This is a genomic window from Comamonas jiangduensis, from assembly GCF_030162955.1.
Lineage (GTDB): Bacteria > Pseudomonadota > Gammaproteobacteria > Burkholderiales > Burkholderiaceae_C > Comamonas > Comamonas jiangduensis.
On record NZ_JARXOV010000012.1, the window covers coordinates 1 to 57,671 of the forward strand.

The 57,671-nt window shown below is 58.2% G+C and carries 47 protein-coding genes and 1 tRNA gene (1 of these 48 running past the window's edge); 29 read left to right on the top strand and 19 right to left on the bottom strand.

Features of this window, described 5'->3' with window-relative positions:
• The 4 genes from QEP12_RS10480 to QEP12_RS10495 form a co-directional block, all read left to right on the top strand.
• Positions 1-442, top strand: a 442-nt coding sequence (locus QEP12_RS10480; RefSeq protein WP_284214203.1) for an HNH endonuclease signature motif containing protein, incomplete at its 5' end; no start/stop codon positions are given.
• A gap of 167 nt (positions 443-609) precedes the next feature.
• Positions 610-3,234: an alanine--tRNA ligase gene (alaS, locus tag QEP12_RS10485; RefSeq protein WP_284214205.1), complete on the top strand. Its 2,625-nt coding sequence runs from the start codon at positions 610-612 to the stop codon at positions 3,232-3,234.
• A gap of 227 nt (positions 3,235-3,461) precedes the next feature.
• Entirely contained in the window at positions 3,462-4,529 is a 1,068-nt protein-coding gene (locus QEP12_RS10490) for an ABC transporter substrate-binding protein (RefSeq protein ID WP_174862762.1), read from the top strand.
• 12 nt (positions 4,530-4,541) lie between these two features.
• Complete coding sequence (locus QEP12_RS10495) at positions 4,542-5,825, top strand: GGDEF domain-containing protein (protein ID WP_284214206.1); 1,284 nt, start codon at positions 4,542-4,544, stop codon at positions 5,823-5,825.
• Positions 5,826-5,859: 34 nt separating this feature from the next.
• Here QEP12_RS10495 and QEP12_RS10500 read toward each other — a convergent pair whose 3' ends face one another.
• Genes QEP12_RS10500 through QEP12_RS10515 form a run of 4 tightly spaced genes read right to left on the bottom strand, consistent with a single transcriptional unit; the run spans position 5,860 to position 9,587 of the window.
• The gene (locus QEP12_RS10500; protein ID WP_174862759.1) at positions 5,860-6,858 is read right to left on the bottom strand and encodes a GGDEF domain-containing protein; all 999 of its coding nucleotides are present in this window, start codon (positions 6,856-6,858) and stop codon (positions 5,860-5,862) included.
• 35 nt (positions 6,859-6,893) lie between these two features.
• Positions 6,894-7,622: a tRNA (guanosine(46)-N7)-methyltransferase TrmB gene (gene trmB, locus QEP12_RS10505; RefSeq protein ID WP_174862758.1), complete on the bottom strand. Its 729-nt coding sequence runs from the start codon at positions 7,620-7,622 to the stop codon at positions 6,894-6,896.
• Between the two features lie 16 nt (positions 7,623-7,638).
• Complete coding sequence (gene gluQRS, locus QEP12_RS10510; protein ID WP_174862757.1) at positions 7,639-8,598, bottom strand: tRNA glutamyl-Q(34) synthetase GluQRS; 960 nt, start codon at positions 8,596-8,598, stop codon at positions 7,639-7,641.
• 20 nt (positions 8,599-8,618) lie between these two features.
• Positions 8,619-9,587 (bottom strand): LysR family transcriptional regulator, encoded by a 969-nt coding sequence (locus QEP12_RS10515; RefSeq protein WP_284214209.1) that lies wholly within the window; start codon positions 9,585-9,587, stop codon positions 8,619-8,621.
• A gap of 124 nt (positions 9,588-9,711) precedes the next feature.
• On the opposite strand from QEP12_RS10515, the gene QEP12_RS10520 reads away from it, so the two are divergent.
• On the top strand, positions 9,712-10,425 hold the full coding sequence (locus tag QEP12_RS10520) for a pirin family protein (protein WP_284214210.1): 714 nt from the start codon (positions 9,712-9,714) through the stop codon (positions 10,423-10,425).
• Between the two features lie 57 nt (positions 10,426-10,482).
• Entirely contained in the window at positions 10,483-10,896 is a 414-nt protein-coding gene (locus tag QEP12_RS10525) for a DoxX family protein (RefSeq protein WP_174862761.1), read from the top strand.
• Positions 10,897-11,038: 142 nt separating this feature from the next.
• On the opposite strand, the gene QEP12_RS10530 is transcribed toward QEP12_RS10525, so the two are convergent.
• From QEP12_RS10530 to QEP12_RS10540, 3 genes are all read right to left on the bottom strand, one after another.
• Positions 11,039-11,893: a MinD/ParA family protein gene (locus tag QEP12_RS10530; RefSeq protein WP_284214212.1), complete on the bottom strand. Its 855-nt coding sequence runs from the start codon at positions 11,891-11,893 to the stop codon at positions 11,039-11,041.
• A 14-nt stretch (positions 11,894-11,907) separates the two neighbouring features.
• Positions 11,908-12,699 carry a GGDEF domain-containing protein gene (locus QEP12_RS10535; protein ID WP_284214214.1) on the bottom strand — a complete coding sequence of 264 codons (792 nt, stop codon included), beginning with the start codon at positions 12,697-12,699 and terminating at the stop codon, positions 11,908-11,910.
• Between the two features lie 64 nt (positions 12,700-12,763).
• Positions 12,764-14,440: a SulP family inorganic anion transporter gene (locus tag QEP12_RS10540; RefSeq protein ID WP_284214216.1), complete on the bottom strand. Its 1,677-nt coding sequence runs from the start codon at positions 14,438-14,440 to the stop codon at positions 12,764-12,766.
• A 187-nt stretch (positions 14,441-14,627) separates the two neighbouring features.
• Here QEP12_RS10540 and QEP12_RS10545 point away from each other — a divergent pair, with 187 nt between their 5' ends.
• The 3 genes from QEP12_RS10545 (at position 14,628) to QEP12_RS10555 (ending at position 17,485) form a co-directional block, all read left to right on the top strand.
• A complete protein-coding gene (locus QEP12_RS10545) occupies positions 14,628-15,122 on the top strand; it encodes a BON domain-containing protein (protein ID WP_174863511.1) in 495 nt (164 codons plus the stop codon).
• A gap of 101 nt (positions 15,123-15,223) precedes the next feature.
• Positions 15,224-16,465: a PLP-dependent transferase gene (locus QEP12_RS10550; protein ID WP_284214217.1), complete on the top strand. Its 1,242-nt coding sequence runs from the start codon at positions 15,224-15,226 to the stop codon at positions 16,463-16,465.
• A 195-nt stretch (positions 16,466-16,660) separates the two neighbouring features.
• Complete coding sequence (locus tag QEP12_RS10555) at positions 16,661-17,485, top strand: DUF2189 domain-containing protein (protein WP_284214219.1); 825 nt, start codon at positions 16,661-16,663, stop codon at positions 17,483-17,485.
• 258 nt (positions 17,486-17,743) lie between these two features.
• On the opposite strand, the gene QEP12_RS10560 is transcribed toward QEP12_RS10555, so the two are convergent.
• Positions 17,744-18,397, bottom strand: a complete 654-nt coding sequence (locus tag QEP12_RS10560) for an arylesterase (RefSeq protein WP_284214270.1) — start codon at positions 18,395-18,397, stop codon at positions 17,744-17,746.
• A 19-nt stretch (positions 18,398-18,416) separates the two neighbouring features.
• On the opposite strand from QEP12_RS10560, the gene QEP12_RS10565 reads away from it, so the two are divergent.
• The 3 genes from QEP12_RS10565 (at position 18,417) to QEP12_RS10575 (ending at position 19,918) form a co-directional block, all read left to right on the top strand.
• A complete protein-coding gene (locus QEP12_RS10565) occupies positions 18,417-19,100 on the top strand; it encodes an ABC transporter ATP-binding protein (RefSeq protein WP_174863512.1) in 684 nt (227 codons plus the stop codon).
• Between the two features lie 79 nt (positions 19,101-19,179).
• A complete protein-coding gene (locus QEP12_RS10570; RefSeq protein WP_219164542.1) occupies positions 19,180-19,428 on the top strand; it encodes a DUF3297 family protein in 249 nt (82 codons plus the stop codon).
• A gap of 130 nt (positions 19,429-19,558) precedes the next feature.
• Positions 19,559-19,918, top strand: a complete 360-nt coding sequence (locus QEP12_RS10575; RefSeq protein ID WP_284214220.1) for a hypothetical protein — start codon at positions 19,559-19,561, stop codon at positions 19,916-19,918.
• 99 nt (positions 19,919-20,017) lie between these two features.
• Here QEP12_RS10575 and sstT read toward each other — a convergent pair whose 3' ends face one another.
• Positions 20,018-21,241, bottom strand: coding sequence for a serine/threonine transporter SstT (gene sstT, locus QEP12_RS10580; RefSeq protein WP_284214222.1), 1,224 nt, complete (start codon positions 21,239-21,241; stop codon positions 20,018-20,020).
• A 189-nt stretch (positions 21,242-21,430) separates the two neighbouring features.
• Between sstT and rlmB the strand changes: the two genes are divergently transcribed.
• Together rlmB and QEP12_RS10590 are read left to right on the top strand one after the other, a co-directional pair.
• Positions 21,431-22,183 (top strand): 23S rRNA (guanosine(2251)-2'-O)-methyltransferase RlmB, encoded by a 753-nt coding sequence (gene rlmB, locus QEP12_RS10585; RefSeq protein ID WP_284214223.1) that lies wholly within the window; start codon positions 21,431-21,433, stop codon positions 22,181-22,183.
• A gap of 21 nt (positions 22,184-22,204) precedes the next feature.
• Positions 22,205-22,963 (top strand): SIR2 family NAD-dependent protein deacylase, encoded by a 759-nt coding sequence (locus QEP12_RS10590; protein WP_174863467.1) that lies wholly within the window; start codon positions 22,205-22,207, stop codon positions 22,961-22,963.
• A gap of 219 nt (positions 22,964-23,182) precedes the next feature.
• Here the strand turns inward: QEP12_RS10590 and QEP12_RS10595 are convergent, their stop codons facing one another.
• The 3 genes from QEP12_RS10595 to QEP12_RS10605 all read right to left on the bottom strand — a co-directional run bounded on the left by QEP12_RS10595 (position 23,183) and on the right by QEP12_RS10605 (position 24,451).
• Complete coding sequence (locus QEP12_RS10595) at positions 23,183-23,467, bottom strand: helix-turn-helix domain-containing protein (protein WP_174863468.1); 285 nt, start codon at positions 23,465-23,467, stop codon at positions 23,183-23,185.
• A gap of 59 nt (positions 23,468-23,526) precedes the next feature.
• The gene (locus tag QEP12_RS10600; protein ID WP_174863469.1) at positions 23,527-23,760 is read right to left on the bottom strand and encodes a hypothetical protein; all 234 of its coding nucleotides are present in this window, start codon (positions 23,758-23,760) and stop codon (positions 23,527-23,529) included.
• Between the two features lie 94 nt (positions 23,761-23,854).
• Complete coding sequence (locus tag QEP12_RS10605) at positions 23,855-24,451, bottom strand: IMPACT family protein (RefSeq protein ID WP_174863470.1); 597 nt, start codon at positions 24,449-24,451, stop codon at positions 23,855-23,857.
• A gap of 152 nt (positions 24,452-24,603) precedes the next feature.
• Here QEP12_RS10605 and QEP12_RS10610 point away from each other — a divergent pair, with 152 nt between their 5' ends.
• Positions 24,604-24,816 carry a hypothetical protein gene (locus QEP12_RS10610; protein WP_174863471.1) on the top strand — a complete coding sequence of 71 codons (213 nt, stop codon included), beginning with the start codon at positions 24,604-24,606 and terminating at the stop codon, positions 24,814-24,816.
• 119 nt (positions 24,817-24,935) lie between these two features.
• On the opposite strand, the gene QEP12_RS10615 is transcribed toward QEP12_RS10610, so the two are convergent.
• Positions 24,936-25,991 (bottom strand): AI-2E family transporter, encoded by a 1,056-nt coding sequence (locus QEP12_RS10615; RefSeq protein ID WP_284214224.1) that lies wholly within the window; start codon positions 25,989-25,991, stop codon positions 24,936-24,938.
• Positions 25,992-26,323: 332 nt separating this feature from the next.
• Here QEP12_RS10615 and QEP12_RS10620 point away from each other — a divergent pair, with 332 nt between their 5' ends.
• The 6 genes from QEP12_RS10620 (at position 26,324) to yoaA (ending at position 36,101) form a co-directional block, all read left to right on the top strand.
• Positions 26,324-29,203 (top strand): 2-oxoglutarate dehydrogenase E1 component, encoded by a 2,880-nt coding sequence (locus QEP12_RS10620; protein ID WP_174863472.1) that lies wholly within the window; start codon positions 26,324-26,326, stop codon positions 29,201-29,203.
• Between the two features lie 62 nt (positions 29,204-29,265).
• On the top strand, positions 29,266-30,501 hold the full coding sequence (odhB, locus tag QEP12_RS10625) for a 2-oxoglutarate dehydrogenase complex dihydrolipoyllysine-residue succinyltransferase (protein ID WP_219164554.1): 1,236 nt from the start codon (positions 29,266-29,268) through the stop codon (positions 30,499-30,501).
• A 93-nt stretch (positions 30,502-30,594) separates the two neighbouring features.
• Positions 30,595-32,022 carry a dihydrolipoyl dehydrogenase gene (gene lpdA / locus QEP12_RS10630; RefSeq protein ID WP_219164555.1) on the top strand — a complete coding sequence of 476 codons (1,428 nt, stop codon included), beginning with the start codon at positions 30,595-30,597 and terminating at the stop codon, positions 32,020-32,022.
• Positions 32,023-32,142: 120 nt separating this feature from the next.
• Positions 32,143-33,246, top strand: a complete 1,104-nt coding sequence (gene zapE / locus QEP12_RS10635) for a cell division protein ZapE (RefSeq protein ID WP_174863474.1) — start codon at positions 32,143-32,145, stop codon at positions 33,244-33,246.
• Between the two features lie 9 nt (positions 33,247-33,255).
• The gene (locus QEP12_RS10640) at positions 33,256-33,927 is read left to right on the top strand and encodes a hypothetical protein (protein ID WP_174863475.1); all 672 of its coding nucleotides are present in this window, start codon (positions 33,256-33,258) and stop codon (positions 33,925-33,927) included.
• Between the two features lie 101 nt (positions 33,928-34,028).
• Complete coding sequence (yoaA, locus tag QEP12_RS10645) at positions 34,029-36,101, top strand: DNA repair helicase YoaA (RefSeq protein WP_284214225.1); 2,073 nt, start codon at positions 34,029-34,031, stop codon at positions 36,099-36,101.
• Positions 36,102-36,201: 100 nt separating this feature from the next.
• Here yoaA and QEP12_RS10650 read toward each other — a convergent pair.
• Positions 36,202-36,278, bottom strand: a tRNA-Val gene (locus tag QEP12_RS10650).
• 150 nt (positions 36,279-36,428) lie between these two features.
• A complete protein-coding gene (locus QEP12_RS10655; protein WP_174863736.1) occupies positions 36,429-37,223 on the bottom strand; it encodes an outer membrane protein assembly factor BamD in 795 nt (264 codons plus the stop codon).
• Positions 37,224-37,420: 197 nt separating this feature from the next.
• On the opposite strand from QEP12_RS10655, the gene dnaE reads away from it, so the two are divergent.
• From dnaE to QEP12_RS10690, 7 genes are all read left to right on the top strand, one after another.
• Positions 37,421-40,969 carry a DNA polymerase III subunit alpha gene (gene dnaE, locus QEP12_RS10660; RefSeq protein ID WP_284214226.1) on the top strand — a complete coding sequence of 1,183 codons (3,549 nt, stop codon included), beginning with the start codon at positions 37,421-37,423 and terminating at the stop codon, positions 40,967-40,969.
• 109 nt (positions 40,970-41,078) lie between these two features.
• A complete protein-coding gene (clpS, locus tag QEP12_RS10665) occupies positions 41,079-41,447 on the top strand; it encodes an ATP-dependent Clp protease adapter ClpS (protein ID WP_423108797.1) in 369 nt (122 codons plus the stop codon).
• Positions 41,448-41,509: 62 nt separating this feature from the next.
• Complete coding sequence (gene clpA, locus QEP12_RS10670; RefSeq protein ID WP_284214227.1) at positions 41,510-43,849, top strand: ATP-dependent Clp protease ATP-binding subunit ClpA; 2,340 nt, start codon at positions 41,510-41,512, stop codon at positions 43,847-43,849.
• 153 nt (positions 43,850-44,002) lie between these two features.
• Positions 44,003-45,418 carry a cardiolipin synthase gene (cls, locus tag QEP12_RS10675; protein ID WP_284214228.1) on the top strand — a complete coding sequence of 472 codons (1,416 nt, stop codon included), beginning with the start codon at positions 44,003-44,005 and terminating at the stop codon, positions 45,416-45,418.
• 186 nt (positions 45,419-45,604) lie between these two features.
• A complete protein-coding gene (sbcB, locus tag QEP12_RS10680) occupies positions 45,605-47,053 on the top strand; it encodes an exodeoxyribonuclease I (RefSeq protein ID WP_284214229.1) in 1,449 nt (482 codons plus the stop codon).
• A 392-nt stretch (positions 47,054-47,445) separates the two neighbouring features.
• Positions 47,446-48,648 (top strand): serine hydrolase domain-containing protein, encoded by a 1,203-nt coding sequence (locus QEP12_RS10685; protein WP_284214273.1) that lies wholly within the window; start codon positions 47,446-47,448, stop codon positions 48,646-48,648.
• Between the two features lie 366 nt (positions 48,649-49,014).
• On the top strand, positions 49,015-50,535 hold the full coding sequence (locus QEP12_RS10690; protein WP_284214274.1) for a methyl-accepting chemotaxis protein: 1,521 nt from the start codon (positions 49,015-49,017) through the stop codon (positions 50,533-50,535).
• Between the two features lie 108 nt (positions 50,536-50,643).
• Here QEP12_RS10690 and QEP12_RS10695 read toward each other — a convergent pair whose 3' ends face one another.
• From QEP12_RS10695 to QEP12_RS10710, 4 genes are all read right to left on the bottom strand, one after another.
• Entirely contained in the window at positions 50,644-52,689 is a 2,046-nt protein-coding gene (locus QEP12_RS10695; RefSeq protein ID WP_284214230.1) for a M3 family metallopeptidase, read from the bottom strand.
• A gap of 199 nt (positions 52,690-52,888) precedes the next feature.
• A complete protein-coding gene (folD, locus tag QEP12_RS10700) occupies positions 52,889-53,749 on the bottom strand; it encodes a bifunctional methylenetetrahydrofolate dehydrogenase/methenyltetrahydrofolate cyclohydrolase FolD (protein WP_284214231.1) in 861 nt (286 codons plus the stop codon).
• Between the two features lie 81 nt (positions 53,750-53,830).
• On the bottom strand, positions 53,831-54,466 hold the full coding sequence (locus QEP12_RS10705) for a response regulator transcription factor (RefSeq protein ID WP_174863522.1): 636 nt from the start codon (positions 54,464-54,466) through the stop codon (positions 53,831-53,833).
• Complete coding sequence (locus tag QEP12_RS10710; protein ID WP_284214232.1) at positions 54,463-57,033, bottom strand: PAS domain S-box protein; 2,571 nt, start codon at positions 57,031-57,033, stop codon at positions 54,463-54,465. The genes QEP12_RS10705 and QEP12_RS10710 overlap by 4 nt, the downstream gene beginning before the upstream one ends.
• 307 nt (positions 57,034-57,340) lie before the next feature.
• Between QEP12_RS10710 and aceE the strand changes: the two genes are divergently transcribed.
• Positions 57,341-57,671: the 5' portion of a pyruvate dehydrogenase (acetyl-transferring), homodimeric type gene (gene aceE, locus QEP12_RS10715; protein ID WP_219164567.1), read on the top strand. The gene runs 2,387 nt beyond the window's last position; the window shows 331 of its 2,718 coding nt (coding positions 1-331); the start codon lies at positions 57,341-57,343; its stop codon lies beyond the right edge, outside the window.

Below are 57,671 nucleotides of genomic sequence, written 5' to 3' on the forward strand. Positions count from 1 at the left end.
TTACTGGCAGCGCATCGATGACCGAGACGAGTTCGCTGCAACCGTGAAAACGGCAGAGGGTTCGCGCACGTGGAAACTGTTGAAGCTTGCTGATACAGAGATCGTGCGACACAAGAAAATCAAAGGGGAGTACAACCCCTTTGACCCGGCCTGGGAGGAGTATGGCGAGAAGTTGAGGACGAAGCGCATGGAGAAAAGCATGGCGTATCAGTACGAGACTTCGATGCTGTTCATTAAACAGGATGGGCGTTGTGCACTTTGCACAGAACCTTTGGACTATCAAAGCGGATGGCACGACCACCACATTGTTCGCAAGGTGGATGGCGGGTCCGATGCAATGTCCAACCGAGTGCTTTTGCACCCGGTTTGCCACACACGACTGCACGTTCTTGGGCTGACAGTTGTAAAGCCGGCCTCACAGAGGTCACAAGTTCGGCGCTAAAGCATGCTTGGAGTAAAATTCCATGCTTTGAATAGCGCCGACTGCTGTGCTTGAGCCGGATGCGGTGAAAGTCGCAAGTCCGGTTCTTAGGGGGGGATGGTTCAGTAATGAACTGTCCCTACCCTCCTTCGTGCTGCGCCGTTTGCGCACAAAGACAACACATCTCCATGAGCACACCCAAATTCTCCGTTGCGGACATCCGCAAGACGTTCCTGGACTTTTTTGCCTCCAAGGGCCACACCATTGTGGAATCCAGCCCTTTGGTGCCCGGTAACGACCCCACTTTGATGTTCACCAACTCGGGCATGGTCCAGTTCAAGGACGTGTTCTTGGGTACGGACAAACGCCCGTACAACCGTGCGACTTCGGTGCAAACCTGCCTGCGTGCAGGCGGCAAGCACAACGATTTGGAGAATGTGGGTTACACCGCGCGCCACCACACTTTCTTTGAAATGCTGGGCAATTGGTCGTTTGGTGACTACTTCAAGCGTGAATCGCTCAAGTGGGCGTGGGAGCTGCTGACCGAAGTGTACAAGTTGCCCGCGGACAAGCTGTTGGCCACCGTGTACGCCGAAGACGATGAGGCGTACGACATCTGGACCAAGGAAATCGGCCTGCCCCCAGAGCGCGTGATCCGTATTGGCGACAACAAAGGCGGGCGCTACAAGTCCGACAACTTCTGGATGATGGCCGACACCGGCCCTTGCGGCCCTTGCTCGGAAATTTTCTATGACCACGGCGCGCACATTGCCGGTGGCCCTCCCGGTTCGCCCGATGAAGATGGCGACCGTTTCATCGAAATCTGGAACAACGTGTTCATGCAGTTCGACATGGACGAGCAGGGCAACGTCACGCCGCTGCCCGCACCGTGTGTGGATACAGGCATGGGCCTGGAGCGCCTGGCGGCCATCTTGCAGCATGTGCACAGCAACTACGAGATCGACCTGTTCCAAAACCTGATCAAGGCCGCGGGCCGCGAAACTCACACCGCCGATCTGGACAACCCTTCGCTGAAGGTGATTGCCGACCACATCCGCGCTACTGCGTTCTTGGTGGCAGATGGCGTGATTCCTTCCAACGAAGGCCGTGGTTACGTGCAGCGCCGCATCGTGCGTCGCGCTATCCGCCATGGGTACAAGCTGGGCCAAAAGACCCCGTTCTTCCACAAACTGGTCAAAGACCTGGTGGCCGTGATGGGCGACGCCTATCCCAAGATTCGTGAGCAAGAAGTACGCATCACCGAAGTGCTGCGCGTGGAAGAGGAGCGCTTCTTTGAAACGCTGGCCCACGGCATGGACATTCTGGACAGCGCCCTGGCGGGTGATGCCAGGGTGCTGCCGGGTGATGTGGCGTTCAAGTTGCACGATACCTATGGCTTCCCCTTGGATTTGTCCAACGACGTTTGCCGTGAGCGCGGCGTAACGGTCGATGAGGCTGGCTTTGCCGCTGCGATGGAGCAGCAAAAGAACCAGGCCCGCGCTGCAGGCAAGTTCAAAATGGACCGTGCGCTGGAGTACACCGGCGCTGCCAATACCTTCACCGGTTACGAAAAACTGCGCGAATCTGCAAAAATCGTAGCGCTTTACGCGCAAGGCACGGCTGTTTCAGAGCTGAAGGCTGGCCAAAGTGGCGTGGTGGTTACGGATGCCACTCCTTTTTATGCAGAGTCCGGCGGTCAGGTGGGCGACCAAGGCGTGATCAGCGCTGGTGCCAACCGCTTTGTGGTGGAAGACACCCAGAAGATCAAGGCCGACGTGTTTGGTCACCACGGCGTGCTGGAGTCCGGTAGCCTGAAGGTGGGTGATGCGGTGCAGGCTGAGGTGGACACCCAGCTGCGCGCAGCCACCATGCGCAATCACTCGGCCACGCACATCATGCACAAGGCACTGCGCGAAGTGCTGGGCGCCCACGTGCAGCAAAAGGGCTCGCTGGTCAACGCGGACCGCACCCGCTTTGACTTCACGCACAACGCCCCTGTGACTGCCGAGCAAATCCGCGAGATTGAGCAGCGTGTGAACCAAGAGATTCTGGCCAACACCGCCACCGATGCCCGCGTGATGGATATCGAAGCGGCCAAGGCCACCGGCGCCATGATGCTGTTTGGCGAGAAGTACGGTGAAACCGTGCGTGTGCTGGACATTGGCACCAGCCGTGAGCTGTGTGGCGGCACCCACGTGCACCGCACCGGTGACATCGGCCTGTTCAAGGTGGTGGGTGAATCCGGTGTGGCCGCTGGCGTGCGCCGTATTGAAGCCATCACCGGCGAGAACGCGCTGGCCTATCTGCAGTCGCTGGAATCGACCGTGGGCGAAGCTGCCGCAGCCTTCAAGGCACCTACAGCCGAGCTGAACACCCGCATTGGCGGTGCATTGGAGCAGATCAAAGCGCTGGAAAAAGAAATTGCTGCGCTCAAAGGCAAGCTGGCATCCAGCCAAGGCGATGAATTGCTGGCCCAGGCAGCTGACGTCAAGGGTGTGAAGGTACTGGCTGCCAAGCTGGACGGTGCGGACGCCAAGACCCTGCGCGACACCATGGACAAGCTCAAAGACAAGCTGGGCGCGGCCGTGATCGTGCTGGCGGCCGTGGACGGCGACAAGGTGCAGTTGGCCGCAGGCGTGACCAAGGCCGAGACCGCCAAGGTCAAAGCCGGTGAGTTGGTGAACTTTGTGGCCCAGCAAGTGGGTGGCAAGGGCGGCGGCAAGCCGGATATGGCCATGGCTGGAGGTACCGACGCGGCGGCTGTGCCCGCAGCACTGACCAGCGTTCAAGCTTGGGTGACTGAGCGTATTTGAGCCTGATGCACAGGTAAAAAGCCAGAAGTAGCTCTTCTGGCTTTTTTTGTGCAAATTTGACATTGCTTGCACCACTGATTCGTAGCAGGCCTGTGTCAAGATCCTCTCCCTACCATCGTTCATTCAGCGCTACGGTTGTGCACATACTCGTATTTACATCGCTACAAACGGCTGTCGGCAAATTGAGGCTTGCCTGCGCGCTGCGTGCCGGGGTGGTTGCTGTATGCATGCTGGTGGCTGGCACGCCAGCGTTTGCGCAATCTGTGGTGTTTTTGAATCCGGGTAAGTCCAATGAAGCGTACTGGCGCTCCAGCGCGCAGGCGATGCAAAAAGCCGCCGATAGCTTGGGCATGCAGCTGCGCGTGCTGTATGCGCAGCGCAACCGCTTGGAGCCCGTCGCCATGGCCCAAAAATTGGCGAATTTGCCAAAGAGCGAGCGCCCCGATTACGTCGTTTTTTCGAATGACTACAGCACGGCACCTAGCATCTTGAAAGCGCTGGAGGGGTCTGGAATCCAAGCCTTTATGGCGTTCAGCGGTATTCAGGAGGAGCTACGGCCTCAAGTGGGTGTGCCGCGCGGCAAGTTTCCTTTTTGGCTCGGCAGCCTGGAGCCCAATGCAGAAGACGCGGGCTATCTGACGGCCCAGGCGTTGATTCAAAAAGCATTGAAAATGCCCGCGCTGCGGGATGCGCAAGGTAAGTTGCAGATGGTGGCGATTGCGGGAGACCGCTCGACCCCTGCTTCCATCGCTCGCAACCAGGGCATGCGCAAAGCGGTGCGCGAAGCGCAGGGAATGGTCGTGTTGCGGCAAGAAGTTTATGGCGAATGGCGCCAAGACAAGGCCAGAGATCAGGCACTGGGGCTTTTTCAGCGTTACCCGGAGGTGCGTTTGGTCTGGGCGGGGAATGACTTGATGGCGTTTGGTGCCATGGATGCGTGGCGCCAGCAAGGCGGTTTGCCGGGGACGGATGCATTATTTAGCGGTATCAACACTTCCGAGCAGGCATTTGATTGGCTGCGCAAAGGGCAATTGACGGCGTTGGCAGGGGGGCACTTCATGGCGGGAGCATGGGCCATGGTGATGCTGTATGACCACTACCGTGGCGTCGATTTCTTGGATGAGGGGCTGGAGCTGCGGCGCAATATGTTTGAGTTGTTCGACGCGCGCAATAGCCAGCAGTTTGAGCAGCATTTTTCGCAAACAGCAGTGAGACTGGACTTTCGTGCATTCAGCAAGTACCTGAATCCGCAGCTCAGACGCTACCAGTTTGAGCTCGCGCAGCTGCTGCGCTAAGCTCGCTTATCTATGGCACACCAGAATTCTGAGTTTCGATCGATTGCTACGTTGATGCTTCAGCGCATTATTGCGCTGTCACTGGTCTGCCTGGTTGGTATTGGTGGTTTTCAAGTTTGGCTGGATCGGCAAAAGCAAGAGAAGCAGTTTTTCAACACCATGTCGCTGATCGTGGAAACCAGCAGCCGAGCGATTGCTTACGCTGTCTGGGACATCGATAGAGAGGTGTTGCACAACCATGTGCAGCGGTTGACAGAAATCGAAGCTGTGGGCTTTGTACGTCTTACGCTGACCGTCACAGGTGAAATGATTACTGCGGGGAGTACGGGGATTGGCAAGGATGTACCGTCTTACCAGGCCGTGATTTATTCGCCCGACTACAAAAACCAGTCATTAGGAACGATTGAGGTATGGGCAGATCGTGCCTACCACCGCAATTTGTTGTGGGAGTCGCAAAAACACGTGATTCCCGGATATCTGATTTTTACGGTGTTGATGTGCTTCATGGTTGCATGGGTCATGCAGCACGATTTGGGAATTCCGCTGCGCCAAATTGCAGATTTTGTACGCAACCTCAAGCCCGAAGAGCTCAACCAGCCACTTGAACTTCGTCGTCCGGACCGCCAGCGAGCCGATGAGATAGATATGGTGATGCAAGGCTTTCAGCATCTGCAAACTGCGCTGGATCGCCATATCAAAGATCTGGATGGCTTGGTCAAAGAACGTACGGCAGAGCTGTCGACCATGGTAGATGAGGTCAAAAGACTATCGCAACTGGATGCCTTGACCGGGGCGTACAACCGCAGAGCGATGGAGATGCGCTTGCCCTTGGAGATTGAGCGCTGTATGCGGTATGGGCGCCCTTTGTCGGTGATCTTTACAGATATTGACCGCTTCAAGCACATCAATGACCAGCATGGACATACTGTGGGCGATGAGGTGCTCAAGGATGTAGCAAAACGCTTGCAAGAAGGCTTGCGTGCGAACATTGACTGGATGGTGCGCTTTGGTGGCGAAGAGTTTGTGATCTTTATGCCAGAGACGGCGTTGCGCTCTGCAACCGAGATAGCGGAACGGCTGGCGGATGTGGTGCGCAAAACGCCTTGGCAGATGGGAGATCTGGTGCTGCCGTTGACTTGCAGCTTCGGTGTGACGCAATACGAGCCAGGTGACACGATGGATAGCTTGCTAGAGCGTGCGGATGAGTTGCTCTACAAAGCCAAGCGTGATGGCCGTGATTGCGTGCGTGCTTCGCTAGGGAGTGAAGCTGAGAGCTCCGCAAATTACGTCAGTTGATTGTGCGGGGCGGCGTGGTGCCTGGTGTCTGGTGTCAGAACAGCTCGACATCGTCGTGCGAGACTTGCGCGTTGTGCAGCAAACCCTGGTCTTGCAGTTGCTCAAAATGGCAAACCTGGTTGCGGCCATTTTCTTTTGCGTAATACAGCGCTTGGTCCGCTTGGCCCAGAATTTCTACGGGCGAGCACAGCTTGGCGCCGGCAAAGCCAACACTGACTGTTACACGGCCAATTTGCGGAAAGTTGTGACTGGCCACCATCGCTCTGAAGGCTTCTAAGGACGCGTGGGCTTTGGCTTTGTGCGCAGCAGGCATGAGCACAACAAACTCTTCCCCACCGAAGCGGAAAATGCGGTGCTGGGCGCTGAATGCGCTGCGCAGCAAGTTGGCCACCAGAATCAAGACTTCATCACCAAAAAGGTGACCAAAACGGTCGTTGACCAGCTTGAAGTGATCAATATCTATCACTGCAAGCCAAGGCATTTCATCACTCTGATCGGCTTGGGCCGCAGTGGCAAAGCGCAGCAGGTGTTCGTCAAAGGTTTTGCGGTTGAGCAAGCCGGTCAGCGCATCGCGCTCGCTGTAATCCAGCAGGCTTTGGTAGTTCTGGTAGACGCTGAAGATGCCGGTGATAACGTCCAGACTGTGCGGGGTGAATGGCTCGGATTGGGTCACTTCCAGGCACACGCGCGCTTTTTCATGCATCCACACGGGCAGCCAGATGACGTGCTGATCTGCGCGCGCGCTGTGCTGCATGTGCTGCTTTTGCTGCGTGATGCAGGTGTGCAGATGCAGCATGTCGCGCAAAGGCAAGCGTTTGGTGTCGCTGACGACGTCTTGCGTGGGGGAAACCAGCTGACCGTCTTGCAGCCAAGTTCTGGCGCGCACCCAATGGCCGCTGTCCATCTCTACAAGTTCCAACGCCCGAACATTGGTTACCCCGGGCAACTGCATAAACGTCGAGAGCACGGACAGTTCCAGACGCAAGTGGTCGCGCTGGCCGGTCATCTGAACCAAATTTTGCAGAATGTGCATGAAGTTCGGGAGTGGGGTACTTGGGGGCAGGGGCACTAGCGCTTGGTGAAAACCAAGTCCCACACGCCATGACCCAGTCGCAAACCGCGGTTTTCAAACTTGGTCAAAGGGCGGTAGTCAGGCTTGGCTGCATAGGCCGGGGCGGTGTTGGCCAGTTGAGGCTCCGCACCCAGCACTTCCAGCATTTGCACGGCGTAGGGTTCCCAGTCGGTGGCGCAGTGGAAATAACCACCCGCTTTCAAGCGGCTGGCCAGCTTGGCAACCAACGGGCCTTGGATGAGACGGCGCTTGTTGTGCTTTTTCTTGTGCCAAGGGTCTGGAAAGAAGATATGCACGCCGTCAAGGCTGCCCTCGGGCAACATGTTGTCAATCACTTCAACTGCATCGTGCTGGAGGATGCGGATGTTGTGGATGTCTTGCTCGCCAATGCGCTTGAGCAAGGCGCCCACGCCGGGCTCGTGCACTTCACAGCACAAGAAATTGTCTTCCGGGCGCACACGTGCAATGTGGGCTGTCGCTTCGCCCATGCCGAAACCAATTTCCAGAATCAGTTTGCCTTCGCGGCCAAATGCCGCGTGCGCATCCAGTGGCGCATTGGTATAGGGCAGCAGAAACTGCGGGCCTATGTCTTCAAAGGCCTTGGCTTGGCCTGTGGTGACGCGGCCCGTGCGGCGCACGTAGCTGCGAATGGTTTTAGGGAATGCCACATCTGCTGGGGCTTTGCCTTCAGAAGATGGGGAGGGGGCTGTAAGGTTGTCAGCCATAGGGTTATGTTGGTGCTCAGTCACGGCGCACATTGTAAGTGGCTTGCCATTGTTTGACCCATTGAGATAACGCATCAGACACCGTAGTTTCGGGACTTAATGTAGTCAAATGCAAAATGCGTGCTGCTGTGTTCAAGGTTTGCAGCGGGTGACTCAGGTCAAGCGCTGGGGCGCCGTGTTGTTTGGAGAGTTTTTCGCCGTCGGGCATGAGCACCAACGGGGTATGCATATAGGCGGGATGCGCTAATCCCAGCGCATGCTGCAAGAGCAATTGACGCGCCGTGTTGTCGGTCAAATCCTCCCCGCGCACGATGTGGGTGATGCCCTGCAATGCATCGTCCACCACAACGGCCAGTTGATAGGCATACAGGCCATCGGCACGTTGCAGCACAAAGTCACCAGCGACCGAAGTTGGTGCTTGGTGTTGCAGCCCTAGGCGGCGGTCTTGCCACGTGAGGATGCCTTTTTCTAAAGAAAAAGGAGCTGCTTGCGCTTGTGTAGCAAGCGTTTGCGGCCAATTTGATACATGTTTCTCCAGCGCAAAACGCCAGCTGCGCGCAGGTTTGCCATGCAGGCCACCGCGGCATGTGCCGGGATAGGGGCGCTCAATATGCCGTGCATGTACTTGCCCCATGGCTTGCAGCGCTGCTTCAATGTCTTTGCGGGTGCAGCCACAGGGGTAGGCCAGTTGCTGAGCTTGCAGCTGCTGCAGTGCTTGGGTGTAATAGCCGTGGCGCTGTGATTGCCACACCACAGGCTCGTCGGGGTGCAGCCCGCACTGCGCCAATTGCGCCAAGATCAACTGGTCTGTGCCGCTGGGGCAGCGTGGGGGGTCAATATCTTCGATGCGCACCAGCCATGTGCCGTGGTGCGCGCGGGCATCCAGCCAGCTGGCCAAGGCGGCGACCAGCGAGCCCGCATGTAAAGGGCCGGTTGGTGAGGGGGCAAAGCGACCCCGGTAAGTAGAGCAAGTCATGGGCGGCACACAGGCAGCAATCAGCGTGCAATCGGGGTTGAAGTTGGAGGGAGCGTCAGGCGGTGCTTTTCCAGCAGGGCTTGTTGGGTGACAGGGCTTTCGAGCTGTTGCAGCCACCACTGCAAGGCCTTGCCCAGGCCGCCATTGCTGGGTTTTTTCCATGCATAGCGCATGCGCACATGGCGGGTGGGGCGCGTGACGGTTTTGGCAACCAGCCAACCCGCTGCTATATAAGGGCGGGCCATGGCCTCGGGCAAAAAGCCACAGCCTAGGCCGCGCACCTGGGCATCAATTTTGGCTTGTACCGTATCGACCGTAAAAATGTCTTGGCCGCTGAGTAGTCCCATGGACATGCGCTCTTTTTGTGCGGAGTCCGCCACCACGACCAAGCGGTGCTCCAGCAGGGTTTCATCACTGATGGCGTGCTCCATGGTGGCCAGCGGGTGGAAGGGGGCGACGGCAAACACGAAGGTGATGTCGCCCAAATCATGCAGTTGCAAGCCAGAGATGCTGGTGCTGTTGGTGCCAACGCCCAGTGCCAAATCTGCACGGCCAGTGGTGAGGTGCTCAATCGGCCCTGTGAGCGTGCCCATGCCCAGCTTGATTTTGGTGGGCGAGCCCAAGGCATAAAAGGCCTCGACCAGATCGAACAGAATGTCCTGTGAAATGACGCCGTCGGCCATGATGGTGAGTTCTGGCTCCCAGCCCGTGGCAACGCGCCGCACCCGGTGCGCCACCGCATCCAAATCTTGCAGCAAACGGGCGCCTTCAGCCAGCAAGGCCTGGCCGGCCTCGGTGGGGTGTGCCTGGCGTGCACTGCGGTCAAACAACAGCACATCCAGCGCCTCTTCCATTTGGCGCACCCGGTAAGTCAGCGCACTGGGTACCAGCCGCAGTTGCCGTGCAGCGGCTGCAAAGCTGCCGGTGTCGGCAATGACTTGCAACATGGCAAGGCTATCTGGGGTTAAAACGTCACGGGGGCTGGGCATGCGGTGCTACGTTCATTCAAAGACTTTGAATGATGCCATCAAACCAGCGCTCCCTCAGCGTGGACGCGCGCTACTACAGTGAAGTCATCGCTGCACCGCAGCCGCAAGCAAACAGGAGTCGATCATGATCACAGTGCGTAAATCCCATGAGCGTGGCTTCGCTGACCACGGTTGGCTCAAGTCCTTTCACAGTTTTTCATTTGCAGGTTACTACGACCCCAACCATATGGGCTGGGGCAATCTGCGCGTGATCAACGAAGACCGGATTGCCGCAGGTACGGGCTTTGGCGCCCATCCGCACCGTGACATGGAAATTGTGAGCTATGTCATCGAGGGTGAGCTGTCGCACAAAGACAGCATGGGGAATGTGCAGACCATTCAGCCCGGCGAAGTCCAGCGCATGACGGCAGGCACGGGGGTGGTGCACAGCGAGTACAACCATGCGCCTGGGCAGACCACCCATTTTTTGCAGATCTGGCTGCTGCCAAGCCGTGCGGGGCTGGAGCCGGGGTACGAGCAAAAGCGCTTTAGCGATGTAGAAAAAACCAATGTGCTGCGACTGGTGGCGTCTGTGGATGGCGCAGAAGGTTCCGTGCGTTTGAATGCCGATGCGCGCATCTATGCCAGCTTGCTGCGTCCTGCGGATGGCCAGACCGTGTATTTGGAGCAAACGCTAGCCCCAGGCCGCAAAGCTTATGTTTTTGTCATTCAAGGTGAGGTGGAGGTGGCGGGTAAAAAGCTGACAAGTGGCGATGCGCTGCTTGCGGAAAATGAGTGCACCTTGCGCGTGCAAGGAAGCGCTGCAGCAGAGTTTCTGCTGTTTGATTTGGCCGCTTGAACGAATGACATGGTGAAGCTTTTCCAGACCCAAGGCATGCCCCGCAAGGATGAAATGATGAATAACTCCATGAACAACGCGCTGGCACTGGCCGGTCGTATTTTGATGGCCTGGCTGTTTATTCCTGCAGGCTTTGGCAAGATTGCAGGTTTTTCCGGATCCGTAGGCTATGCGGCAGCCATGGGAATGCCGCTGCCGGAAATCGGGGTGGCGGTGGGGCTGCTGATTGAGCTGGTAGGCGGTATCTTTTTGCTGATTGGCTTGAAGACGCGCCCTGCCGCCATGGTGCTGGCCTTTTTCACCTTGGTGGCGACCTTGATCTTTCACGCGTACTGGTCGGTGCCTGCAGATCAGGCCATGATGCAGCAGCTGCTCTTTAACAAGAACATTGCCGTGGTGGGTGGCCTGCTGGCCTTTGCCGCTTGGGGTGCGGGTGGCTGGAGTGTCGATGCCAACCGCCGCCGCATCTGATGTTTTTGCTTTTCTATTGATAGCTGCAGACGCTTGCTGAATATGCGCTAGCGGCCTATTTAATGGCTATTTTGTCAAATAAAAAGAGCTGCACCTAGGCAGCTCTTTTTACGTGGGTTGTAGCAGGGCTTGCCGCCGTGCGTTAGGCCTGCTGTACGGGCGTCACCATGGTTTTGATGCGATTGGCCAGTTGGGCGATCGCCAAAGAAGCGGCACACCCAGGCGATGCTTGAATCAGCAGCTGGCGGCGCATAACGGCTTCGCGCACCGCCTTGTCGGCAGGAATGTCGCCCATATGGATCAAGCGCATCGGCAAGCCAGATTCTGAATGGACAAAGCGGTTGAGCACTTGCTGCAGTTGCCCGGTGATGGCGCGGCCATCGCCGGGGCGGGCGGCTTGGTTGATGACCAAGCGCATGTTGTGCCGCTTTTGCTGGGTGGCCAGCACCTTGATGGCCGCGTAGGCATCGGTCAGTGACGTGGGCTCGGGGGTGGCCACGATCAGCACTTCATTGGCCAGCGATACCGAAAACAGCACCACATCCGAGATGCCAGCACCCGTGTCCAGCAACACCACGTCATAGTTAGGCGCCAGCGTATCGATCACATGGATCAGTTGATTGCGCACCTCGGGGGTCAGGCGGGAGTACTCCACCATGCCTGAGCCCGCCAGCAACACGTGAAAACCGCCCGGGGCTACCACGACCGCATCCTGTAGCGTGGCGCGGCCAGTGAAGACGTCGTGCAAGGTGACTTTGGGGTAGAGGTTCAGCACCACATCCAAGTTGGCCAGGCCCAAGTCGGCGTCAAGCACCAGCACGCGCAGGCCGTGGCGCGTCAATGCAGCTGCCAAGTTGGCGGACACAAAAGTTTTGCCTACACCGCCTTTGCCGCTGGTGACGGCCATGATGTGCGCCCGCGAAGGGGGGCGAATATGGGCCGCCTTGGCGTTGGGAGCCGCAGGGGTGGAGGAAGAGGGGGACAGCACGTCGTTCATTTCAATGCATGCCTTCAGTTGGCGCCATCGGTGATATCCGCAGGAGCGGCCAGCACTTCAATCCAATCACCAGACCATGAGGAGGTATCTGCGGTCAACTCAGGGATGAAAAGCAAGTTTTTTTCCTCAGCGGTCACAGTGCTGTCAGGTTGTTGTTCAATTTCAATACGGTTGCGTCCCGCGCTTTTGGAGCGGTACAGCTGCTGGTCTGCGCGCTCAATCCAAAGTTCGCGGGTGCTGCGAATCCACTGCAATGCGTACGCGCCACCAATACTCACTGTGACAGCAATTTCCTGGCTGGGATTGATGCGGATACGCAGGGCTTCAATGGCGCGGCGTACGCGGTCAGCCACATTTTGGCCATAGGCAGGCTGGCAGGCAGGCAGCACAATCGCAAACTCTTCACCGCCATAGCGCGCCAAAGTGTCCATGGGGCGCACGCAGTGTGAAAGCGCCGTGGCTACTTGCTGCAACACGCTGTCGCCGATGTTGTGGCCGTAGGTGTCGTTCACTTCCTTGAAGTGATCAATGTCGATCATCAACAGCAGCGCTACGTCGCCAGAGCGTGCTACACGGTCAAGTTCTCGATCCAGCACCGAGTCGAAGTGGCGGCGGTTGGCAGTGCCAGTCAGGGGGTCGCGCAACGAGAGTCCGCACAAACCATCAATGATGGCTTGCAGGTGTGCTGTTGGATTGGTGTGGGCGGCTGGAAGTGCGGCAACTTCAGTCTCGCCGAGCAAGGCCAAAGCTCCGTCTAAGCGGAGCTGCTGCAAAGCCACAGATGAGAGGGGGGAGGTGCCAGTCACGAAAAACAAATATCCAGCGCGTTGAATGCATCGAAGTGTAGCAGTCCACGAAGGTTTGATGCGGCTATAGCGCCTTTTTGGTTGCGCTGGATACACGCATTGCAACCAAAGCTTGTGCGCTGGTGCGCGACAGCTGCAAATCCGGGCCGCTAACCAAGGCTCCAGACCTCTCCAGTATCTCTTGTACCGGGAGTTTCAATCCCCCGATATGCAGTGAAATTCCCTGCTTTTGCAGGCTTTGGCGCAGGCGCATAAAGCTTTCTACGCCTGTCACGTCAATCCGGTTGATGGGTTGTGCGTCTAAAAAAACGGTTTGTATCTCGGGGCGTTGCTGCAGCGTTTGCGTGACATAGCGCTCTAGCGCAGAGGCAGAGGCGAAGTCCCACTCCGCATCCATGCGCAACGCCAAGACGTGGGAGGCGATAGGCGCCAGGTTCCAGATCTCGCGGCCGCGCAAACTGCCGTCGGCATGCTCACTGATTTCCAGAATGCGCGGATGCAGGCGCTGATAGAGAAAGTGGCACAGGCTCAGCAGCACGCCCGTCAGCACGCCCCAGTACAGCCGGGGCGCCGTCGCCAAGGTCAGCACGAAGGTGGTCAGGGCAATCGCCCCTTCAATGCGTGAGATGCGGAACAGTGCCCGCAACGTACGGGGCTGGATCAGATTGACAACGGCAGACACCACGACGGCTGCCAGTGCTGCTTGTGGCACGTGGTAGAGCACGGGGGTGAGCCACAGTACCGTGATGAGCACCATGGCGATGGCAAACACGGTGGCCCAGCCGGTCTTGGCCCCTGAGTGCAGCGTGACCGCTGAGCGCGAAAAAGAGCCGCTGATGGCAAAACTGCCGCTGAAGCCTGCCACCACTTTGGCCATGCCTTGCGCGATCAGGTCTTGGTTTTCGTTCCAGCGTGTGCCAGCCAGCCGGTGTTCTACTTGTGCGCTGGAGGCAACTTCCAAAAAACTCACCAAGCTGATCATGAGCACGGGCAGCAGCAGCCGTGAGACCTCATCCATCGAGATGCTGCTGGGAACGGCAAGGCTGGGCAGCCCTGCGGGCAGGTGCCCCACAATGTGCCCGTCGTGTTCTGCAAAGCCAACGACTGCGCTGATTGCGCCGCATATGGCAACCACCAATACGGCCGCGGGAAGTCGCGGCGCAAAGCGCTTGAGCAGCAATAGACCGCACAATCCACCGGCGCCAAACAGCAAGGCCCATGGATCAAAGTGGTGCCAGCTTGGATCGCTCAGCAGGGCGCTCCAAGAACTGCGCAGACCTAGCAAATCAGGCAGTTGCGAAAGCAAAATCAAAATGCCTGCAGCTTGCGTAAAGCCGTTGAGCACAGGTGAGGTCACCAGATTGACCAACCAGCCACTGCGCAAGGCTCCCAGTATCCATTGCACAGCACCGGCCATGATGGCCGTCCATGCGGCCAAAGTCACCCACTGTGCACTACCGGGCTCAGCCATGCCTGCCAGCGAGGCGCCGATCAGCAAGCTGGTGAGTGCCGTGGGCCCCACTCCTAAGCGCGGCGACGCCCCCCACAGCACGGCCACCAGCGAGGGAAGCAAGGCCGCGTAAATGCCGGTCACCAGTGGCATACCCGCCAAAGCGGCATATGCCACGCCTTGCGGAAGCAGCATCAGCCCCACGGTGACTCCCGCCAGCATTTCATTGCGGGCCAAGTCCAGGGTCAGTCTGGGCCAAGCCAAAAAGGGGAACCACTGTTTCAACTGCATAGGGGCGCTATTGTCGGTGGATTCAAAGTCTGTGCAGAGGTTGGGGCTTGTCCTACGGGAGCTTCGGCGCTCTCCTCACCAGTGTGGTGCGATGCGGAAATTACATTTCTTCCCACGTTGCCATGACATGGCGAGATCAAGTCTTGGCCATTTTTTATTACGACAACTGAAGAGGAGCTTTCACACCATGTCTATAAGTCAAAAACGTTTGCTGCAAGTTCTGGCTGTTTCCGCATTGGCACTGGGGTTGACTGCCTGCGGCCCTAGCGGCAACGAGAGCCAGACAACAGGCCAAAAACTGGATAACGCGATCGAAAAGACAGAGAAGGCCGCAGAAAACGCCAAAGTGGAAGCAGAGCGCGCGGCGGAAACAGCCGGTCAAAAAATTGAAAACGCTGTAGAAGCCACCAAAGACGCAGCCACCAATGCCGCCGATGCCACCAAGGATGCCGTCAGTCATGCGGCAGAGGCTGCAGGCGATGCCGCCATCACCACCAAAGTGAAGGCTGCCCTGGTGGGTGATGCAGAACTGAGTGCTTTGAAGATCAACGTGGACACCAAAGACGGTGCGGTGACGCTGCATGGTGAAGCCCCCAGCCAGGCTGCCAAGGACCGTGCAGAGCAGCTGGCTAAAGCGGTGGAAGGCGTGAAGACAGTGAATAACTTGCTGACCGCGAAGTAATCCCTCGCAGCGCTCGCCATAGCCACGCGCTCCCCCACAAGGCTGCCTTCGGGCGGCCTTTGTTTTGCTGATGAGGGCTGCTTGCCGCTTAACATGTCGGCATGAAGGAACAAGCACGCCACATCACCACCGACTTGGTACACCACAGCTACCAAGCCCCCCCAGCCTTTGCTGCGATACAGCCCGCAGTGCACAAAGCATCAACCGTCATTTTCGACAGCATGCACGACATGCGCACGCGCCGCTGGCTGGATAAAAGCGGGTTCACCTATGGCTTGCACGGCACGCCGACCACCTACCAGCTGGAAGAGCGCTTGTGCAGTCTGGAGGGCGGCAAGCAATGCTTGCTGGTGCCCAGCGGCCTGAGTGCCATCAGCACCGTGGCGCTGGGTTTGCTCAGCGCTGGCGATGAGGTGCTGATTCCCGACAATGCCTACGGGCCCAACAAAGACTTTGCAGAGCATGAGCTGGCACGCTGGGGCATTCGCCATGCTTGGTACAACTCGATGGATGTCGCCGACCTGCAAGCCAAAATCACGCCGGCCACCAAGCTGGTATGGCTGGAGGCGCCAGGCAGCGTGAGCATGGAGTTTCCGGACCTAGTCGCCCTGGTCCAAGCCAGCCGCGCACGTGGCGTGACCACCGTGCTGGACAACACTTGGGGCGCGGGCTTGGCTTTCAAGCCGTTTGACTTGCTGGCCGATGGCGGCAGTGTGGCGGTGGATGTATCGGCCCATGCGCTCACCAAGTACCCCAGCGGCGGCGGTGATGTGCTGATGGGCAGCATCATCACCACGGACAACGCTGTGCATATGCGCATCAAGCTCACCCACATGCGTTTGGGGATTGGCATTGGCGCCAATGATGCGGAGCTGGTGTTGCGCTCGCTCTCCAGCATAGCTGTGCGCTACCACGCGCACGATGTGTCTGCGCGCGTATTGGCGGCTGCGCTGCAGCGCCAGCCTGCGGTGGTGCAACTGCTGCACCCCGCATTCGCAGGCGCGCCGGGCCACGCACATTGGCAGCAGCTGTGTGGTGCTGCCCATCAAGGGCAAGGCGCGGCAGCAGGCCTGTTCAGCGTGGTGGTGGACGCGCAATTTGACCAAGCTGCCATCGACCGCTTGTGCGACAGCCTGCAGCTGTTCAAGCTGGGCTACAGCTGGGGCGGCCCCATGAGCCTAGTCGTGCCTTACGACATTGACAGCATGCGTGCGGGCGGCCGTGGCGCGCTTCAAGCCGGTACCGTGGTGCGTTTTTGCGTGGGGCTGGAAGACACCCAAGACCTGCTGCGCGATCTGGCGCAAGCGTGGGAAAAAGCCTTTGGGCAAGCCTGGGTGCAGTAAGTAGCTTTAAAAAATAGTAGCTGTTGGCGCTTGTCAATGAATGCTTTGAGGTATGAAATTATCTGAAAGCATTGCTGGAGCTGCGCTGGCAGCTTCTTTTTTTCAAGATGGTGATTGCCCGCGTATGCGTATTTGACTGATTGACGCTCATGCGTGCCTATGTTCTGCTGTGCTGACACACAGGAGGACAAGGCGATGGCAACACCTGACTCTCACGCACTGGCAGCCCCTTTGGCCGATGGCGCCCCCATCCGCTTACGCCCCCTTGCTGCGTGGGCGCCGTTTGGCTGGCTGCGCGCCGGATGGCGCGATGTGCAGCGCGCCTGGGGCGTGGCGCTATTTTACGGGCTGAGTTTCTGGGCGATGGCGCAGGTGCTGGCCTGGGTATTCAAAGCCAGCCCCGAGTACACCATGTCGATTGCCAGCGGCTGCTTGCTGGTGGGTCCGTTCTTGGCCATGGGCTTGTATGACACCAGCCGCAGGCTGGAGCGTGGGCAGTCGCCGGACCTTGGCCAATCCATCACGTGCTGGGACAAACAGTTGGGCAGCATGGGCATGCTGGTGTTTGTGCTGATCGTGCTGGAGCTGCTGTGGGGCCGTGCTTCTTTGGTGGTGTTTGCCGTGTTTTTTAACACTGGCATGCCGTCCACTACGGGCGTGCTGCAAGCGGTGTTCAGTCTTCAGAACTGGGAGTTTTTGCTGGCTTACACCGTGGTGGGTGGTATTTTTGCAGCCGTGGTGTTTAGCTCGACCGTGGTGGCGCTGCCGCTGATGCTTGACAGAGGCACCGATGCGCTGACCGCCGCCATCACCAGCTTTAAGGTGGTGACCAGCCAGCCTTGCGTGCTGCTGCTGTGGGCGGTGTTGATCACCGCTTTGGTGGCTGCGGCGCTGGTGGTGCCGTGGCAACTACCTTTGGTGGTGGTAGGCCCTTGGCTGGGCTGCGCCACTTGGCATGCCTATCGCGCCAGTGTGGAGCCTATCGATGCCCAGCCTGCAGCATTGGAAGAGGGGTGTTAGAGTGCCCGCAACCACTTCCATGTCTTAATTACAGAAAGTCAACATTGGCTACACCAAACTACGGATACGAAAAGCGTCAACGCGAACTGGCTAAAAAGAGCAAAAAAGCAGAAAAGCTGCGCGAAAAAGCCGACCGCAAAGTCAACCCCGACTCTCCCGCTGAGGGGAATGCAGACGCTGTGCAGCCGCCGCCACCCACTACGCCTCCCGTTCCAGAGTGAATAAAAAAACCAGCTTGCGGGCTGGTTTTTTTATGGCCTAGCGCACGGTCAGCAGTTTGCGCAGTACCGGCCAGACATTGCCCAGCATGATGGGCTGGGCCTCGGCCGTGGGGTGGATGCGGTCCGCCTGAAACAGTGCGGTGGGGTTGGGGGCATCGGCCACGCCTTTCAAGAAGGCGGGCACCAAGGCGGTTTTGAACTCTTTGGCCACCTGTACAAAAAGTTGCTCGAAGTCTTGTGCGTATTTCTTGCCGTAGTTGGGTGGCATTTGCATGCCCAGTATCAAAACCGTAGCACCTGCCGCTTGAGCAGCTTGCGTCATCGCCTTTAAATTGCCCAAAGTGCCATCCGGCGGCAATCCCCGCAAGGCGTCATTGCCGCCCAGCTCAATGATGACGATGCTGGGCTGGTGCTGTTTGAGCAAGGCGGGCAAACGCGTGCGACCGCCGGAAGTGGTCTCACCGCTGATGCTGGCATTGGTGACGGTGACCGGCAGCTTGGCGGCATGGAACTTTTGCTCCAGCAAAGCCACCCACCCTGTGCCGCGTGCCAAACCATACTCGGCGCTCAGCGAGTCTCCCAGCACCAAAACGTGATCAGTGCGTGCAGCATAGGCGCCAGCGCTGGCGCCCAGCGCGGCCAAAGTCGCGATAAAGTGGCGACGATTTATCCCTGCGTGTGCGTTGTGCATGCTTGTTACAAGGTTTTCCATGTCTCAGAGTGTTTCTTCCCAGCCTGTGATTGAAGTGAATCATCTCTCCAAAGCCGTGACCGACTCCACGGGCACGCTAGAGATTTTGCGCGACATTCATTTCAGCCTGCAGCCTCAGGTGACTGCGGCGATTGTCGGCGCCTCGGGCTCGGGCAAGAGTACCTTGCTTTCGATGCTGGCGGGTTTGGATACCCCCAGCCAAGGCACGGTTCGCGTGCAGGGGCAAGATATTTTTGCCCTGGATGAAGATGCACGTGCCGCACTGCGCGGGCAAAAAATTGGCTTTGTTTTTCAAAGTTTTCAGCTATTGCCCAATCTGACGGCGCTGGAAAACGTGATGCTGCCTCTGGAGTTGGCGGGCGTGCGGGCAGCGCGCCAGCAGGCAGTGGAGATGCTGCAGCGCGTAGGTCTGGGGCAGCGCCTGCAGCACTACCCGAAATTGCTCTCGGGCGGGGAGCAGCAGCGTGTGGCATTGGCCAGGGCTTTCGTCGTGCAGCCTGCCGTGCTGCTGGCCGACGAGCCCACCGGAAGCTTGGACCATGCCACCGGCGCTGCCGTGATGGATTTGATGCTGCAACTCAACCGTGAACAAGGCACAACGCTGGTGCTGGTGACCCATGACCGCAGTATCGCGGCGCAATGCGCGCGTATCTTGACGATAGAAGCTGGGCGCTTGCTGTAGGGGCGAGGGTAGCGAGAAATGCAGGACAATCGCCGCATTCGTGAATTTGGGGCGTTGGCCCCGCTGACTTGGAAGAACTATGACTGAAGCTACCGCACGCCCTGAATTGCCCGACCACCTCTCCATCGACCCCACCAGCAAATTTTTTGTCCGTGAAGTGTTTGAACACGACATTGGCATCCGCTTCAACGGCAAAGAGCGCGGCGACGTGGAAGAGTACTGTGTGAGCGAAGGTTGGGTGAAAGTGCCCGCAGGCAAGACACTTGATCGCAAGGGCCGTCCCTTGTTGATCAAGCTCAAGGGTGTGGTTGAGGCTTACTACCGTTAAGTCTTTAACCCACACTTTGACAAGAAAGCAGCCCTGGAGGCTGCTTTTTATTTGCGTTTTTTCACCGCCGTCGACACACTTTTTCGGGCCCAAAGCAAACGCTTGGTTGAGCAAACACAGGGAGGTGAGGATGGCAGTTTATAAAAAATGGGTGGGGGTGGCAGGCGCGCTGCTGGCAAGCGCAGTGGTGGCGCAGCCGCTGAATACGTCCCAGACATCGTTGATTCAATTGGCAGCTTCCATGAACGAAATGGCGCTGTCATGTGGGCATATGTCTGCGGCACAGCTGCAAAAAGCGCAAGCCAAACAGCGCGAGGCCATGTTGAGCCAAGGTGTGCAAGCTGCGCAGTACGAAGTGGCTTATGCCGGTGCAAAGGCTGATTTTGCAACGCGCTGGGCATCCATCAGCCAGGATGAGCAAGCCCGCAACTGTGCCCAAGTCAAAGCCATGAGTGAGCGCGGTGTGGGGCAACTTCCAAACGCCAAGTAGCCAGCAGCGGGTTACTTGGCCGTAAAAAAGGCTCCTTCAAGGAGCCTTAGGGATGGGGGCGCTGCGTGACCATTTCGGTGCACAGCGCCGCTTCAGTGCTTAATTGGTCGAGTTACGCTCTGCTTCAGCGATGCACACGGCAGCGGTGAACAGCACGTCGGTGGAAGAGTTCAGCGCGGTTTCGGCAGAGTCTTGCAGCACGCCGATGATGAAGCCAATAGCGACCACTTGCATGGCTACGTCGTTGGAGATGCCAAACAGCGAGCAAGCCAGCGGAATCAGCAGCAGCGAGCCGCCCGCCACACCGGAAGCGCCGCACGCGCACACCGCAGAGACCACACACAGCAAGATTGCCGTGGGGGTGTCAACCACGATGCCCAATGTGTGTACGGCGGCGAGTGTCAGCACACTGATGGTGATGGCAGCGCCAGCCATATTGATGGTTGCGCCCAGGGGAATCGCTACGCTGTAGGTGTTTTCATCCAAGTTCAGACGCTTGGCAATCCCCATGTTCACAGGAATATTGGCTGCAGAGCTGCGGGTGAAAAATGCGGTGACGCCGCTTTCGCGCAGGCACAGCCAAACGAGTGGGAAGGGGTTGCGGCGAATTTTGTACCAAACAATCAAGGGGTTGACCACCAGGGCCACAAACAGCATGGCACCCAGCAGCACCGCCAGCAGCTGGACATAGCCAGCCAGTGCTTCGGTGCCGGTGGTGGCTACGGTGGCGGCTACCAAGCCAAAAATGCCGACAGGCGCCACGCGAATCACCGCTTGGATGATCAAGGTGATGCCGTTGGACAAATCGGCCACGGCTTGGCGCGTGGTTTCAGCGCCGCGGCGCAGTGCAATGCCAATGGCCACCGCCCACACCAAAATGCCAATGTAATTGGCATGGAGCAAGGCATCGATGGGGTTGGCCACCGCATTTTTGAGCAGTTGCATCAATACTTCGCCAATGCCGCCGGGGGCAGCCATACCGGTGGCGGCATCGGCCAGCACCAGCGTGGTGGGGAAGAAGCTGCTGGCTACTACCGCCACAATGGCGGCGCTCAGGGTGCCAATCACGTACAGCCACAGCACGGGTTTCAGGTGGCTGCTTTCGCCGGGGCGCTTGTTGCTGATGGCTGCAATCACCAGCACAAACACCAAAATGGGTGCAACTGCTTTCAGGGCAGATATAAACAGCGTGCCCAAGAATTCCACTTTCAGCGCGGCTTCTGGCCAGATGAGCGCCAAAGCAATGCCCAGGACAAGGCCAATGATGATTTGCGTGACGATGCTGGTGCGCTGCGACCAGTTAAGCAAAGGTTGGAAGATCATGTGAGAAAGGTTGCGCCACTGACATATAAAGCGGCGAGTTTAGGGGTTCTCACGTATTCCGTCAGTGGTATGCCTTCATAACTGCGCGGTATGAAGTGATGCTTGAAAAGTTTGATTTATCTAAATCAATACAAGGTATCTCACGACTTGCCACCGCAAGCGGCTGTGACACTGGATAATTCGGCCACTATGTCGTCCCCCAAAGTTCTTTTCGGCTTTCATGCCGTTGGCGTGCGTTTGAAGACCGCGCCCCAGTCCATCATTGAGATTTATTACGAAGGCACGCGCCGCGATGCGCGCATGCGCCAGTTCTTGGAAAAAGCCAAAGAAGCCGGTGCACGCCTGATTGAAGCGGATGCCATGCGCATTGCCAAACTGGCAGGCAGTCATGGGCACCAGGGCGTGGCGGCTCGCGTGGAAGAGGTCCAAGACACCCGCACGCTGGACGAATTGCTGGACGACTTGGAAGAAGTAGGCGTGAAGAACCCCCTGCTGCTGGTGCTCGATGGCGTGACCGACCCCCACAATCTGGGCGCTTGCCTGCGCGTGGCCGATGGCGCGGGCGTGCATGCCGTGATTGCGCCCAAGGATCATTCCTCCGGCATCAATGCCACCGTGGCCAAGGTGGCCAGCGGTGCCGCCGAGACCGTGCCTTACTTCATGGTCACCAATTTGGCGCGCACCCTCAAAGAGCTGCAGGAGCGCAATATCTGGGTGATTGGCACCAGCGGTGATGCCGACAAGCACCTGTACCAGGTCGACCTGAAAGGCCCGGTTGCTTTGGTGCTTGGCGCAGAGGGCGATGGTATGCGCCAGCTGACGCGCAAGACGTGCGATGAACTCATCAGCATTCCCATGCAAGGTGCGGTGGAAAGCCTGAACGTGTCGGTCGCCAGCGGCGTGTGCTTGTACGAGGCAGTGCGCCAGCGCCAAGCGCAATAAAGATAGCTGTTAGCGCGCGCCATGTTTGCCTTAGAGGCCAAAAACACTGAAAATATTGCACAGGTGCGGCAATGGGTGCAGGCGGCCCAGCACGTGGTGGTGCTCAGTGGTGCGGGGGTGAGTGCCGAATCCGGTGTGCCCACGTTTCGCGATACGCACACTGGTTATTGGGCACAGTTTGATCCGCAGGAGATGGCTTCCGATCGCGGCTTTCGCATGCACCCAGAGCGGGTGTGGCAGTGGTACAGCTACCGCCGTGATGTGCTGGCCAAGGTGCAGCCGAATGCGGGGCACAGGGCGCTGGCAGATTTTGCGCAGGCCCACCCCGGGAAATTGCACTTGATCACGCAAAACGTGGATGGCTTGCATCAGCGTGCAGGCAGCCACGACGTGATTTGCCTGCATGGCGATGTGATGCGCAACCAATGGCTGGATACGTGTTGCCCGCTGTGCGACATGGCGCATGCTGTGGCGCAAGGGGGTAGTCCACCACGCTGCAGCGCTTGCGGCAATATGCTGCGCCCCGGCGTGGTGTGGTTTGGGGAGCATTTGCCAGCCCATGCCCTCGCACAGGCTGAGCAGGCAGTGAACGCCTGCGATGTGATGCTGGTGGTGGGCACTTCTGGGGTGGTCTACCCCGCTGCGGGTTTGGTATTTCAGGCGCACCAGCGTGGTGCCAAGGTGGTCATTGTCAATCCGCAAGCTACAGAGCTGGATATGCTGGCGGATATGATAGTGCATCAAAATGCAGGGAAAGCCTTGCCAGAGCTGCTTCAGTAGCTCTGAAATTTCAACCTATCCAGATGCCGAACAAGGCATCAATGCCGCTCCTACGCAGCAGTGGTTTGCCACCCCATGGGAGTGGGCAATATTCCGGCTCAAGCCCGGTGGGCTGCGTAACCAGGCGCAGGTTTTTGACAAGATGCGTGGGGGGCTAAGCGGTAGCCGCCGTGCAGAAAAAGTTTGCAGCCTTCTGCGCTGCAAACTGTATCTGCAACTTCAGGTGTCCAGGCGCTCTGCAAGCCAGGCCCGAAAAGCTTCCTGCAGATGCGTAGGAATGACCACCAGTTCTTGCTCCAGCACGCGTGCCATCTCCTGCAGGGTAGACAGGCGTGGGTCGAGGCCATTGCTCTCCAGTCGTTGCACGGTCATGCGCGACAGGCCTGCTTTGCTTGCCAAGTCCGCTTGCGTCATTTGACGTGCTTTGCGCACCGCAGTGAGGGCGGTGACCAGCGGATAGGAGGGCTTTTCAGCGTCGCGCTCTAAGGGTTCAGCAGTGTTCATCACCACAATGTAATGTGATTTGTGATCCGCAAAGCATCGCTGTGGTCAAACGCATGTGGTCAGGCAAACAAATTGAGCCGGGTGCCTAAATTGCCATAACGCGCAAGCTCGGGCTGCATCGCCGCCATTTGGGTGGCGTTTGGCGCAGTAACCACTTGGCTAGCGTCTTGCTCATCAGGTGCGCGGCGCTTGAGGTCTTGCATGGTGATGGTGTCGGTGGTGCGGTTGTTCGACCACGCATTCGTGGCGTTGCGCAGGGCGTTGGCGTAGCGGATATCCATAGTCAAACTCATCCAGTCAGAATGGTTTGAATGTAAAACGCAAGACCAAATGGCAAAGCTTCAATAAAAAGTGCAATTGCTGCTTTGATTGAAGTTTGCAAGATGTTCAACTCGGCCAGAACTTGAGCCAGTTAATGCGACCTTGGCCCCCTTCGTTGATGCGTTCGATCAATCCGCTACTTTGGTCTTCGGGAATGCTCCACTGCATGCATACCGCCGCTTGGTGCTGTACGTTCAGCAGCGCGGCCCCAGCCAATTCCAATTCGCGGCGCAGCCAGCCTTCCATCGCGTAGGGAAGGCTGCATTGCAGCGTGCTCATGCGCTGCAAAGTGATTTTTTCAGCGTGCAGCAGTGCTTGGGCAACGCAGTCTGTGTAAGCACGCACCAAACCTCCGGCCCCCAGTTTGACGCCACCGAAGTAGCGCACTACGGTAGCCAATACCCCTTCCAGGTCTTGGTGGCGTAGCACTTCCAGCATCGGGCGTCCTGCCGTGCCGCTGGGCTCGCCATCATCTACCGCAGCGGATTGCCCGCCTGCCAGCAGTGCCCAGCAAACGTGGGTAGCGCCAGGGTGTTGTTGCCGCAGCGCATCCACAACGGCTTGCGCAGATGCTCGGTCTGACATGGGTTGTACGCAGCAGAGAAAGCGGCTTTTTTTGACGATGAGTTCGTGGTGTACAGGGTGAGCGATGGTCTGCGGCATAGAGCATTGAGCTTAAAGCATGTCGCAGCAGAGAGTGCTTCGTTTCCAAATTTTGGCAGTGCTGTACTTGGGAAGGTGACAGTACAAAGAAATGCCGTCCTACGGGAAGTGCATGGATTGCTTTTTACAGTGCCTCTAAGGAGAGCGCTGTCATGTCTACACCACCTGCCCTGAACCATCTGCTTGCAAACCATACCTTTGGCCGTGAGCACAGCAACCCGCCACCGCTGCCGCAGAATATTCAAGTGGGTCAACTCATTGGTGCAGGGCAGGCTGGCGGCAATGGCCCTCCAAATGTGCAGGTGCACGATGGAGGTCTGCCCCATGATTTCGATTATTTGGTGCGCAGTGTGGGGGAGTGGTAATACTCACTGTCGAATATCGTTAATGCGATGTACGCGCTGAACGACTGAAAAATCGAGGTTCAATCCATAAAAAATCCGCCTTCAAGGTGGATTTTTGTTTTCAGTAATTACTGAAAATATTATTCGCTGCGCGCTGTCCGGGTGCTAAAAATATCCCAGCAAGCAAGAAACAGTGCAGCAATCGTGGGGCCTATAACAAACCCAGTGAGGCCGAAAATCGACATGCCGCCCAAGGTGCTGATGAGCACAATGTAGTCAGGCAGTTTGGTATCTTTGCCCACCAAGATAGGGCGCAAAAAATTGTCTACAAGGCCAATCACCAATACGCCGTAGGCGGCCAAAATGAGGCCTTGTGTGACGTTTCCTGTGGCAATGAAGTAGATAGATACGGGGCCCCAGATCAAGCTTGCGCCTACCGCAGGCAGCAGTGATAAAAATGCCATCAAGACGCCCCATAACACCGCGCCTTGGATGTCTAAGATGGCAAAAATGATGCCTCCTAGCGCACCTTGCGCTGCGGCAACCACCAAGTTGCCTTTCACCGTTGCGCGGATGACGGTGGCAAACTTTGACTCAAGGCTTTGTTTGTGTGCTTTTTCTAAAGGGATGGCGTTGCGTATCCGTTGGGTCAGTTGGGAGCCATCGCGCAGCAGGAAAAAAAGCAGATAAAGCATCACGCCAAAACTCACCACAAAACCCAGAGTGTTTTGCCCAATCTCAACCGCTTTACCGGCAATCAATTTGCCAGCTTCGGCAGCGATGGAAGACAGTTTGCTTTGAATTTCTTGCGCTGATGCGAGGTCTATACGCTCTAAAAACCCCCGAATCCAACCTGGCATCGCATCGTTAATTTGTTGAAAATAGGTGCCAAAGTCCAACTGTCCAGAAGACATGCGGTTGTAAATTAGGACGGTTTCGTTGACGACGGAAGAGCCGATAAGTACCAGCGGCAAAATGACGCCCAGCAAGCACAGCACCAACGTAATCAACGCGGCCAAGTTGGTGCTGCGGGGCAGTCGCCGCAGCAAACGCTTGTAGAGTGGGTGGAACAGAATTGCCAGGGCCACGGCCCAAAATACGGCACCGATGAACGGCCACAAAATCCATCCAAAACCTATGCTGACTGCGATCAGTAGCAGCAGAAATGATTTGTTGAGCGATTGTTCTGGATGCATAGATGCGGGGGCGGCGGTGCGAAGGAAGGTCAATAGCAGCGACTGTACGCGACTTAATACATATTTCTTAAAAATCGTAGTTTGCAGTTTTACATGCCTTTAAAGATTTAAAAAAGCGCGTCGTACGGCGGGCTTTGTTGCAGTGCGGGATTAATTTTCAGAGTCTTACATAAGACCTTTGCTGCCGATCATCGTTATGAATGGCTACAATGCAAGTAGCAACAACAGGCCCTTCCTTTGCCACAGTCGCATCCGCCAATCGGTACAGCCGTGTCGCGGGAGGTTTACCAACCAGCTAAAGCTTTCTCAGGGAAAGCAGAGGTCAGCGGAATATGAGCGATCAGCCCACTGTCTACCAAGCCTACCAAGGCAACACTTATCTCTTCGGCGGTAACGCCCCTTACGTCGAAGAAATGTACGAGAACTATCTGGCCAACCCTGGCAGCGTTCCCGATTCTTGGCGTGAATACTTCGACGCACTGCAGCACGTTCCTGCCGTTGATGGCTCCAACGCCAAAGACATTCCCCACCAGCCCGTCATCAACGCTTTCGCCGAGCGCGCCAAGCAAGGTGGCACCAAGGTGGTTGTGGCTTCCGGTGCGGACTCCGAACTGGGTCGCAAGCGCACCGCGGTACAACAGCTGATTGCAGCCTACCGCAACGTCGGTCAGCGCTGGGCAGATTTGGACCCCCTTAAGCGTACCGAACGCCCCGAAATTCCTGAACTCGACCCTGCGTTCTACGGCTTCACCGACGCCGACCAGGAAACCGTGTTCAATGTGGGCAACACCTTCTTCGGCAAGGAAACCATGTCCTTGCGCGAGTTGCTCAACGCACTGCGCGAAACGTATTGCGGCACCATCGGTGTCGAGTACATGTATGCCACCGACCAGGTGCAAAAGCGCTGGTGGCAGCAGCGCTTGGAAGCTATCCGCTCCAAGCCCGTGCTGAATGCCGACCAAAAGAAGCGCATTCTGGATCGCCTGACTGCCGCAGAAGGCCTGGAACGCTATCTGCACACCAAGTACGTGGGTCAAAAGCGCTTCTCGCTGGAAGGTGGCGAGTCCTTCATCGTGGCGATGGATGAGCTGATCAACGCTGGTGGCAAAAAGGGCGTTCAAGAAGTCGTGATTGGTATGGCCCACCGCGGCCGTCTGAACGTACTGGTCAACACCTTAGGCAAGATGCCCAAAGACCTGTTTGCCGAGTTTGATCACACCGCGCCGGAAGATCTGCCTGCTGGTGACGTGAAGTATCACCAAGGCTTCAGCTCCGACGTGTCGACGGCGGGTGGCCCTGTGCACCTGTCTTTGGCGTTCAACCCTTCCCACCTGGAAATTGTGAACCCCGTGGTTGAAGGTTCTGTGCGTTCGCGCATGGATCGACGCAATGACCCCGAAGGCAAGCAAGTGCTGCCTGTACTGGTGCACGGCGACGCGGCTTTTGCCGGGCAAGGCGTGAACCAAGAAACTTTGGCGCTGATGCAAACCCGTGGTTACTCCACCGGCGGCACGGTGCACATCATCATTAACAACCAGATTGGTTTCACCACATCGGATCCTCGCGACAAGGGTTCGACCACGTATTGCACCGACATCGTGAAGATGGTTGAGTCGCCCGTGCTGCACGTCAACGGTGACGATCCAGAAGCCGTGGCACTGAGCATGCAGCTGGCTCTGGACTACCGCATGGAGTTCCAGCAGGACGTGGTGGTGGACATCGTCTGCTTCCGCAAACTGGGCCACAACGAGCAAGATACGCCTGCGCTGACCCAGCCGCTGATGTACAAAAAGATTGCGGCCCACCCTGGTACCCGCAAGCTGTACGCCGATAAGCTGGCAGCCCAAGGCCTGGGCGATACCCTGGGCGACGACATGGCCAAGGCTTACCGCGCTGCCATGGACGAAGGCCGTCATACCCAGGAAGTGGTGCTGACCAACTTCAAGAGCCAGTACGCGGTCGACTGGAGCCCTTTCCTGGGCAAGAAGTGGACCGATGCTGGCGACACTGCCATTCCTTTGGCAGAGTGGAAGCGTCTGGCTGAAAAGATCACAACCCTGCCGGAAACTGTCAATCCCCACTCTCTGGTGAAGAAGGTCTATGACGACCGCGCAGCCATGGGCCGTGGTGAAATCAACGTGGACTGGGGCATGGGCGAGCACATGGCGTTCGCATCGCTGGTGGCCTCAGGCTACCCCGTGCGTCTGTCCGGTGAAGACTGCGGCCGCGGCACTTTCACCCACCGTCATGCTGTTGTTCACGATCAAAAGCGTGAAAAGTGGAACGAAGGTACCTACATTCCGTTGCAGAACGTGGCCGACAACCAGGCTCCGTTCGTCGTCATCGACTCCATCCTGTCTGAAGAGGCGGTGCTGGGCTTTGAATACGGCTATGCATCGAACGACCCCAACACCCTGGTGATCTGGGAAGCCCAGTTCGGTGACTTTGCCAACGGCGCGCAGGTGGTGATTGACCAGTTCATCGCATCCGGCGAAGTGAAGTGGGGCCGTGTCAACGGCCTGACCATGATGCTGCCGCACGGCTACGAAGGTCAAGGCCCAGAGCACAGCTCGGCCCGCTTGGAGCGCTTCCTGCAGCTGGCTGCGGATACCAACATGCAGATCGTGCAGCCCACCACAGCAAGCCAGATCTTCCACGTGCTGCGTCGCCAGATGGTGCGCAACCTGCGCAAGCCGCTGGTCATCATGACGCCCAAGTCGCTGCTGCGTAACAAGGACGCCACTTCGCCGCTGACAGAATTCACCAAGGGTGCGTTCCAGACAGTGATCAGCGAGCGTGACGAATCCATCGTTGCCAAGGCCGACAAGGTCAAGCGCATCATCGCTTGCTCGGGCAAGGTCTACTACGATCTGGTGAAAAAGCGCGCTGAGAAGGAAGTCGACGACGTCGCCATCATCCGCGTGGAACAGCTGTATCCCTTCCCACACAAGGCTTTCGAAGCCGAAGTGAAGAAGTACGCCAATGCCAAGGAATTGGTGTGGTGCCAAGACGAGCCGCAAAACCAAGGTGCGTGGTTCTTTATTCAGCACAACATCTACGAAAACATGCAAGAAGGCCAAAAGCTCGGTTACGCCGGTCGTGCAGCCTCTGCATCGCCAGCAGTGGGTTATGCCCATCTGCACGCTGAGCAGCAAAAGAACCTGGTGGAAGCCGCGTTCTCCAAGCTCAAAGGCTTTGTGCTGACCAAGTAATAAAAAGGTAGACCCCCTGCTGCCTCAGCAGGGGCCCCAACACTTTTTGGAAAGAATTCAAAATGGCAATCGTAGAAGTTAAAGTTCCCCAGCTGTCTGAGTCCATCGCTGAAGCGACCATGATGACTTGGAAGAAGAAGGCCGGCGAAGCCGTGGCAGTCGATGAAATCCTGATCGAAATCGAAACCGACAAGGTGGTGCTGGAAGTACCTGCGCCTGCTGCTGGCGTGTTGGCTGAGATTGTGCAAGGTGACGGTGCCACCGTGACCACCGAGCAACTGATCGCCAAGATCGACACCGATGCGGTGGCAGGTGCTGCTGCAGCTCCTGCTGCCGTCGCTGCACCCGCTGCCGCTCCTGCGGCTGCAGCCCCCGCCGCTGCCGCCAACAAGGGCGATGTGGCCATGCCCGCCGCCGCCAAGCTGCTGGCTGAAAACAACCTGTCCGCCGCCAATGTGGCAGGCACAGGCAAGGATGGCCGCGTGACCAAGGGTGATGCCCTGTCGGCCATCAAGGCGGCCGCCAGCATCCCCACTGGCGCTCCCAAGGCGGCCTTGCCCCAGGTGGCAGCGCCTGCGCTGAAGGAAGATTTGTCGGGTCGCCCCGAGCAGCGCGTGCCCATGACACGCCTGCGCGCCCGTGTGGCCGAGCGTCTGCTGCAGTCGCAATCCACCAACGCCATCCTGACGACGTTCAACGAAATCAACATGGCGCCCGTGATGGCGCTGCGCAAGAAGTTCCAGGACGACTTCACCAAGGAACACGGTGTGAAGTTGGGCTTCATGTCCTTCTTCGTCAAGGCGGCCGTGCATGCCCTGAAGAAGTACCCCGTGCTGAACGCCTCGGTGGACGGCAACGACATCGTCTACCACGGCTACTTCGACATCGGTATTGCCGTGGGCTCGCCCCGTGGCCTGGTGGTGCCCATCCTGCGCAACGCTGACCAGATGAGCTTTGCCGACATCGAAAAGAAGATCGCTGAATTTGGCAAGAAGGCCGCCGACGGCAAGCTGGGCATTGAAGAGATGACCGGTGGTACCTTCTCCATCTCCAACGGCGGCACCTTCGGCTCGATGATGTCCACCCCCATCATCAACCCCCCACAGTCCGCGATCCTGGGCGTGCACGCCACCAAGGATCGCGCCGTGGTGGAAAACGGCCAGGTCGTGGTGCGCCCCATGAACTACTTCGCCATGTCGTATGACCACCGCATCATCGACGGCCGCGAAGCCGTACTGGGCCTGGTGGCCATGAAGGAAGCGCTGGAAGATCCTTCCCGCCTGCTGTTCGACCTGTAATCCCCACAGGGTTCGAACCTCGACGAAAACCCACCCTCGGCCACGCCCTGCGGTGGGTTTTTTCAAGCACTTGACACACAGAGATTTTGAGTTATGAGCAAGCAATTTGACGTTATCGTGATCGGCGCCGGCCCCGGCGGCTACATCGCCGCCATCCGCGCGGCCCAGTTGGGCAAGAACGTGGCCTGTATCGACGCCTGGTCGACTACGGCCGGCACGCCCGCCCCAGGCGGCACCTGCACCAACGTGGGTTGCATTCCCTCCAAGGCGCTGCTGCAGTCGTCCGAGCACTTTGAACACGCCAAGCTGCACTTTGCCGACCACGGCATCAGCACGGGCGAAGTGGCCATGGACGTCAGCAAGATGATCGCCCGCAAGGACGCCATCGTGAAGCAGAACAACGACGGCATCCTGTACCTGTTCAAGAAGAACAAGGTCACCTTCTTCCACGGTACGGCTTCGTTCGTGAAGGCCGTGGACAGCGGCTATGAGATCAAGGTGGCCGGCAAGGCCGAAGAAACCCTGGTCGGCGCACAGATCGTGGTGGCCACCGGCTCGAACGCCCGTGCCTTGCCCGGCCTGCCTTTCGACGAAGACAAGGTGCTGTCCAACGACGGCGCGCTGCGCGTGGGCGCCACGCCCAAGAAGCTGGCGCTGATCGGCGCGGGCGTGATCGGCCTGGAAATGGGCTCCGTGTGGCGCCGCCTGGGTGCCGAAGTGACCGTGCTGGAAGGCGCTCCCGCCTTCCTGTCGGCGGTTGACGAGCAGATCGCCAAGGAAGCCAAAAAGGCCTTCGACAAGCAAGGCCTGAAGATCGAACTGGGCGTGAAGATCGGCAACGTCGACACCTCCGGTGCCGGCGTGAAGCTGGAATACACCAACGCCAAGGGCGAAGCCCAGGTGCTGGAAGCCGACAAGCTGGTGGTGTCGATCGGCCGTGTGCCCAACACCAACGGCCTGAACGCCGAGGCCGTGGGCCTGCAGCTGGACGAGCGCGGTGCCATCGTGGTCGACGGCGATTGCAAGACCAACCTGCCCGGCGTGTGGGCGGTGGGTGACGTGGTGCGTGGCCCCATGCTGGCGCACAAGGCCGAGGAAGAGGGCGTGGCCGTGGCAGAGCGCATTGCCGGCCAGCACGGTCACGTGAACTTCGCCACCATCCCTTGGGTGATCTACACCAGCCCTGAAATCGCCTGGGTGGGTCGTACCGAGCAGCAACTGAAGGCCGACGGCGTGAAGTACAAGGCCGGCTCCTTCCCGTTCCTGGCCAATGGCCGTGCGCGCGCCCTGGGTGACACCACCGGCATGGTGAAGTTCCTGGCCGATGCAGAGACCGACGAAATCCTGGGCGTGCACATGGTGGGCCCCATGGTGTCCGAGCTGATCTCCGAAGCCGTGGTGGCCATGGAGTTCAAGGCATCGAGCGAAGACATCGCCCGCATCTGCCACGCCCACCCCTCGCTGTCGGAAGCCACCAAGGAAGCGGCCCTGGCCGTGGACAAGCGTACCCTGAACTTCTAATCTCTGTTTAGAAGCAAAATAGTGGCCAAGCCCAGGTATTGCCTGCGCTTGGCGCTATTGTTTTAAAGTGCTTGTTTTGCGATCGCACGATCGCCCAACAGGCCAGAAAGCTGGATGAGCATGAGTCAGTCTGTCCGTGCGGCCTATGAGGCCGAACTCGCCGCCAAAGGTTTTACCGCCGACCCCGCCCAACTGCGCGCCGTGGATGCGTTGCAGCGCTGTGCCGATGACTGGGCTGCGTACAAGTCCAAACGCTCTAACGCGCTCAAAAAGCTGTTTCAAAAGCCCGAAATTCCGCGCGGCGTGTACATGTACGGCGGCGTAGGGCGGGGTAAAAGCTTTTTGATGGACTGCTTTTTCAATGCCGTGCCCATCAAGCGCAAGGTGCGGCTGCACTTTCACGAATTCATGCGGGAGGTGCACCGTGAACTGCATGTGCTGCAGGGTACGCAAAACCCGCTGGATGCGCTGGGGGCCAAAATTGCCAAGCGCTACAAGCTGATTTGTTTTGACGAATTTCACGTGGCAGACATCACCGACGCCATGATCTTGCACCGGCTGCTGGTGTCGCTGTTTGATAACGGCGTGGGCTTTGTGACCACTTCCAATTTCACGCCCGATGGCCTGTACCCCGATGGGCTGCACCGCGATCGCATCCTGCCGGCGATTGATTTGCTGAATGCGCGCATGGATGTGGTGAACGTGGACAACGGCACCGATTACCGCCGCCGCACGCTGGAGTTGGTCAAGCTCTACCATTGTCCGCTGGGCCCTGAGGCCGATGCGTCCATGCAAGCGGCGTTTGAGCAGCTGGCCGATGTGCCGGAAGAAAAACCGGTGTTCAAGATCGAGTCACGCACTATTCCTGCTGTGCGCCGTGCCGGTGGAGTGATCTGGTTTGATTTCCGTGAACTCTGTGGCGGCCCGCGCTCACAAAACGACTATCTGGAAATTGCTTCGCAATTCCACACCGTGCTGCTGTCGAATGTGCCCTATATGCCGGTGAATATGGCGTCGCCCGCGCGCCGCTTTACGTGGCTGATTGATGTGATGTATGACCGCCGCGTGAAGTTGGTCATGTCTGCCGCCGTGCCGCCCGAGCAGTTGTACACGCAAGGGCCGCTGTCGCATGAGTTTCCGCGTACAGTGTCACGCTTGAATGAAATGCAATCCCAGGAATTCCTCGCACTCGAGCGCCGGGTGGTGGATACCGGGTTGACCTGATCCAACGTTATGAACTTCTCTCGCTTGTTCTCTCTGACCTGTAAAGCGCTGGCACTGGGTGTGCTGGCTGTCGCTGCGCACGCACAAGATGTGCTGGCGCCAGATGACCAAGCGCATGAAGCGCTGCTGCAGCAGCGCGCGCAAGCGCGGGCGCAGGAGCGTGCCGAGATTGCACGTGCCCGCGGCGCCGTTATGGCCCGCAAGCAGGAGGCAGAAAAAGCATGCTGGCAGCGCTTTGCGGTGGAGCGCTGCCTAGGCGAAGCGCGGGCTGCCGCGCGTGAAGAAGACAATGCCCTGCATGAGCGCGAGCTGCGCTTGAACCGTGAAGAGCGCCAAGAAAAGGCGAACGAGCGGCTGCGTGCCATTGAGCGCAAGCAGCGGGAAAAGCCAGCGCCTGCGCCCGTGACGGTCACGCCGCGCGATGGCTCTGGCGTGCTCAGCACCGAAACCCGCGCTACTGAGGCCCAAAAGCGCGCCGCCGAGCAAGCACGCCGCGTGCAGGCGCACGAAGCATCGGCAGCTGCCAAGCAGCAAGAGCAGGCACAGGCCCGCGCCAAGGCGGCGCAGGAGTACCAAGCCAAGCAGGCAGAGGCTGCCGCGCGCCGCGCCAGCAAGGCCGATGAAATTGCAGGCCGCAAAGGTGCGCCTTTGCCCGTGCCTGAGGGGCTGCCAAAGCCTTAAAAAGAGGAGCGATTAGCGTTTGATTTTTAAGGCTTTGAGATAGTTTTGTATCTGAAGCTATTGAAAATACTGCGCTAGCAGCTCCTTTTTTAGCGAGCACCATGGCCATGAATTTGCACGATCAAGTTGCGGCCGCTTTCGCGCAAGACGGCTGGCTCTCGCGCGCAGAGCCACACTTCCGGCCGCGCGCGGGGCAAACCGCCATGGCCATGGCGGTTGCGCAGACGATCGAAGTGGGCGGCGTGCTGGTGGTGGAGGCGGGCACCGGCGTGGGCAAAACCTTCTCGTACCTGGTGCCGTCGCTGCTCAGTGGCAAGCGGGTGGTGATCTCCACGGCCACCAAGGCCTTGCAAGACCAGCTCTATTTGCGTGATTTACCGCGGCTGGTGCAGGCATTGGGGTTGCCGTTGCGTATTGCGCGGCTTAAAGGGCGTTCCAGTTATCTGTGCCTGCACCGGATGGGTCAAGTGCATCAAAGCAAAGTCGCACTCGATCCGCAAGTGCTGCGCGCGGTGGCGCGCGTGCAAGATTGGTCACACGGCACGCGCACGGGCGATTTGGGTGAATTGCCGGGGCTGGCCGAAAGCTCCACCGTTGCGGCCCTGGTCACCTCGACCAAAGACAATTGCGTGGGCAGCAGCTGCGCACATTGGGAGCAATGCCACGTCAATACGGCCCGTGCGCAGGCGCTGGAAGCAGACATTTGCGTGGTCAACCACCACCTGTTTTTTGCGGATATGGAGGTGCGCGACTCTGGGGTTGCCCAGTTGCTGCCCACGGCTGGTGTGGTGGTGATTGATGAGGCGCACCAGCTCAACGAGACCGGCATTCAGTTTGCGGGCTGGGTCTTGGGCACCCGCCAGCTGCAAGGTTTTATCAAGGATGCACTGGCCGATGTGACGCTGCATGCGCGTGGTTTGGCAGACTGGATGCAACTACTGGGGCAGCTGGAGCAGGCCATCAATGAATGGCGTGCGGTGGGCGCGGCCAGCCCGCCCGGCACGCGCTTGCGCTGGCTGGGGGCTGCGCCTGAAACCTTGTCGGAGGCCGCTTGGCGGCGCGGCTTGCACGGTGTGGGGCAGTCCTTGCGTGCGCTGCTGATGGCACTGGCCCAGGTTGCAGAAACAGCCCATGCGGTGATTCCACTGTATGAGCGCGGGGCGCGCTTGCTCTCCCAATTGGCAAGCTTTGCACAGCCCGTACCTGACGATGCGGTGCGCTGGCTGGAGGTGCAGCGCCAGCACCTGCGACTGATGGAGTCGCCCTTGAGTATTGCCCGGCTGATGCGCGAGCACATGGGGCAGGCGCAGGAGGAAGAGGCATTGCCAGACCCGCAAAAAGCGTGGATCTTTACCTCCGCCACCTTGGGGGACGACGAAGATTTGCGCTGGTTCACTGAAACCTGCGGCCTGCGCAATGCACAGGTGCTGAGGGTGGAGAGCCCTTTTGACTACCAGCACCAGGCGGTGTTGTACGTGCCTGAAGATTTCCCCGAGCCTGCGCAGCAAGCAGCGCACAGTGCAGCTGTCGCCCAACTAGCGGGTGATGGTGCGCAGGCCTTGGGGGGGCGAACGTTGGTGCTCACCACCACACTCAAAGCCCTGGACGCAATTGGTGCACAACTGCAGCAGCGCTTTGGCATGTTTGAGCCGATTGATGTACTGGTGCAAGGCCAAGGCCCTAAGCATGCGTTGATGGAGCGCTTTCGTGCTGGTGTGGTGAATGGGCGTGGATGCGTGCTGGTGGCGTCCTCGACCTTCTGGGAGGGGGTAGACATTCCGGGTGACGCGCTGCAACTGGTGGTGATTGATAAATTGCCTTTCCCGCCACCTGATGACCCGCTGGTCGAGGCCCGCTCACGCCAGTTGGAGGTGGTGGGCCGCAGCCCTTTTGGCGACTACATGCTGCCCGAAGCCGCCATGGCGCTCAAGCAGGGGGCAGGGCGGTTGATTCGCCGCGAGACAGACCGTGGGATTTTGGTGGTGGCCGACACTAGGCTACGCACCAAGGGTTACGGTAAACGGTTGGTGCAAGCTTTGCCGCCTATGCGCAGAATCGGCACCGTTGCCGCATGGCAGGCTGCACTGCAGGCGCTGGCAACCGGTGAGGCTGTGGCAAATCCTGCATGCGGTGATGCGGATGAGCGTGGTGCAGCATCGCAAGATGGTGCTTAGAAGCAGCTTTAGCTTGTAGTAGCGGTCAGCGATCCGGCTCTAAAGAAAAAATCCCGCATGAAGCGGGATTTTTTAACAAGCTGTTTGTGCTTGTAGTGTCTGGTAGGCGCAATTGGATTCGAACCAACGACCCCCACCATGTCAAGGTGGTGCTCTAACCAACTGAGCTATGCGCCTGTCTTTGTTCGAAGCGCTAACTATAGCAGTATTTCAAAGCGCTTTAAGGGAAAACGGCAATTAGTCTGCCCAATTCCCGTGTTTTGCATCAATGGCTGCCTGTGTGCTGCATGTGGTTCGAGCCTACGGCTGGTTATGTCAGAGTGCGATTTACCAAAACTTCCACCAAGGATCTTTTTTGCCTGGTGTCTGGGTTGCATCGGGCGTGTTGGCGTAGTTGCTGTCACGCACGCGCTTGGCGTCATCGCGCAGATCATTCATGCCCAACTTGTCGTAGGAGTTAATCAGAATGTCCAAGGCTTCTAAGGTGGCCGGAACACCTTGGTAGTCCGCTAGTGCGGTTTGCGCACGCGCAATCGCTGCCACGTAGGCGCCGCGCGAATAGTAGTAGCGCGCCACGTGAACCTCATACTGGGCCAGCGAGTTGACAATGTAGGTCATGCGCTGGCGCGCATCAGGTGCGTAGCGTGACTGAGGGAAACGTGTCACCAGTTCGTTGAAAGACTGGTAGGAATCCTTGGCGGCTTTTTGGTCGCGCTCAGACAAGTCCTGGCGTGACAGCCACGCGAACATGCCCAGGTTGTCGTTGAAATTCACCAAACCCTTGAGGTACAGCGCATAGTCAATCGCGGGGCTGGCTGGGTGCAGGCGGATGAAGCGATCCAGCGTAGCGTGGGCCTGTTCTTTTTCGCCGGCTTTGTACTGTGCGTAGGCTTTTTCAATTTGCGCTTGCTGTGCCAGTGGCGTGCCTGCAGCACGGCCTTCCAGTTTTTCAAACAGCGGCACTGCTTTATCAAAGCCGCCAGCTTGAACTTCGTCACGTGCTTCGGTGTAGATGCGGTCTGGGGTCCAGTTGGCAGTTGGATCTTCTTTGGTCGAGGAACAACCAGCCAACAGGCCCGCTGCAAAAACAACGGCAAGAACAGGACGTGAAATGCGCGGCATGGCGAACAGCTTTCGGACAGGGTTTGTCATAAGTTCTAGTGAGGCGACTGCTTCCACTGCATGAGGAAGCGTCTGCAATGCGTGCTGCATTGTATAGGGCTAAATCTTTCGGATCGCAAGCTTTGTGCGGCCCCATATTGATATGGGCATGCAAAGAAGTTGGGGCGCAAGGTGCAGTGTGTTCCTACAATGCGGGCATGTTTGTTCACCTGCGTCTGCACACCGAGTTTTCCGTCATTGACGGAACCTGCCGTATCAATGATGTCGTCAATGCCGCAGCGGCTGATGGACAGCCAGCATTGGCCATTACTGACTTGAACAATATGTTCGGCAGCTTGAAATTCTACAAAGCTGCGCGTGGCAAGGGCGTAAAACCTATTTTGGGCGCAGAGCTCAATATGGAAGGCTGGGGCCCAGACAGTGAAACCAGTCGTGTGCTGGTTTTGGTGCAAAGTCAGCAGGGCTATCACAATCTTTCAGAAATTCTGGCGCGCGGCTGGACAGGTAATGTCTCCAAAGTACAGGCTCAGCCATTTTTCAAATGGCAGTGGTTGCAAGAACTTGGCGAAGGCTTGATCTTGCTCTCCGGAGCCAACGCGGGGCCTGTGGGGCAGTTATTGCTGCGCGGTGACACCCAAGGCGCCGCTGATTTGGCGTTGCAGTTGGCAGGCATGTTCCCGCACCGCTTCTATTTGGAGGTGCAGCGTGCAGGCCGAGCAGAAGATGAAGGTGTGGTGGCGCACACGGTGCAATTGGCAGCTCGACTGAATTTGCCCGTGGTGGCGACGCACCCGGTGCAGTTTGCTAAGCCTGTAGACTTTGATTCTCACGAAACGCGGGTTTGTATCGCTGAGGGTGAGGTGCTGGCCAATCCTCGTCGGGTACGCCGCTTCACACGTGAGCAGTATTTCAAAAGCAGCGCCGATATGGAGGCGCTGTTTGCTGACATTCCATCGGCGGTTGAAAACACGCAGGAAATTGCACGCCGCTGTAGCGTGATGCTCAAGCTGGGCACCTATTACCTGCCTGATTTTCCTGCGCCGGGCAATATGACGATTGAAGAATACTTTCGTCGTGCATCTTACGAAGGCTTGGAAGACCGCCTGAGATTGCTGTTCCCCGATGCCGCTTTGCGCAGCCAGAAGCGGCCTGAGTATGTGGAGCGCCTCGAGTTTGAGCTGGGCATCATCTTGAAGATGGGCTTCCCTGGCTATTTCTTGATCGTGGCAGACTTCATTAACTGGGCCAAAAACAATGGCTGCCCTGTGGGGCCGGGCCGGGGCTCGGGTGCAGGCTCTTTGGTGGCGTATGTGCTGAAGATTACCGACCTGGATCCGATTTATTACAACCTGCTGTTCGAGCGTTTCTTGAACCCAGAGCGTGTGTCCATGCCTGACTTTGACGTGGACTTTTGCCAAGCCAATCGTGACCGGGTAATTGACTATGTCAAAGACCGCTATGGACGCAATGCGGTCAGCCAAATTGCGACCTTCGGCACCATGGCAGCGCGCGCGGTGATCCGTGACGTCGGGCGCGCAATGGACATGAGCTATACCTTCTGTGATGGTATTTCTAAGCTCATTCCCAATAAGCCCGGCCTGCACGTTACGCTGAAATACCCACCTAACCCCAAAAAAGAGGGTGATAAATACACCTACGCGATTGAGGCTGAGCCTTTGCTGGCGCAGCGCATTGAGCAAGAAGAAGACGTCAAAAGTCTGATTGAGCTTGCCCAAAAACTCGAAGGCATGACTCGCAACATCGGCATGCACGCCGGTGGTGTGGTGATTGCGCCGGGTAAATTGACGGATTTTTGTCCTTTGTACCAGCAGCCGGGCAGCGAGTCAGCGGTGGCGATGTTGGACAAGGATGACGTGGAGCAAATTGGTCTGGTCAAGTTCGACTTTTTGGGTCTTGCAACTTTGACCATTTTGGAAATTGCGCGCGAATTCATCATCAAGCGCCACAAGGGGCAGGAGAACTTCAAGTTTGAAGAAATTCCCTTGGACGACTACCCCACCTACAAGCTCTTCCAGGAAGGTAAAACAGAAGCGGTATTCCAGTTTGAATCGCGCGGTATGCAAGGCATGCTGCGTGATGCGAAGCCATCACGACTGGAAGACTTGATCGCCTTGAACGCTTTGTATCGCCCCGGACCTATGGACCTGATTCCATCGTTTGTGGCGCGTAAGCATGGTCGCGAGGTGATTGAGTACCCGCATCCGCTGGTAGAGAAGGTGCTGTCTGAGACCTACGGCATCATGGTTTACCAAGAGCAGGTGATGCAGACGGCACAGGTGCTGGGTGGTTACTCGCTGGGTGGTGCGGACTTGTTGCGCCGTGCGATGGGTAAAAAGAAAGTGGAGGAGATGGTCAAGCACCGCGCCACTTTCTGCGAAGGCGCTGCCAAACAAGGCATTGATGAGCACAAAGCGGGCGAAGTGTTTGACCTGATGGAGAAGTTTGCGGGCTACGGCTTCAACAAGTCGCACGCCGCTGCTTATTCATTGCTGGCCTACCATACGGCATGGCTCAAGGTGCACTACACCGCTGAGTTTTATTGCGGCAATATGACCGTGGAAATGGACAACACCGACAAGCTCAAGGTGTTGTTTGAAGATGCTTTGAAGATGGGCATGAGCTTTGAAATGCCCGATGTGAACCGAGGCTTCTACCGCTTCGAGCCTGTGACCGACAAGGTCATTCGCTATGGGCTGGGTGCGATCAAAGGTACAGGTCAGCATGCCATTGAGGCGATTGTGGCTGCCCGGGAGGGCAATGGCGTGGGACCTGATGCACATGTCAAAGGCCCCTTCAAGAGCTTGTGTGACTTCTGCGCCCGCGTGGATCGCACCAAGCTCAACAAGCGTACTTTGGAAGCACTGATTAAAGCAGGTGCTTTTGACAGGATTCATCTGGATCGGGCGGCGTTGGTGGCATCCATCGATACCGCGTTTGATTATGCAAATGCGCAGCTGGCCAATGCCAACCAAGGCGGCTTGTTTGACATGATGGGCGATGATGCGCAGGGTTCGAGCAACCAGGAGCCGGCCTTGGCGGAGGTGTTGCCATGGGGGGTGAAGGAGCGGCTGACGCAAGAAAAAACGGCAGTTGGTTTTTATCTCTCAGGACATTTGTTTGATGAGGTGGAGCATGAGGTGCGCAACTTCATTCGTACACCGTTGAGCGAGTTAGGTGATAGCCGCGAGCCGCAGTTGCTGGCGGGCATTGTCAGTGATTTGCGCGTCATCAACGGCCAGCGTGGCAAGCTTTGTCTCTTTAAACTGGACGACAAAACTGCTGTGTTGGAGGCGTCGATTGATGAGGCCACCCTCAATACCCACAGTGACTTGCTCAAAGATGACGAGTTTGTCGTCATCACCGGCCGCGTCCAGCACGACCATTTCAGTGGTGGTTTGCGGGTCAAGGCGCAAAAAGTGCTGGGCTTGGCAGATGCCCGCTGCCGTTTTGCACGCTATTTGCAAGTAGATGCTGTCCACAAAGTTCCCGATGTCTTGCGCATACTGCGCGAGTTCCCGGCGAAGCTGGAGTATGCCGAGGAGGGCGAGCTGCGCCATGGCCTCAAGATACGGCTGGGTGTGCGCTGTGAAGCGCAGGGCGTGGCTGCAGTGGCTGAGCTTGACGTCGGGGACAAACACAAGTTCTATCCCAGCGATGCTGCATTGGCCGCATGGCGGGCCGAAGTTGGGAATACGGGCTGCCAGATTGTCTGGCGGGGCGCTTAACAGCGACGTGTAGTCCTGGAACCCATGCCGTCCTACAAGAGATTGCTCAAAACCTCCCTTTGCCAGCCCAGATGACTCTATGAAGAATGACCATGGGCTGATCGCTAGAATGAAATTCATGGCTACCCAAGAACCTCCATACCGTCCTTCTTCGCCAGACCAAATCTCTCACGAGGATGATGGCAACTCGGTTGTCATGGAGCGGCGCACTCAAAAAATTGCGCCACCTCCGATGTACCAAGTCGTCATGCTCAATGATGATTTCACTCCGATGGAGTTCGTGATCATGGTATTACAAGAATTCTTTAGTAAAGACAGGGAACAGGCGACGCAAATCATGCTCAAAATCCATCTAGATGGGCGCGGCGTATGCGGCGTCTATACCCGCGATATTGCAGCCACCAAAGTAGAGCAGGTATTGCAAGCTGCGCAGCAGGCAGGGCACCCCTTGCAAGCTGTGAGCGAGCCTATTGAATAAATGGTGTTCGCCCCGACCTATACACACAGTCTCATAAACCGCAAGCACAAAGGAGTTCGTACATGATTGCCCAAGAACTGGAAGTCAGCTTGCACATGGCATTTGTGGAAGCTCGTCAGCAGCGCCACGAATTCATTACCGTTGAACATTTGCTGCAGGCGCTGCTGGACAATCCCAGCGCCTCAGATGTATTGCGTGCCTGCTCAGCCAATATCGATGATTTGCGTGCTTCGCTGAGCAATTTCATCAAAGACAACACACCCCAAGTGTCTGGCACCGAAGAGGTCGATACACAGCCGACGCTGGGTTTTCAGCGGGTGATCCAGCGCGCCATCATGCATGTGCAGTCCACAGGCAATGGCAAGAAGGAAGTCACAGGCGCTAACGTATTGGTAGCTATTTTTGGCGAGAAAGACTCACACGCTGTCTACTACCTGCACCAGCAGGGTGTGACACGTCTGGATGTTGTCAACTACATTGCCCACGGTATTCGCAAGAGCGACCCGCCTGAGCCTGCCAAGGCAGATTCGGCGGCGGAAGGCGAAGAAGGAGGTATGGGTGCTGAGCGTGCGGAGAAAGCTTCTCCGCTGGAGCAGTACACCCAAAACCTCAATCAGGCAGCCAAAGAGGGCAAGATTGATCCGCTGATCGGTCGCGAATACGAGGTGGAGCGCACGATTCAGATCCTGTGCCGCCGTCGCAAGAACAACCCGCTGCTGGTGGGTGAAGCAGGTGTGGGCAAGACTGCGATTGCCGAAGGCTTGGCATGGCGCATCACTGAAGGCACAGTGCCTGAAGTGCTGTCCGAAGCGGTGGTGTACTCGCTTGATATGGGCGCTTTGCTCGCTGGCACCAAGTACCGCGGTGACTTTGAACAGCGCTTGAAAGGCGTGCTCAAAACCCTGCGCGACAAGCCCAATGCGATTTTGTTTATCGACGAAATCCATACCCTGATTGGTGCGGGCGCGGCCTCTGGCGGTACGCTGGATGCTTCCAACTTGCTCAAGCCCGCGCTGTCCAGCGGTCAGCTCAAGTGCATTGGTGCCACCACCTTCACGGAATACCGGGGCATTTTCGAGAAAGACTCGGCATTGTCACGTCGTTTCCAGAAGGTAGACGTGGTAGAGCCCACTGTGCCTGAGACCATTGAAATTCTCAAAGGTCTGAAGCCCCGATTTGAAGAGCACCACGGTGTGGCATATGCCGCAGAAGCGCTGCAAGCGGCTGCGGAGTTGTCGGCCAAGTACATCAATGACCGCCATTTGCCTGACAAGGCCATTGACGTGATTGACGAAGCGGGCGCAGCGCAGCGCGTGAAAACGCCTGAAACCCGCAAGAGCACCATCACGCGCGCCGAGATCGAAGATATCGTGGCCAAGATTGCACGCATTCCCCCTGCGAACGTCTCCAACGACGACCGCAGCAAGCTGCAAACGCTGGAGCGCGACCTCAAGAGCGTGGTGTTTGGCCAAGACAAGGCGCTGGAAGTGCTGGCCTCAGCGGTCAAGATGGCACGCTCCGGTTTGGGCAAGCCCGAAAAGCCGATTGGTTCCTTCTTGTTCAGCGGCCCCACAGGCGTTGGTAAAACAGAAGCGGCCAAGCAGCTTGCTTACATCTTGGGTGTGGATTTGATCCGCTTTGACATGTCGGAGTACATGGAGCGCCATGCAGTCAGCCGTTTGATTGGCGCGCCTCCGGGTTATGTGGGTTACGACCAAGGCGGGTTGCTGACCGAAGCGGTAACCAAAAAGCCGCACTCGGTGCTGCTGCTGGACGAAATCGAGAAGGCGCACCCCGACATCTTCAACGTGCTGCTGCAGGTGATGGACCATGGCACGCTGACGGACAACAATGGCCGCAAAGCAGATTTCTGCAACGTCATCGTCATCATGACGACCAATGCCGGCGCAGAGGCCATGCAAAAGTCGGTGATGGGCTTTACCACCCAGAAGCAACCGGGCGATGAAATGGCGGACATCAAACGTCTGTTCACTCCAGAGTTCCGCAACCGTCTGGACGCCATCGTCAGCTTCAAGCCCTTGGATGAGCAAATCATTTTGCGGGTGGTGGACAAGTTCTTGCTGCAACTGGAGCATCAACTGGGCGAGAAGAAGGTGGAAGTCACCTTCAGCGACAAGCTGCGCAAGCACTTGGCGGCCAAGGGCTTTGACCCTGCGATGGGCGCACGCCCCATGCAGCGTCTGATTCAGGACACCATCCGCCGCTCGCTGGCTGATGAGTTGCTGTTTGGTCGCTTGGTGGATGGCGGACGTCTGGAAGTGGACTGGGACGCCGAGGCCAATGAAGGCAAGGGCGATGTGATCTTGGAGATCACGCCATTGCCCAAGCCAGAGGGCAACTCCGAGCCGGCAGAGCCGCAGCAGGCCACTGCTTCGGAATAAACCGAACTGCACCCCAAACCGACAGCCGATAAGCTGTCGGTTTTTTTATGGCTGGCCTTGGAAGGTGCCCAAGCAGGATACAGTCGGCGTTACCAATACCGCGCAGGAGGAGATGTGGAGGCAATCACGCAGTGGTTCACGCATGAACATGTCATGCTGATCCTGTCTGTTACCTGGTCACTGTATGTTGTGATTGTTGGCGTGTGGATTTTGCTACAGCGCCGTGCGCCGGTCGCCACCTTGAGCTGGCTGCTGTCGATGGCGGTGCTGCCGGTAGCGGGCATTGGTATTTATTATTTTTTGGGTCCACGGCGCTTGAAGCGCCAGCGCCTGCGTCGTTTGCGCAGCCGCCGCCGCTCGCGCGTGCGCGCCAGCATTGCGCGCCTCAAAGAGAAGGTGCCTGCGGCACCGGAGCGCTTGCACCAGGTGGTCAAGCTGGTCACGGCTTCCACCAACTTTCCCGTCAGCACAGCGGACAAGGTGGAGCTGCTGGTCGGTGGCGCTGCCACTTTCGACAGCATCATGCATGCCGTGCGTGAGGCCAAAGACCACATCCATCTCGAATACTACATTTTTGAGCCTGATGAGACCGGGCTGCGCTTGATTGCGCTGCTGTGCCAAAAAGCGCGAGAAGGGGTGACGGTGCGGCTGCTGGTGGATGCGCTGGGCTCCAAAAGACTGTCTCGCAAATACTATGCAACGCTGGAAGCGGCGGGCGGTGAGTTCGCGCTGTTTCACCCCACCAAATTTGGGCGGCGCGTGCGCCCTGTCATCAACTTTCGCACCCACCGCAAAATTGTGGTGATTGATGGCGCCATTGGCTACACCGGCGGCGTTAACATCACCGACGAAGAAGACAAACGCATCTTGCAGGACGCCTATCACGATGTGCATGTGCGCCTGGAAGGCCCGGTGGTGAACTGGCTGCAAACCGTCTTTTTGGAAGACTGGAGCTATGCGCTGGATTACAACCGCAAAAATGAACCTGCGGATTTCAACGCTTTGCTGCCAGATTTGCCCGATGGCAATCAGGTGGTGCAAATCATGGCTTCTGGGCCCGACAGCAGCATGGAAGCCATCCACCGCGTGCATGTGTCAGCCATTCACGCTGCGCACAAGCGCTTGTGGTTGACCACGCCGTACTTTGTGCCGACGGAAGCGGCCATGCTGGCGTTGACTAATGCGGCGTTGCGCGGCGTGGATGTGTGCTTGCTGGTGCCTGAAAAATCAGATTCCCGGGTGGTGACGGCGGCGGCGCGCTCGTATTTTGACGAGTTGATTACGTGTGGCGTGAAGGTGTTTGAGTACCACCGCAGCATGCTGCACTCAAAAACCATGGTGGTAGACGATATGGTCGGCATCATCGGCACTGCCAACTTTGACAACCGCAGCTTTCGCCTGAACTACGAAGTCTGTGCCGTGGTGTATGGCGAGGCGTTTGCAGCCAAGCTGGAGCAGCAGTTTGTGGAAGACCTCAAGCACGCGCGGCGTGTGGGTTATGCGCGGCCCCAGAGTTTTTGGCAGCGGCTGGGCGATTCCGCTGCACGGCTGATGTCACCGCTGCTGTAAATAAAAAAATAGCTTGCAGCGCCTGTCTAGCAATGATTTCAGCAATAAAACTACCTGAAAGCTAAGTAAATCAAGCGCTAGCTGCTCTTTTTTGTTCTGCTTCCTAGCCTTGCCCCTTTGCCGGGGTAGTTCAAACCCCACGCGCAACACCTGCGTGGCGGCGGCAAACAGGCATACTCCCACCCCATGGTTGAACACACATTTCTCTGGCACGACTACGAAACCTTTGGTGCCAACCCCCGCTATGATCGGCCCGCGCAGTTTGCGGCCATTCGCACGGACTTGGAGCTCAACGAGATCGGTGAGCCGATCATGGTGTATTGCCAGCCAGCGCCTGACTACCTGCCTAGCCCTGAATCCTGCCTGATCACGGGCATCACCCCACAACAGTGCCTGGAGCAAGGCGTGCCCGAAGATGCTTTTGCGCGCCAGATCGAGGCCGCCTTCACCCAGCCCGGCACCGTGGGCGTGGGCTACAACACCATCCGCTTTGACGACGAGGTGACGCGCTTTCTGTTTTGGCGCAACCTGATCGATCCGTATGCACGCGAATGGCAAAACGACTGTGGCCGCTGGGATTTGCTGGACGTGGTGCGCATGGTTTATGCCCTGCGCCCGCAGGGCATTCAGTGGCCCACCAAGGAAGACGGCAGCCCCAGCTTCAAGCTTGAAGACTTGGCCCGCGCCAACGGCTTGGCGCACGATCAGGCGCACGATGCGCTCAGCGACGTGCGCGCCACCATCGCGCTGGCGCGGCTGATTCGTGATCGCCAGCCCAAGCTGTTTGAATTTGCCTTTGGCCTGCGCAAAAAAGACAAGGTGCTGCACGAGATGGGCCTGCCGGCCGAGCAAATTGATGCGCGCCCGTTCTTGCATGTGAGTGGCATGATCCCGCCCCAGCGCGGCTGCATTGCCGTGATGTGGCCGCTGGCCCAGCACCCCACCAACAAAAACGAAATGATCTGCTGGGACTTGCAGGCCGACCCCAGCGAGCTGGCCAGCTTGGACGCTGAAACCCTGCGCCTGCGCATGTTCACCAAAACGGCAGACCTGCCCGAAGGCATCACGCGCCTGCCCATCAAGGGCATCCACATCAACAAATCGCCCATGGTGGTGCGCAACCTCAAAACGCTGACGCCAGAGATGGCGGCGCGCTGGGGCATCGACATGCAGGCGTGCATTGACAACGCCGTGAAAGCGCGTGCCCTGCCGGACATGAGTGTGCTGTGGAAGCAGGTGTACAGCCGTCTGGAAGGCCATGGCCCGCAGGATGTAGACCAAGACCTCTACAACGGTTTTGTGAACCCCGCAGACCGCCGTCGCCTGACGCAGTTGCGAGCGCTCAACCCGCAAGAGCTGGCCGTCGATAAAACCGGGTTTGACGATGCCAGGCTGGCCGAACTGGTGTTCCGCTGGCGCGCCCGCAATTGGCCTGAGAGCCTTAGCGCTGCAGAAACTGCCCGCTGGCAGCAGCGTTGCGCCGCCGCGCTGATCCACGGCGAGGGTGGTGCCCGCACGGCGCAGCAAATGTTTGCCGAGGTGGATGCCTTGCAAGAAACCGTGGACGACGAGCGTGCCGAAGAAATTTTGGGTGCGCTGTATGACTGGGCCGAAGCGGTGGTGCCAGAGGTCTAGTTTTTTAGACTGCTTTTATGGGGCTTAAATTGGCTGCCAGCGCTTATCCAGTCAGCGCTGGCAGCTATTTTTTTGAATATGAAAGCGGTGGCGGCAAAGGTAATTTGAGCTTCCTGCTCAGGTTGCTCCACGCAGCCGTATGACCTGCTGCCCAGTCTCACCGCCTTCTTGTACTGACCCGTTGTGGGGTGTCTGCGCGGGCTTGCGGGGCGCAGTCGATGCATGGCGAAGGAAAACGCCAGTAGGCGGCAATCCTGAGAACATGCACATTGAAGGCTCAGGAAAGACAGCGCAGCTTGGGTGGTGCAAACAGCGCAATGGCGCAAATGTTGCAATGCGCGCCCCATGCCTTGGTGGCGGCTTTCCTCGAATCTAAGGAGACCGTCTTGGCTGTGAAGAAATGGGTGTTGGGGACTTTGGTGGTGGTGGCTGCGGCTGGCGTGGGCGGCTGGTTCAGTCTGGACAAGGAGACGCGCGGGCTTTTGGCCACCGTGCCCACCAACCGGGATATCTTGTTCTGGACGCAGTCGCAGCGCGATGCTGCTTTTCGCGCACTGGATCGGCTGCCTGTGCTGGCCAAGGTCAATGTGGTGCCAGCCAGTGCAAGCCCTTCGCCTTTGCCGCTGGGCGCTCCGCTTCAGCTCAAGCTGGATGTGGATGCTTATATGGCAGGCCAGCGCAGTGCGGCCCTGTTGGTGGTGCACCAGGGCAAGCTGCGGCTGGAGCGCTACGGCCTGGGCTTTGATGGCGCAGGGCGTTGGACCAGTTTTTCGGTGGCCAAATCCTTCACTTCCACCTTGCTGGGCGCTGCAGTCAAGGATGGCTTTATTCAAAGTTTGGACGACAAGGTCAGCGTCTACATCCCGGAGCTGAAAGGCTCTGCATATGACGATGTCAGTGTGCGGCAGTTGCTGACCATGACCTCGGGGGTGCAGTGGAACGAAGACTATGCGGACCCCAATTCAGATGTGGCCAAGTTCAACAACCACCAGCCTGAGCCGGGCGTGGAAGCGCTGGTGAGCTATATGCGCCAGCTCCCGCGCGCAGCGCCGCCCGGAACCCGCTGGCACTACAGCACGGGGGAGACCAATTTGGTGGGCACGCTGGTGCAGCGCGCTACCAAGAAGCCGCTGGCCACCTACCTTGCCGAGAAGGTGTGGGGCCCCGCAGGCATGGAGCAGCAGGCCACCTGGATTTTGAGCAAAACCGGCAAGGAAATTGGCGGCTGCTGCCTGCAGGCCTCACCCCGCGATTACGCCCGCATGGGGCTGTTTATCCTGAATGGTGCGAAAGTGAATGGCCAAAGCATCGTGCCTGACGACTGGTGGGCGCAAGCGACCACCAAGCGCGCGGACATTGGTCTGCCGGGGCGAGGGTATGGCTATCAGTGGTGGACCTATGACGACGGCAGCTATGCGGCCCGCGGCATTTTTGGGCAAGGCATTTTTATCGACCCCCATCGTCAACTGGTGATAGTGTCGAACGCCAACTGGGCCGGTGGGGCACGCGTCCCCCAAGCCACCGAAGCGCGCGAAATTTTTTATCGTGAAGTGCAAAAAGCGATGGACGAAGAGCGGCAGGCGCCCGCGCAATGATCGGCGGCCACGTGAGGGCGCAAGCAAAAGGCATGGAGCCGCATCGCGGCTGTGTGCGTTATCAGGGCTGATGAGCGCTCAGGCTTGAATGCCAAAGCAGTGACCATGCTGCTTTGCGCATGCATAAAACACACGGCCGGTTCAGCCAGCCGGCCCCACCGTGGCGCACTGCGGTGCTACAGATTGCGTGCAGGCGCAGAAAAAATCTCATAACACATCCATAATCGCGCAGCCCCCACTTTGGGCACTTGCTGTATGTATCTATTTTTCTTTTGATGCATATCAATTATTTGTTCATTCTCTTGAGTCATGCGTTTTAGCTCTCGTTTAATTTTTTGTACGGCTGCTCCTGCAGTGCTTTTTGTGTTGGCCTTGCTGAGCAGTCTGTGGGGGCTCACGCGGACCCAGTCTGACTTCGATGCCTATCTGTCCAGCGACCAAGCGGTGGTGACGCAGCTGCAAGAGCTGTATGCACAAGGTTTGCAGTCGGGGCAGGCGGTGCGCAACATCGTGCTCAACCCCGCCGACCAGCAGGCAGTGCAGAACCTGCGTGGTGCGCGTGATGCTTACGACAGCGCTTACGCCGATGTGCGTCGGCGGGTGCAAGGCACGGCGCTGGAAGACGCCGTGGGCAAGCTGCAAGCACTGCGCACCGCGCAGTCGAGTGAGCAAGACAAAGTGGTGGTGCTTGCCAGCCAAGACCAGCAGGCGGCAACAGCGGCGCTGAAGGCGAACGAAACGCCTGCATGGCGCGAGTTGCGTGGTGCGCTGCTGCAGCAATTGCAGGCTGCACGCGAAGCTGCACAGGCTTCGCATGAAGCAACGCGCAGTGCGGCGCAGCGCATGCAGTGGTGGTCAGCAGGCTTGGCGTTGCTGGCCGTGGTGGTCGCTGCAGCGCTGCTGTGGGTGATGGTGCGTACCATGCGCCAAGAGTTGGGCGGAGACCCCGCAGACGCGAGCGCCGCATTGCGCCGTGTGGCGGATGGAGATTTATCGGATGACCAACGGGTGGGCAAGCCTTTGGGCTTGATGGCGGAGCTGCAGGGCATGCGCCAGTCGCTGCGTGAGCTGGTGCAGCAGGTGCAGACGGCATCGGCCGAAATGCTGCACGCTTCCAGCGAAATTGCGCAAGGTAATGCGGATTTGTCGATGCGCACCGAGAGCCAAGCCAGTGCCCTGGAAGAGACAGCCGCCAGCATGGAGCAGTTGAACGTCACCGTGCGCCAAAACGCGGACAACGCCCAAACTGCCAATCAACTGGCCCTCAGCGCTTCGGATGTGGCGCAGCAAGGCGGTACTGTGGTCGAGCGGGTGGTGGACACCATGAAGGGCATCAGTGCCAGCAGCCACCGCATTGCCGACATCATCAATGTGATTGATGGCATTGCTTTCCAAACGAATATTCTGGCGTTGAACGCTGCGGTGGAGGCAGCCCGTGCGGGCGAGCAAGGGCGTGGCTTTGCGGTGGTGGCCAGTGAAGTGCGTGCGCTGGCCAAACGCAGCGCCGATGCGGCCAAGGAAATCAAAGACCTCATTACCACCAGCTTGGAGCGTGTGGAAAATGGCAGCACTTTGGCCGATCAGGCCGGAGGCACGATGCAAGATATGGTGGGTGCCATTCGCCGCGTGACGGACATCATGGGTGAAATCAGTGCGGCCAGCCACGAGCAAAGCTCTGGTGTGGCGCAGGTGGGTGAAGCCATTACGCAAATGGACCAAGCCACGCAGCAAAACGCGGCCTTGGTGGAAGAAAGTGCGGCAGCGGCGCAAGGGTTGCGCAACCAGGCAGAGAGCCTGCTGCGCGCGATCTCGCGTTTCCAGTTGGAGCGTGGCGCGGCATCGTCTGCCCACTCAGCTCCCTCTGCGAAGGTTCTGGCTTTGTCGTAAAGCATGGCTGAGCCTGGGCATGCCGTCCATCCCAGGCGGCAAGCACCATAAAAAATGGAGGCCTAGAGCCTCCATTTTTGTGGGTGCAGCGCTGCAGCAGTGCCGCGTTTAGGCTGTGGCCTCTTCGGCCATACCTTGGTGGCGCAGCAGGGCATCGATCTGCGGTTCGCGGCCACGGAAGGCCTTGAAGTTGTCCATGGCGTCGCGGCTGCCGCCCATCTCCAAGATGTTGTGCAGGTATTTTTGCGCGGTTTGCTGGCTGGGGTTGCCGTCAGCGCCTTGGGTTTCTTCAAAAGCGGCGTAGGCATCGGCGCTCAGCACTTCAGCCCACTTGTAGCTGTAATAGCCGGCAGCATAGCCACCTGCAAAGATGTGGCTGAAAGTGTTGGTGCCACGGTTGTAGTCGGTCGTTGGCAGCACAGCCACTTCGTCACGCACTTGCTGCAGCAGTGCCAGGTAGTCGCCATTCTTGGCAGCGCCGGAGTGCAGCAGCATGTCAAACAGCGCAAATTCCACCTGGCGCAGCGTACCCATGCCGGCCTGGAAGTTCTTGGCAGCCAGCATCTTGTCAAACAGCGCGCGGGGCAGGGGCTCGCCGGTGTCTACGTGCGATGTCATGTGGCGCAGCACTTCCCATTCCCAGCAGAAGTTCTCCATGAACTGGCTGGGTAGCTCCACCGCATCCCACTCCACACCGTTGATGCCGGAAACATCGCGCTCATTCACTTGCGTGAGCATGTGGTGCAGGGCGTGGCCGGATTCGTGGAACAGGGTGATCACGTCGTCGTGCGTCAGCAGCGCGGGTTTGCCATCGACACCGTCGGCAAAGTTGCAGACCATGTGGGCCACGGGTGTTTGCAGCTTGCCAGTGTCTGGGCGCAACCAGCGGCTGCGCACATCGTCCATCCATGCGCCGCCGCGCTTGCCCTTGCGGGCGGGCTGGTCGAGGTAAAACTGACCGACCAGCTGGCCGTTGCGCTCCAGGCGGTAGAACTGCACGTCCTGGTTCCACACGGCAGCCTGGTCTTTGACGATCTTCACGTCAAACAGGTTCTCAATGATCTTGAACAGACCGGCAAGCACCTTGGGCGCAGTGAAGTACTGTTTGACTTCTTGCTCGCTGAAGGCGTAGCGCGCTTCCTTGAGCTTTTCGGCGATGTAGGTCCAGTCCCAAGGCTGTGGGTCGGTAATGCCCAGTTCCTTGGCTGCAAACTCGCGCAGGTCTGCCACGTCTTTTTCGGCGTAGGGGCGGGCGCGCTGGGCCAGATCGCGCAGAAAGTCGATGACCTGCTGGGGAGACTGGGCCATCTTGGGCACCAGGGACACTTGGGCAAAGTTCTGGTAACCCAGCAGCTGTGCTTCTTCTTGGCGCAGCGCCAGGATTTCTTTGATGATGGCGGCGTTGTCGTACTTGACCAAGTCGCCTTCCGCCTGGTCTGACGCGCGGGTGACGTAGGCACGGTACACCTTCTCGCGCAGTGCGCTGCTGTGGGCAAACTGCATCACGGGCAGGTAGGAAGGAATCTTCAAAGTCAGTTTGTAGCCTTCTTTGCCATCGGCCTCAGCCGCCGCTTTGGCGGCTTGCAGGACATCGGCAGGCACGCCGTCCAGCTCTTGCGCCGTGGCGTAGTAGGCCCAGTGGTCGGTCGCATCCAGTGTGTTTTCGCTGAACTTCTGGCCCAGCTCGGCGCTGCGCTCCTGAATTTTGGCAAAACGCTCGCGGGCTTCGCCTTGCAGCTCGGCGCCCGACAGCACAAAGCCGCGCAACGCATGGGCGTGGGCTTGCTTTTGTTCGGCTGTCAGCGTGTTGACATCAATGGCCTTGTACTTGGCATACAGGCGCTCGTCGGCGCCCAAGTTGGTCCAGAACTCGGTGATTTTGGGGAGCACCTCGTTATAGGCGGCGCGCAGCTCGGGCGTGTCGGCCACGCTGGAGAGGTGGCTCACAGCGCTCCACTGCATGCCAAGTTGTTCGGTGGCCACGTCCAGCACCTTGGAAATGGCGTTCCACTCCGCCGGGAAATCCGGCGCGGTGACCGTCTCCAATGCCGCTTGCGCGCGTTCAATCAGGGTGTTGATGGCAGGGCCGACATCCGCAGGGGTGATGCGGTCAAACTGCGGCAGGCTGGAAGATTCAAGCAAAGCATTGGTCATAGACAAGCATTTTGCGCCAACTGGGCGTGTTTCAAGGGTGTGGTGTTAACTATTGTCTTGATAGCTGTTGGCGCTGAAAGTTTCTGGTTTTTGATAGGTTTTATGTCTGAAACCTAAGCTAATCAAGCGCAAGCAGCTATAAAAAAACCTCCAGTCGCCTTGCGGCGGTGGAGGTGGGTAGGCCTATCGGCGAAAAGCCTTAGTGGGCTGCGGCACCGCGCTCTGCGGCTTCCATGGTGTTGACCAACAGCATGGTGATAGTCATGGGGCCCACACCGCCGGGCACGGGGGTGATGTAGCCTGCCACTTCCTTGCAGCCGTCATAGTCCACATCGCCGCACAGCTTGCCTTCGGCATTGCGGTTCATGCCCACGTCAATCACCACGGCGCCGGGCTTGATCATGTCGGCGGTCAGCACATTCACCTTGCCCACAGCAGCCACCACGAGGTCGGCCTGGCGCGTCATGGCGGCCAGGTCGGCGGTGCCGCTGTGGCAGATGGTGACCGTGGCGTTGGCAGCCAGCAGCATCATGGCCATGGGCTTGCCCACGATGTTGGAGCGGCCAATCACCACGGCGTGCTTGCCGCGCAAATCCTTCATGCCAATCGATTCCAGCATCTTCATGCAGCCGTAGGGGGTGCAGGCTTTGAAGCCCACTTCACCCACCATCAGCGCACCGGCGCTGGCCACGTGAAAGCCGTCCACGTCTTTGAGGGGCGAGATGGCTTCGATCACCTTGTGGTCGTCAATGTGCTTGGGCAGGGGAAGTTGCACCAGAATGCCGTGGATGCTGGGGTCGTTGTTCAGCGCTTCCACACGGGCCAGCAGTTCGGCTTCGGTCATGCTGGCATCGTACTTTTCCAGCACCGAGTGAAAGCCCGCGTCTTCGCAGGCCTTGACCTTGTTGCGCACATACACCTGCGAGGCTTGGTTGTCCCCCACCAACACCACGGCCAGGCCCGGCTTGGTGCCCTTGGCCGTCAAAGCGGCTGCGCGCTGGGCAACTTCGGTACGCAATTGGGCGGAGAGGGCTTTGCCATCAATGATTTGGGCTGTCATGGTGTGTGAGGTGTGCGTGAGAAATAAAAAAGCTGCCAGACCTTTGCAGGCGATGGCAGCCTTTGGGGTAAGCCCCTGATTTTATGCCGGTACTTTGGCTGCGGCCGAGGAGCCCAGTGCAATCTTGAGCAGATCGGCCACGGTGTTGGCGCCCAGCTTTTCCATGATGTTGGCGCGGTGCGCTTCCACGGTCTTGATGCTGATGCCCAGGTCATCGGCAATTTGTTTGTTCAGGCGGCCCGCCACAATGCGCTCGAGCACTTGCGACTCGCGGCCTGTCAGCTTGGACAGCAGGGCCTCGCGGCTGGCGGCTTGCTGGTGGCCCGCAAAGGCTTCACGGGCATGATCCAGCATGCGCTCCACCACGCTCAGCAGGTCGTCTTCGTTGAAAGGTTTCTGGATGAAGTCCAGTGCGCCTTTTTTCATGGTGTTCACGGCCATGGGTACGTCGCCGTGGCCGGTAATGAACACGATGGGCAGGGGCGACTTGCGCTCCAGCAACTTGTCTTGCAGCTCCAAGCCCGTCATGCCGCCCATGCGAATGTCGGCAATCAAACAGGCCACTTCGCGGTGGTCATAGCGCGAGAGAAAGGACTCGGCCGAGTCAAAACAGCGCACGCGGTAATCTTTACCCTCCAGCAGCCATTGCAGCGAGTCACGGACGGCCTCATCGTCATCAACCACGTAGACAGTGCCTTTTTTGGGTGTCAAGCTCATGCAGATTTCCTTGTATTTGGATTAATTGCCGAAGAAAAGTTGTCTCCCTTTTCCTGAGCGGCGGCCAACGGTATCCAAAAGAAGAACCGGCAACCCACCACCTCAGAACCATTGTAGAGGTTCTCTGCGGACATCCGTCCGTTATGCGACTCCACAATCGAGCGGCACAGGTTCAAGCCTATGCCCATGCCTTCGTTTTTAGTGGAAAAAAACGCTTCAAACAAGCGCTCCTGCACTTCTGGAGGAAGGCCTTTGCCTGAGTCTTGCACCGAAAACTCTACGCCAGCTAGCCCCTCGTAGTCTTTGGGCTGCACGCGCAACTCTACGGACCGCTTGGCCTGAGGACGTTGTGCTTGGTCAATCGATTCGCCGGCATTTTTGATCAAGTTGATCAGTACCTGCTCAATCAAAATGGCGTCTGCCATCACGGGCGGAATGCGCTTGGCGACAAAGTGGGTGAGGCGCACGTTGCGCCGGCGCATTTCAATGTTGGCCAGCTCCAAGGCTTCATCCACCATGGCTTCCACGTGCGCCAGCATGCGATTGGGTTCGCTGCGCTTTACGAAAGAGCGGATGCGCTGAATGATCTGGCCCGCGCGTTGCGCTTGGTGGACGGTTTTCTCCAGCGCAAACTTCATCTGTTCTTCGGTCAACTTGCCCGATTCCAGGCGCGAGAGCATGCCGCTGCTGTAGTTGCTGATGGCTGTCAGGGGCTGGTTGAGTTCATGGGCCACGCTGGAAGCCATTTCCCCCATGGTGATCAGGCGGCTGGCTGAATGCGCTTGCTCGGTTTGCCGGGCGGCTTGCTCTTCGGCCAGGCGCCGCGGGGTGATGTCAGTGGCAATCACCATCTGTGCCAAGCGGCCATCCACCCAACTCAGATAGCGCGAGCGCACTTCCAGCCATTTGCCCAGCTCGCCCACATAAATTTCGGCATTGTTGCTGGAGGCGTCTGTCAAGGAGTCAGTGGGCAGGCCCATCAGGCCATCTTCATCATCGACCGACTCACTGCGCTCAGCCGGCAGCCCGGCTTGCTGCACCAGTTGCAGGTGTCCCGTGGTTTGCGAGCCAAACCACTGGCGGTAGAGCTTGTTGGCAAACAGCAGCTCGGCACTGCCCAAGGGTGCTACGGAAACAGAAGCATCCAGCGCTTCCAGCACAATGGTAAAACGGTCGTGGGATGCAGCAAGCTGGTCGCGAATGCGCTTGGACTCGGTGATGTCGGTCATCGACGACATCCAGCCCGTTTGGTGTCCGCGCGCATCGATCAGCGGTGAGATGTACAGGCGCGCATCAAACATGGAGCCGTTTTTGCGGCGCACACGCACCTGAAAACCGTTTTGTCCGGTTTTGCCAGACAACTCGTCTTTGAGTTTGCTGTGCAGGTACTCGTAATCGCTTTCTGCCCAGTAAGGGTAGGGGGCAGTTTGGCCTACCAGCTCTTGTTCGCTCCAGCCCGTCATCTGGCAAAACGCTGCATTCACATAGGTGATGCGGCCATTCATATCTAGCGCCCGCATGCCCGTGAGCAGGGAGTTTTCCATCGCACGGCGGAAATTGGTTTCTGCGATCAATGCTTCTTGCGCACGCAAGCGCTTGCGCGTGTGGCGCCAGGTGCCCATCAGCAGCCAGGAGGTCAGCAAGCTCAGCGCGGCCACCAGCCAGAACATGCCGTTGCCCACCATGCTCAGTGAGGTGCGGTAGGCCTGCACTTTCAAGATCAGCGAACTGCCTACGGGCGAAATGGGGACTTGGTACTCCGTGGCCTTGGGCTGCGGCAGCAGATCCCAGGTACTGGACTGGCGGGGGGCGGTCAGCGGTGTGCCTGCTATGAGGGTGCCGTGTCCGTCCATCAGCGTGACGGCATAGCGGGCCAGCAAATCACTGGGTGTGGCGTAGCGCATCAGGCTATCGATGGAAAACTCTGCCATGACAGTGCCGCCAAAATTGCGTGTGCCAATGACAGGGCTGTGAAACTGCAGCAGGGGCGGCGTGTAGCCCACCAGCACGCGGGGCTGGGTGTAAATCGGCTGGTTGGATTCTTTGACCAGCTGAAAGCTTTGCGCAGCATCGTCGTTTTGCAGTGTCTCGCCCGGCATGCGCAGCTGTTCGCTGGCCACGGTGGGTGCGGCGTAGCTGGTGATGATGCGACCGTCACGGTCTACCCAGGTCAGAATTTGCAGCTCGGGGTACTGCGTGACCAGCACTTCGGCGCGGTTGACAAACTCTGCCGTGCCAATGTCGCCGTAGGCCAGATCACGGGCTATGCGCATCACTTGCTCTTGGCGCTCCAGCAGGCGCAGGCGCATGCGCTGCTGGGCATATTCCACGTCGCGTTTAAGGGCTTGTTGATCGCGGTCGACTTCCTCCGCGCGCAAGTACCAGAAAGCTGCCACGATTGCTGCCATGAACAGTGCAACCGATACCAGGGGCGCAAAAGCGGCCAGGCGGTCTTGTCGTGTGGGTGACAGGCTGCGCCACCACAGACGCCACCAGCGCGTGGGGTCAGCGCCCTGAAAGGGGGTGGATGGCTTTGTCTCGGTGTTCTTTTTTTCGGGTGTATCCATAGGTGCAGTGTAGGGGGATTCCCTTGTCCTTATTTGGAGCCAAGCGCACCCCGCAACATCTTGTTTTAGATGTGCAACTGCAGCATTTTTTCATAATATGCAATTGATCTGCATAATTTGAAATATGAAAAAAATATGCGAAACTGCGAACCGAAATGGTCGTTCAAATGGACGTATTTGTCTCTCAGTCAAGGTTTGGGGCAGCGAGTAAGCTCAGTCTCACACCTTGCATGGAAGGGCGGATCGATACGCGCCATGCAAGTTGCGCGACCTCCTACCTGCAGCCTCTTGAACAGGAGACACACCTATGACAGCTCAGACCGACCCTCAGGCCGGCGTTAACGCAAAGCCTAGCCTCGACCCCCAAGAATCCCGTGAGTGGGTGGACGCGCTTTCTGCCGTCATCGACCGCGAAGGTGCCGAATATGCGCACCAGTTGATTGAAGAAGTGCTGGAGCATGCCCGCCAAAACAGCGTGGACATGCCTTTCTCGGCCAAGACCGGTTATGTGAACACCATCGAGCCCGGCCAGGAGGCGCGCTGCCCCGGCAATCTGGAGTTGGAAGGTCGTTTGCGCGCCTACATGCGCTGGAACGCCATGGCCATGGTGGTCAAGGCCAACCGTATTCACCCGCCAG

Coding starts and splice junctions, on each gene's coding strand:
- gluQRS (WP_174862757.1), bottom strand. CDS start 8,598: ATGACTTGCTCTACTTACCGGGGTCGCTTTGCCCCCTCACCAACCGGC.
- QEP12_RS10500 (WP_174862759.1), bottom strand. CDS start 6,858: ATGCACATTCTGCAAAATTTGGTTCAGATGACCGGCCAGCGCGACCAC.
- trmB (WP_174862758.1), bottom strand. CDS start 7,622: ATGGCTGACAACCTTACAGCCCCCTCCCCATCTTCTGAAGGCAAAGCC.
- QEP12_RS10520 (WP_284214210.1), top strand. CDS start 9,712: ATGATCACAGTGCGTAAATCCCATGAGCGTGGCTTCGCTGACCACGGT.
- odhB (WP_219164554.1), top strand. CDS start 29,266: ATGGCAATCGTAGAAGTTAAAGTTCCCCAGCTGTCTGAGTCCATCGCT.
- zapE (WP_174863474.1), top strand. CDS start 32,143: ATGAGTCAGTCTGTCCGTGCGGCCTATGAGGCCGAACTCGCCGCCAAA.
- QEP12_RS10555 (WP_284214219.1), top strand. CDS start 16,661: ATGGCAACACCTGACTCTCACGCACTGGCAGCCCCTTTGGCCGATGGC.
- QEP12_RS10515 (WP_284214209.1), bottom strand. CDS start 9,587: ATGCCCAGCCCCCGTGACGTTTTAACCCCAGATAGCCTTGCCATGTTG.
- yoaA (WP_284214225.1), top strand. CDS start 34,029: ATGGCCATGAATTTGCACGATCAAGTTGCGGCCGCTTTCGCGCAAGAC.
- QEP12_RS10705 (WP_174863522.1), bottom strand. CDS start 54,466: ATGAGCTTGACACCCAAAAAAGGCACTGTCTACGTGGTTGATGACGAT.
- QEP12_RS10495 (WP_284214206.1), top strand. CDS start 4,542: ATGGCACACCAGAATTCTGAGTTTCGATCGATTGCTACGTTGATGCTT.
- QEP12_RS10530 (WP_284214212.1), bottom strand. CDS start 11,893: ATGAACGACGTGCTGTCCCCCTCTTCCTCCACCCCTGCGGCTCCCAAC.
- QEP12_RS10695 (WP_284214230.1), bottom strand. CDS start 52,689: ATGACCAATGCTTTGCTTGAATCTTCCAGCCTGCCGCAGTTTGACCGC.
- QEP12_RS10545 (WP_174863511.1), top strand. CDS start 14,628: ATGTCTATAAGTCAAAAACGTTTGCTGCAAGTTCTGGCTGTTTCCGCA.
- QEP12_RS10640 (WP_174863475.1), top strand. CDS start 33,256: ATGAACTTCTCTCGCTTGTTCTCTCTGACCTGTAAAGCGCTGGCACTG.
- folD (WP_284214231.1), bottom strand. CDS start 53,749: ATGACAGCCCAAATCATTGATGGCAAAGCCCTCTCCGCCCAATTGCGT.
- QEP12_RS10615 (WP_284214224.1), bottom strand. CDS start 25,991: ATGCATCCAGAACAATCGCTCAACAAATCATTTCTGCTGCTACTGATC.
- clpA (WP_284214227.1), top strand. CDS start 41,510: ATGATTGCCCAAGAACTGGAAGTCAGCTTGCACATGGCATTTGTGGAA.
- QEP12_RS10565 (WP_174863512.1), top strand. CDS start 18,417: ATGTCTCAGAGTGTTTCTTCCCAGCCTGTGATTGAAGTGAATCATCTC.
- cls (WP_284214228.1), top strand. CDS start 44,003: ATGCTGATCCTGTCTGTTACCTGGTCACTGTATGTTGTGATTGTTGGC.
- QEP12_RS10600 (WP_174863469.1), bottom strand. CDS start 23,760: ATGAGTTTGACTATGGATATCCGCTACGCCAACGCCCTGCGCAACGCC.
- QEP12_RS10655 (WP_174863736.1), bottom strand. CDS start 37,223: ATGCCGCGCATTTCACGTCCTGTTCTTGCCGTTGTTTTTGCAGCGGGC.
- clpS (WP_423108797.1), top strand. CDS start 41,079: ATGAAATTCATGGCTACCCAAGAACCTCCATACCGTCCTTCTTCGCCA.
- QEP12_RS10540 (WP_284214216.1), bottom strand. CDS start 14,440: ATGCAGTTGAAACAGTGGTTCCCCTTTTTGGCTTGGCCCAGACTGACC.
- alaS (WP_284214205.1), top strand. CDS start 610: ATGAGCACACCCAAATTCTCCGTTGCGGACATCCGCAAGACGTTCCTG.
- QEP12_RS10550 (WP_284214217.1), top strand. CDS start 15,224: ATGAAGGAACAAGCACGCCACATCACCACCGACTTGGTACACCACAGC.
- QEP12_RS10605 (WP_174863470.1), bottom strand. CDS start 24,451: ATGCCGCAGACCATCGCTCACCCTGTACACCACGAACTCATCGTCAAA.
- QEP12_RS10620 (WP_174863472.1), top strand. CDS start 26,324: ATGAGCGATCAGCCCACTGTCTACCAAGCCTACCAAGGCAACACTTAT.
- QEP12_RS10610 (WP_174863471.1), top strand. CDS start 24,604: ATGTCTACACCACCTGCCCTGAACCATCTGCTTGCAAACCATACCTTT.
- sbcB (WP_284214229.1), top strand. CDS start 45,605: ATGGTTGAACACACATTTCTCTGGCACGACTACGAAACCTTTGGTGCC.
- QEP12_RS10570 (WP_219164542.1), top strand. CDS start 19,180: ATGACTGAAGCTACCGCACGCCCTGAATTGCCCGACCACCTCTCCATC.
- QEP12_RS10525 (WP_174862761.1), top strand. CDS start 10,483: ATGAATAACTCCATGAACAACGCGCTGGCACTGGCCGGTCGTATTTTG.
- QEP12_RS10595 (WP_174863468.1), bottom strand. CDS start 23,467: ATGAACACTGCTGAACCCTTAGAGCGCGACGCTGAAAAGCCCTCCTAT.
- sstT (WP_284214222.1), bottom strand. CDS start 21,241: ATGATCTTCCAACCTTTGCTTAACTGGTCGCAGCGCACCAGCATCGTC.
- lpdA (WP_219164555.1), top strand. CDS start 30,595: ATGAGCAAGCAATTTGACGTTATCGTGATCGGCGCCGGCCCCGGCGGC.
- QEP12_RS10710 (WP_284214232.1), bottom strand. CDS start 57,033: ATGGATACACCCGAAAAAAAGAACACCGAGACAAAGCCATCCACCCCC.
- rlmB (WP_284214223.1), top strand. CDS start 21,431: ATGTCGTCCCCCAAAGTTCTTTTCGGCTTTCATGCCGTTGGCGTGCGT.
- dnaE (WP_284214226.1), top strand. CDS start 37,421: ATGTTTGTTCACCTGCGTCTGCACACCGAGTTTTCCGTCATTGACGGA.
- QEP12_RS10490 (WP_174862762.1), top strand. CDS start 3,462: ATGCTGGTGGCTGGCACGCCAGCGTTTGCGCAATCTGTGGTGTTTTTG.
- QEP12_RS10575 (WP_284214220.1), top strand. CDS start 19,559: ATGGCAGTTTATAAAAAATGGGTGGGGGTGGCAGGCGCGCTGCTGGCA.
- QEP12_RS10560 (WP_284214270.1), bottom strand. CDS start 18,397: ATGCACAACGCACACGCAGGGATAAATCGTCGCCACTTTATCGCGACT.
- QEP12_RS10590 (WP_174863467.1), top strand. CDS start 22,205: ATGTTTGCCTTAGAGGCCAAAAACACTGAAAATATTGCACAGGTGCGG.